The organism is Thioclava sp. PTB-PU3-1 (genome assembly GCF_055666785.1).
Genome location: NZ_JBVNVL010000007.1, coordinates 56,680 through 112,153 on the forward strand (window position 1 = coordinate 56,680; position 55,474 = coordinate 112,153).

General features: G+C 65.3%; 55 protein-coding genes and 1 tRNA gene (2 of these 56 running past the window's edge). 37 read left to right on the plus strand and 19 right to left on the minus strand.

Translation table 11 applies throughout. The features are described 5' to 3' along the window. Window positions 1–836, plus strand: partial view of an aminotransferase-like domain-containing protein gene (locus ACZ7GB_RS16775; RefSeq protein WP_078601790.1) — the 3' portion only. Its footprint begins 670 nt before the window's first position; only the last 836 of its 1,506 coding nucleotides appear in the window; its start codon lies beyond the left edge, outside the window; it ends in the stop codon at window positions 834–836. A 30-nt stretch (window positions 837–866) separates the two neighbouring features. After that, a complete protein-coding gene (locus ACZ7GB_RS16780; protein ID WP_078542767.1) occupies window positions 867–1,607 on the plus strand; it encodes a sulfite exporter TauE/SafE family protein in 741 nt (246 codons plus the stop codon). A 16-nt stretch (window positions 1,608–1,623) separates the two neighbouring features. On the opposite strand, the gene ACZ7GB_RS16785 is transcribed toward ACZ7GB_RS16780, so the two are convergent. Then, complete coding sequence (locus ACZ7GB_RS16785) at window positions 1,624–2,376, minus strand: SDR family oxidoreductase (protein ID WP_078601791.1); 753 nt, start codon at window positions 2,374–2,376, stop codon at window positions 1,624–1,626. A 350-nt stretch (window positions 2,377–2,726) separates the two neighbouring features. Here ACZ7GB_RS16785 and ACZ7GB_RS16790 point away from each other — a divergent pair, with 350 nt between their 5' ends. Continuing rightward, window positions 2,727–3,554 carry a DUF6544 family protein gene (locus ACZ7GB_RS16790; protein ID WP_472159619.1) on the plus strand — a complete coding sequence of 276 codons (828 nt, stop codon included), beginning with the start codon at window positions 2,727–2,729 and terminating at the stop codon, window positions 3,552–3,554. A 17-nt stretch (window positions 3,555–3,571) separates the two neighbouring features. Here ACZ7GB_RS16790 and ACZ7GB_RS16795 read toward each other — a convergent pair whose 3' ends face one another. The 6 genes from ACZ7GB_RS16795 to ACZ7GB_RS16820 all read right to left on the minus strand — a co-directional run bounded on the left by ACZ7GB_RS16795 (window position 3,572) and on the right by ACZ7GB_RS16820 (window position 8,699). Then, complete coding sequence (locus ACZ7GB_RS16795) at window positions 3,572–4,405, minus strand: CPBP family glutamic-type intramembrane protease (protein WP_472159620.1); 834 nt, start codon at window positions 4,403–4,405, stop codon at window positions 3,572–3,574. Window positions 4,406–4,514: 109 nt separating this feature from the next. Next, window positions 4,515–4,850, minus strand: a complete 336-nt coding sequence (locus ACZ7GB_RS16800; protein ID WP_078547572.1) for a DnaJ family domain-containing protein — start codon at window positions 4,848–4,850, stop codon at window positions 4,515–4,517. Between the two features lie 121 nt (window positions 4,851–4,971). After that, entirely contained in the window at window positions 4,972–5,751 is a 780-nt protein-coding gene (locus ACZ7GB_RS16805) for a heme ABC transporter ATP-binding protein (protein ID WP_472159622.1), read from the minus strand. Window positions 5,752–5,753: 2 nt separating this feature from the next. Beyond that, window positions 5,754–6,809: a FecCD family ABC transporter permease gene (locus ACZ7GB_RS16810; protein ID WP_472159735.1), complete on the minus strand. Its 1,056-nt coding sequence runs from the start codon at window positions 6,807–6,809 to the stop codon at window positions 5,754–5,756. Between the two features lie 10 nt (window positions 6,810–6,819). After that, entirely contained in the window at window positions 6,820–7,659 is an 840-nt protein-coding gene (locus tag ACZ7GB_RS16815) for a heme/hemin ABC transporter substrate-binding protein (protein WP_472159623.1), read from the minus strand. Further along, window positions 7,656–8,699 (minus strand): hemin-degrading factor, encoded by a 1,044-nt coding sequence (locus ACZ7GB_RS16820; protein WP_472159624.1) that lies wholly within the window; start codon window positions 8,697–8,699, stop codon window positions 7,656–7,658. The genes ACZ7GB_RS16815 and ACZ7GB_RS16820 overlap by 4 nt, the downstream gene beginning before the upstream one ends. Before the next feature lie 207 nt (window positions 8,700–8,906). On the opposite strand from ACZ7GB_RS16820, the gene ACZ7GB_RS16825 reads away from it, so the two are divergent. The 7 genes from ACZ7GB_RS16825 to ACZ7GB_RS16855 all read left to right on the plus strand — a co-directional run bounded on the left by ACZ7GB_RS16825 (window position 8,907) and on the right by ACZ7GB_RS16855 (window position 15,452). Then, complete coding sequence (locus tag ACZ7GB_RS16825; protein ID WP_472159626.1) at window positions 8,907–11,006, plus strand: TonB-dependent receptor domain-containing protein; 2,100 nt, start codon at window positions 8,907–8,909, stop codon at window positions 11,004–11,006. A 116-nt stretch (window positions 11,007–11,122) separates the two neighbouring features. Next, window positions 11,123–11,413: a hypothetical protein gene (locus ACZ7GB_RS16830; protein ID WP_472159627.1), complete on the plus strand. Its 291-nt coding sequence runs from the start codon at window positions 11,123–11,125 to the stop codon at window positions 11,411–11,413. Further along, a complete protein-coding gene (locus tag ACZ7GB_RS16835; protein ID WP_472159629.1) occupies window positions 11,410–12,090 on the plus strand; it encodes a MotA/TolQ/ExbB proton channel family protein in 681 nt (226 codons plus the stop codon). The genes ACZ7GB_RS16830 and ACZ7GB_RS16835 overlap by 4 nt, the downstream gene beginning before the upstream one ends. Before the next feature lies 1 nt (window position 12,091). Then, complete coding sequence (locus ACZ7GB_RS16840; protein ID WP_472159630.1) at window positions 12,092–12,466, plus strand: ExbD/TolR family protein; 375 nt, start codon at window positions 12,092–12,094, stop codon at window positions 12,464–12,466. Then, window positions 12,463–12,849: an ExbD/TolR family protein gene (locus ACZ7GB_RS16845; RefSeq protein WP_472159631.1), complete on the plus strand. Its 387-nt coding sequence runs from the start codon at window positions 12,463–12,465 to the stop codon at window positions 12,847–12,849. The genes ACZ7GB_RS16840 and ACZ7GB_RS16845 overlap by 4 nt, the downstream gene beginning before the upstream one ends. After that, window positions 12,846–13,682, plus strand: coding sequence for an energy transducer TonB (locus tag ACZ7GB_RS16850; protein WP_472159632.1), 837 nt, complete (start codon window positions 12,846–12,848; stop codon window positions 13,680–13,682). Before ACZ7GB_RS16845 ends, ACZ7GB_RS16850 begins: the two co-directional genes overlap by 4 nt. A gap of 150 nt (window positions 13,683–13,832) precedes the next feature. Next, window positions 13,833–15,452, plus strand: coding sequence for a Na/Pi cotransporter family protein (locus tag ACZ7GB_RS16855; RefSeq protein WP_472159634.1), 1,620 nt, complete (start codon window positions 13,833–13,835; stop codon window positions 15,450–15,452). A gap of 472 nt (window positions 15,453–15,924) precedes the next feature. Here the strand turns inward: ACZ7GB_RS16855 and ACZ7GB_RS16860 are convergent, their stop codons facing one another. Both ACZ7GB_RS16860 and ACZ7GB_RS16865 read right to left on the minus strand, forming a co-directional pair. Beyond that, a complete protein-coding gene (locus tag ACZ7GB_RS16860) occupies window positions 15,925–17,601 on the minus strand; it encodes an extracellular solute-binding protein (RefSeq protein WP_472159636.1) in 1,677 nt (558 codons plus the stop codon). 62 nt (window positions 17,602–17,663) lie between these two features. Next, window positions 17,664–18,584, minus strand: coding sequence for an NAD(P)-dependent oxidoreductase (locus ACZ7GB_RS16865; RefSeq protein WP_472159637.1), 921 nt, complete (start codon window positions 18,582–18,584; stop codon window positions 17,664–17,666). 204 nt (window positions 18,585–18,788) lie between these two features. Here ACZ7GB_RS16865 and ACZ7GB_RS16870 point away from each other — a divergent pair, with 204 nt between their 5' ends. The 19 genes from ACZ7GB_RS16870 to ACZ7GB_RS16960 all read left to right on the plus strand — a co-directional run bounded on the left by ACZ7GB_RS16870 (window position 18,789) and on the right by ACZ7GB_RS16960 (window position 39,057). Further along, window positions 18,789–19,856, plus strand: coding sequence for a 2,3-butanediol dehydrogenase (locus ACZ7GB_RS16870; protein ID WP_078547546.1), 1,068 nt, complete (start codon window positions 18,789–18,791; stop codon window positions 19,854–19,856). Between the two features lie 33 nt (window positions 19,857–19,889). Continuing rightward, a complete protein-coding gene (locus ACZ7GB_RS16875) occupies window positions 19,890–20,963 on the plus strand; it encodes an SDR family oxidoreductase (RefSeq protein ID WP_078571707.1) in 1,074 nt (357 codons plus the stop codon). A gap of 10 nt (window positions 20,964–20,973) precedes the next feature. Then, window positions 20,974–21,258, plus strand: coding sequence for a YciI family protein (locus tag ACZ7GB_RS16880; protein WP_078606176.1), 285 nt, complete (start codon window positions 20,974–20,976; stop codon window positions 21,256–21,258). Then, on the plus strand, window positions 21,258–22,292 hold the full coding sequence (locus ACZ7GB_RS16885; protein WP_078601805.1) for a Gfo/Idh/MocA family protein: 1,035 nt from the start codon (window positions 21,258–21,260) through the stop codon (window positions 22,290–22,292). Before ACZ7GB_RS16880 ends, ACZ7GB_RS16885 begins: the two co-directional genes overlap by 1 nt. Window position 22,293: 1 nt before the next feature. Continuing rightward, window positions 22,294–23,274 (plus strand): zinc-dependent alcohol dehydrogenase, encoded by a 981-nt coding sequence (locus ACZ7GB_RS16890; RefSeq protein ID WP_083078904.1) that lies wholly within the window; start codon window positions 22,294–22,296, stop codon window positions 23,272–23,274. A gap of 28 nt (window positions 23,275–23,302) precedes the next feature. Further along, the gene (locus ACZ7GB_RS16895) at window positions 23,303–24,331 is read left to right on the plus strand and encodes an ABC transporter permease (protein WP_210402739.1); all 1,029 of its coding nucleotides are present in this window, start codon (window positions 23,303–23,305) and stop codon (window positions 24,329–24,331) included. Next, window positions 24,318–25,385, plus strand: coding sequence for a substrate-binding domain-containing protein (locus ACZ7GB_RS16900; RefSeq protein WP_078522954.1), 1,068 nt, complete (start codon window positions 24,318–24,320; stop codon window positions 25,383–25,385). The genes ACZ7GB_RS16895 and ACZ7GB_RS16900 overlap by 14 nt, the downstream gene beginning before the upstream one ends. Before the next feature lie 84 nt (window positions 25,386–25,469). Further along, window positions 25,470–27,992 carry an ATP-binding cassette domain-containing protein gene (locus tag ACZ7GB_RS16905; protein WP_472159640.1) on the plus strand — a complete coding sequence of 841 codons (2,523 nt, stop codon included), beginning with the start codon at window positions 25,470–25,472 and terminating at the stop codon, window positions 27,990–27,992. Window positions 27,993–28,052: 60 nt separating this feature from the next. Then, the gene (locus ACZ7GB_RS16910) at window positions 28,053–29,117 is read left to right on the plus strand and encodes a maleylacetate reductase (RefSeq protein WP_472159642.1); all 1,065 of its coding nucleotides are present in this window, start codon (window positions 28,053–28,055) and stop codon (window positions 29,115–29,117) included. 14 nt (window positions 29,118–29,131) lie between these two features. After that, a complete protein-coding gene (locus ACZ7GB_RS16915) occupies window positions 29,132–29,989 on the plus strand; it encodes an intradiol ring-cleavage dioxygenase (RefSeq protein ID WP_078571712.1) in 858 nt (285 codons plus the stop codon). A 14-nt stretch (window positions 29,990–30,003) separates the two neighbouring features. Next, entirely contained in the window at window positions 30,004–30,792 is a 789-nt protein-coding gene (locus tag ACZ7GB_RS16920; protein ID WP_347432156.1) for a glucose 1-dehydrogenase, read from the plus strand. A gap of 23 nt (window positions 30,793–30,815) precedes the next feature. Next, window positions 30,816–31,868 (plus strand): ketopantoate reductase family protein, encoded by a 1,053-nt coding sequence (locus ACZ7GB_RS16925; protein ID WP_472159644.1) that lies wholly within the window; start codon window positions 30,816–30,818, stop codon window positions 31,866–31,868. 186 nt (window positions 31,869–32,054) lie between these two features. Beyond that, window positions 32,055–32,741: a GntR family transcriptional regulator gene (locus ACZ7GB_RS16930; protein WP_078522949.1), complete on the plus strand. Its 687-nt coding sequence runs from the start codon at window positions 32,055–32,057 to the stop codon at window positions 32,739–32,741. Between the two features lie 167 nt (window positions 32,742–32,908). Next, entirely contained in the window at window positions 32,909–33,901 is a 993-nt protein-coding gene (gene dctP, locus ACZ7GB_RS16935) for a TRAP transporter substrate-binding protein DctP (RefSeq protein WP_347432157.1), read from the plus strand. A 59-nt stretch (window positions 33,902–33,960) separates the two neighbouring features. Next, window positions 33,961–34,494, plus strand: coding sequence for a TRAP transporter small permease (locus tag ACZ7GB_RS16940; RefSeq protein WP_472159645.1), 534 nt, complete (start codon window positions 33,961–33,963; stop codon window positions 34,492–34,494). Then, on the plus strand, window positions 34,491–35,786 hold the full coding sequence (locus ACZ7GB_RS16945; protein WP_078542689.1) for a TRAP transporter large permease: 1,296 nt from the start codon (window positions 34,491–34,493) through the stop codon (window positions 35,784–35,786). The genes ACZ7GB_RS16940 and ACZ7GB_RS16945 overlap by 4 nt, the downstream gene beginning before the upstream one ends. A gap of 25 nt (window positions 35,787–35,811) precedes the next feature. Then, on the plus strand, window positions 35,812–36,267 hold the full coding sequence (locus tag ACZ7GB_RS16950) for a type II 3-dehydroquinate dehydratase (protein WP_078606167.1): 456 nt from the start codon (window positions 35,812–35,814) through the stop codon (window positions 36,265–36,267). Then, window positions 36,267–37,148, plus strand: coding sequence for a shikimate dehydrogenase family protein (locus ACZ7GB_RS16955; protein ID WP_472159647.1), 882 nt, complete (start codon window positions 36,267–36,269; stop codon window positions 37,146–37,148). The genes ACZ7GB_RS16950 and ACZ7GB_RS16955 overlap by 1 nt, the downstream gene beginning before the upstream one ends. A gap of 13 nt (window positions 37,149–37,161) precedes the next feature. Continuing rightward, window positions 37,162–39,057, plus strand: a complete 1,896-nt coding sequence (locus tag ACZ7GB_RS16960) for a bifunctional sugar phosphate isomerase/epimerase/4-hydroxyphenylpyruvate dioxygenase family protein (RefSeq protein ID WP_472159648.1) — start codon at window positions 37,162–37,164, stop codon at window positions 39,055–39,057. A 197-nt stretch (window positions 39,058–39,254) separates the two neighbouring features. On the opposite strand, the gene ACZ7GB_RS16965 is transcribed toward ACZ7GB_RS16960, so the two are convergent. The 3 genes from ACZ7GB_RS16965 to ACZ7GB_RS16975 form a co-directional block, all read right to left on the minus strand. Then, window positions 39,255–39,328: transfer RNA gene (locus tag ACZ7GB_RS16965), tRNA-Gly, on the minus strand. 153 nt (window positions 39,329–39,481) lie between these two features. After that, window positions 39,482–40,042: a fasciclin domain-containing protein gene (locus ACZ7GB_RS16970; RefSeq protein WP_472159650.1), complete on the minus strand. Its 561-nt coding sequence runs from the start codon at window positions 40,040–40,042 to the stop codon at window positions 39,482–39,484. 168 nt (window positions 40,043–40,210) lie between these two features. Then, entirely contained in the window at window positions 40,211–42,229 is a 2,019-nt protein-coding gene (locus tag ACZ7GB_RS16975) for an ASKHA domain-containing protein (protein WP_472159651.1), read from the minus strand. Between the two features lie 158 nt (window positions 42,230–42,387). Here ACZ7GB_RS16975 and ACZ7GB_RS16980 point away from each other — a divergent pair, with 158 nt between their 5' ends. The 5 genes from ACZ7GB_RS16980 to ACZ7GB_RS17000 all read left to right on the plus strand — a co-directional run bounded on the left by ACZ7GB_RS16980 (window position 42,388) and on the right by ACZ7GB_RS17000 (window position 46,999). Continuing rightward, on the plus strand, window positions 42,388–43,203 hold the full coding sequence (locus ACZ7GB_RS16980) for a TIGR00282 family metallophosphoesterase (protein WP_078522877.1): 816 nt from the start codon (window positions 42,388–42,390) through the stop codon (window positions 43,201–43,203). Window positions 43,204–43,336: 133 nt separating this feature from the next. Next, window positions 43,337–45,115 carry an SLC13 family permease gene (locus ACZ7GB_RS16985; protein ID WP_083078896.1) on the plus strand — a complete coding sequence of 593 codons (1,779 nt, stop codon included), beginning with the start codon at window positions 43,337–43,339 and terminating at the stop codon, window positions 45,113–45,115. A 12-nt stretch (window positions 45,116–45,127) separates the two neighbouring features. Continuing rightward, window positions 45,128–45,523: a hypothetical protein gene (locus ACZ7GB_RS16990; protein ID WP_472159652.1), complete on the plus strand. Its 396-nt coding sequence runs from the start codon at window positions 45,128–45,130 to the stop codon at window positions 45,521–45,523. A 109-nt stretch (window positions 45,524–45,632) separates the two neighbouring features. Then, window positions 45,633–46,373 (plus strand): YebC/PmpR family DNA-binding transcriptional regulator, encoded by a 741-nt coding sequence (locus ACZ7GB_RS16995; RefSeq protein ID WP_078522874.1) that lies wholly within the window; start codon window positions 45,633–45,635, stop codon window positions 46,371–46,373. A 194-nt stretch (window positions 46,374–46,567) separates the two neighbouring features. Beyond that, window positions 46,568–46,999 carry an FKBP-type peptidyl-prolyl cis-trans isomerase gene (locus ACZ7GB_RS17000; RefSeq protein ID WP_078522873.1) on the plus strand — a complete coding sequence of 144 codons (432 nt, stop codon included), beginning with the start codon at window positions 46,568–46,570 and terminating at the stop codon, window positions 46,997–46,999. Between the two features lie 50 nt (window positions 47,000–47,049). Here the strand turns inward: ACZ7GB_RS17000 and ACZ7GB_RS17005 are convergent, their stop codons facing one another. Beyond that, entirely contained in the window at window positions 47,050–47,952 is a 903-nt protein-coding gene (locus tag ACZ7GB_RS17005) for a Stf0 family sulfotransferase (RefSeq protein ID WP_472159654.1), read from the minus strand. A 207-nt stretch (window positions 47,953–48,159) separates the two neighbouring features. On the opposite strand from ACZ7GB_RS17005, the gene ACZ7GB_RS17010 reads away from it, so the two are divergent. Continuing rightward, a complete protein-coding gene (locus ACZ7GB_RS17010; protein ID WP_472159656.1) occupies window positions 48,160–48,933 on the plus strand; it encodes a transglutaminase-like domain-containing protein in 774 nt (257 codons plus the stop codon). Window positions 48,934–48,943: 10 nt separating this feature from the next. Here the strand turns inward: ACZ7GB_RS17010 and ACZ7GB_RS17015 are convergent, their stop codons facing one another. Both ACZ7GB_RS17015 and ACZ7GB_RS17020 read right to left on the minus strand, forming a co-directional pair. Further along, the gene (locus ACZ7GB_RS17015) at window positions 48,944–49,279 is read right to left on the minus strand and encodes a cupin domain-containing protein (RefSeq protein ID WP_472159657.1); all 336 of its coding nucleotides are present in this window, start codon (window positions 49,277–49,279) and stop codon (window positions 48,944–48,946) included. Between the two features lie 135 nt (window positions 49,280–49,414). After that, the gene (locus ACZ7GB_RS17020) at window positions 49,415–50,269 is read right to left on the minus strand and encodes a LysR family transcriptional regulator ArgP (RefSeq protein WP_472159658.1); all 855 of its coding nucleotides are present in this window, start codon (window positions 50,267–50,269) and stop codon (window positions 49,415–49,417) included. 95 nt (window positions 50,270–50,364) lie between these two features. On the opposite strand from ACZ7GB_RS17020, the gene ACZ7GB_RS17025 reads away from it, so the two are divergent. Together ACZ7GB_RS17025 and ACZ7GB_RS17030 are read left to right on the plus strand one after the other, a co-directional pair. Then, entirely contained in the window at window positions 50,365–50,976 is a 612-nt protein-coding gene (locus ACZ7GB_RS17025) for a LysE/ArgO family amino acid transporter (protein ID WP_472159660.1), read from the plus strand. 54 nt (window positions 50,977–51,030) lie between these two features. Further along, window positions 51,031–51,936: a DMT family transporter gene (locus tag ACZ7GB_RS17030; RefSeq protein WP_472159661.1), complete on the plus strand. Its 906-nt coding sequence runs from the start codon at window positions 51,031–51,033 to the stop codon at window positions 51,934–51,936. Window positions 51,937–52,053: 117 nt separating this feature from the next. Here ACZ7GB_RS17030 and choV read toward each other — a convergent pair whose 3' ends face one another. The 4 genes in view from choV to ACZ7GB_RS17050 are tightly spaced (at most 35 nt apart) and all read right to left on the minus strand, a layout consistent with a single transcriptional unit that may run on beyond the window. After that, a complete protein-coding gene (choV, locus tag ACZ7GB_RS17035; protein ID WP_472159663.1) occupies window positions 52,054–53,106 on the minus strand; it encodes a choline ABC transporter ATP-binding protein in 1,053 nt (350 codons plus the stop codon). Beyond that, window positions 53,103–53,939 (minus strand): choline ABC transporter permease subunit, encoded by an 837-nt coding sequence (gene choW, locus ACZ7GB_RS17040; protein WP_078547496.1) that lies wholly within the window; start codon window positions 53,937–53,939, stop codon window positions 53,103–53,105. Before choW ends, choV begins: the two co-directional genes overlap by 4 nt. 18 nt (window positions 53,940–53,957) lie before the next feature. Then, the gene (locus tag ACZ7GB_RS17045; protein WP_472159665.1) at window positions 53,958–54,599 is read right to left on the minus strand and encodes a hypothetical protein; all 642 of its coding nucleotides are present in this window, start codon (window positions 54,597–54,599) and stop codon (window positions 53,958–53,960) included. A 35-nt stretch (window positions 54,600–54,634) separates the two neighbouring features. After that, window positions 54,635–55,474: the 3' portion of a choline ABC transporter substrate-binding protein gene (locus ACZ7GB_RS17050; RefSeq protein ID WP_472159667.1), read on the minus strand. 105 nt of this gene lie beyond the right edge of the window; 840 of the gene's 945 nt are visible here — the last part of the coding sequence; its start codon lies off the right edge, out of view; its stop codon occupies window positions 54,635–54,637.

The following is a 55,474-nucleotide window of genomic DNA, read 5'->3' on the forward strand; positions in this document are numbered from 1 at the left end:
GCTTCATCTTCGAGATGTCCGGCGCGCAGAGCGTGCCGCTGCCGATCGACGAGAAAGGTGCGCGGATCGCTTCGGGGCAGGGGCTCGATCTGGCACTTCTGACGCCCGGCGCGCATTGCCCCTCGATGGTGATGATGCCGGGGCCGCGCCGCGACGAGATCCTCGCGCGGGCTTCGCAGGACGATTTCCTGATCATCGAGGACGACTACGAGGGCGAGGTCGCCTTCGCCCGCGAACCGGCGCTGAAATCGCGCGACCGGGACGGGCGGGTGATCTATCTCGGCACGCTGTCGAAGACGCTCGCGCCGGGGGTGCGCCTGGGCTTTCTGGTGGCCCCCGAGCCGCTGGTGAAAGAGGCGCGCTGGCTGCGGCGGCTGGTACATCGCTCGGTCCCGCTCAACAACCAGCGCACGGCGGCGATCTTTCTGGCCGAGGGGCATTACCTGTCGCTGCTGCGCAAGCTGCGCGCGGCCCATGCAGACCGTTGGTATCGCGTGATGGAGCATCTGCCCGATCTGCTGCCCGGCTTCCGCGCGCCCGACCCGTGTCATGGCGGCTCATCTGTCTGGCTGGAACTGCCCGAGGGCGTCAACGGGCGCGAGCTGATCGCAGCGGCGGGGGCGGAGGGCATCTTGCTGGAAAATGGCGATCCTTTCGTGGCCCCGGAACAGGCGGGGCGTTTCATCCGGCTCGGCCTGTCGCTGATCCAGACCGAAGCCATCGTGCCGGGGATGCGCCTCTTGGGCGAGATCGCGGCGCGGCTGGCGCAAGAGGGCGTCTCTGGCCCCAACGAAAATGCCGCTCTGGACCAATCGGGCGCGCAGGCGGCGAGCTAGGGCGAGGGAACGACCCTGACGGAGCCGATGATGTTCGACGCCACGACCCTCTATGTGATCCTCGCCGTGGCCTATGCGGCGGTGCTGCGCGGCATGGCGGGGTTCGGTTTCGCGATTGCCGCCGTGCCGATCCTGTCGCTGTTCATCCCGCCTCTGGAGGCGGTCGCGATGGCGGTGCTGTTGCAGGTGGTCGTGGGGCTGCACGATCTGGTCAAGCTGCGCGGCGCGGTGCATCGGCCCTCGCTGCTGCGGCTCTGTGCGGGGTCACTGATCGGGACGCCGCTGGGGATCTGGGCGCTCAGCGCGCTCAGCCCCGATGCAGCGCGGATGGCGATTGCAGTGCTGGTGCTGGGCGGGCTCGCGATGCTGCTGCGCTACAAGCCCGCCGCCCCGCAGCCGCATTCGGGGCTGGCGCTGCTGGCGGGTGTGGCCTCGGGGGCGTTTTCGGGTCTGGCCGCGATGCCCGGGCCGCCGGCTGTGGTCTATTATCTCGGCGCAGGTACGCCGCCTGCGCAGACGCGGGCCTCATTGCTGCTGTTCTTCTTCGTGGCTTCGGTGATCGCGGTGCCGGGGCTGTGGCTCGCAGGTGCGATTGACGGAGAGGTGCTCTGGCTCACCGCGATTTCCGTGCCGCCGATGGCGCTGGGCACCTGGGCGGGCACGGCGGCTTTCGCGCGGCTCGATCATGCGCAGTACCGCAAGATCGCGATCGGGGTGATGGCGATCTCGGCGGTGCTGGCAGGGTGGCGGGGCCTCTCGGTCTATCTGTGATCGGCCCCGCGTAACTTCAGTCGCGGTGGATCTGGAACGGCGCCCAGCTCTGGCTCACCGGCATGATCTCGATCGAATTGATATTCACATGCGGCGGAAGCGCAGCCACCCAGTAGATGCTCTCGGCGATATCCTCGGGCTGCAACGGATCGGCCCCGGCATAGAGCTTGTCATAGGCTGCCTTGTCGCCCCCGGTGCGCACGAGGGTGAATTCGCTCTCCGACAGGCCCGGCTCGATCGAGGTCACGCGCACGCCGGTGCCCGACAGGTCCGAGCGCAGCCCGAGCGAGAACTGCTGCACGAAGGCTTTCGTCCCGCCATAGACATTGCCGCCCGGATAGGGCCAGTTCGCCGCGATCGAGGCGAGGTTCACGATCAACCCCCGGCGCGCAATCAGCCGATCCAGCGTGAGCCGCGTCATCACTGCGAGCCCGGTGATATTGGTGTCGATCATCGCGCGCCAGTCATCCAGATCGCAGTCCTGCGCAGGGGCGGTGCCGCGCGCGAGGCCCGCATTGTTGATCAGCGCGTCGATCTGCGCGAAGCCTTCGGGCAGGCTGTCGAGCGCTGCACGCGTCGCCGACTCGTCGCGGATGTCGAAACACAGGGGATGCGCGACCTCCGGACCGCCGAGCGCCTCGACCAGCGCGTCGAGCCGTTCCTGACGGCGCCCGGTCACGATGACCTTCCAGCCCTCATGGGCGAAACGGCGGGCGATGGCGTCGCCGAACCCTGCGGTGGCTCCGGTGATGAGGGCGGTTTTGGTCATGAAGGGGCCTTCCTGTCTTGCTGCCTGTCGGGCCGCGCATCTCGGCGCGGCGGTCGCGGCCAGTCTGTCTTCGTGGTCTGCCGGTGCGACAGGGCCAGTCGGGGATTTCCCATGGGGCCAGTCCTGCGCGCCCGCGCACCGCTTGCCGCGGCACGATAGGGGCAGGGGGGCGGAACTGCAATTTCACGGGCGCGTGATTGCGACTATATGATCCGCGTGGTGCGGTCGGTTCTCGGGCTGCGGGGGCGCCCAACGGATCGAAGCGCGTTGAGTCTTTGTGCTATCCTGACGTTCGGGACGGCGCGCAATTGGCGTCTCGCGGATCGGATATGGAAAGGTAGCAAACTCGCATGGCTCTTTGGGTTCTGGCCATCGTCGCTATCGGGCTGCTCGGTCTGTTCGCAAGGCGGCGTCTCGACCTGCGGGCAGACGGGGCCGAGATGGCGCGCCTGAGTGCATTTCAGCCCACCGATCCGCCGCGCTTCTCCGCCGATATGGTCGCCGATCTCCCCGAGCCCGCGCGCCGATTTTTCACCTTCGCCATTGCGGAAGGAACGCCGCTCTACACCGTCGCCCGGCTGGAGATGCAGGGGCAGTTCGGCATGGGCGACAAATCCGCCCCCGGCTACATGCCGACGCGCGCCACGCAGGTGCTCGCCGCGCCGCAAGGCTTCGTCTGGGCGATGTCGGGCGGGACCGGCGGGATGCGTCTCAGCGGCTCCGACAGCGCCAAATGGACCCGGTTCTGGATCGCGGGGCTCGCCCCCGTGGCCCGGTTCGGCGGCAGCGCGGATCACAAACGCTCCGCCTTCGGGCGCTACGTGGCCGAGGCGGTGTTCTGGACGCCCGCCGCCGTGCTGCCGGGCCCGAATGTGACGTGGGAGCCGATCTCGACGAACATCGCCCGGATGACGATGCGCCATAACGGGCTGGAGCAGGCGGTCGATCTCACCGTCGCCGCGGATGGCCGCCCTGAGCAGGTCAGCTTCCAGCGTTGGAGCAATGCGAACCCGCAAAAGCGCCACCAGCTTCAGCCCTTCGGCGGCTATCTCTCGGAGTTTCGCGAGGTCGAGGGCTTCCGCTTGCCGACCCATGTGGAGGCGGGGAACAACTTCGAGAGTGAGGCCTATTTCCCGTTTTACATCGCCGATGTCACCGACATCCGCTTTCCCAGGTGACGGCGCCTACCCGTGCCTCATAACCGCGCTTCACCGGGGATCACTTCGGTCACGGCGCCTTCGCGCGCGAACATCATGTCGCGCTTCCACCAGACGACGATCGCGGCGACGCCCACCAGAATCCACGTGTCCCAAGGCTGCGCATCCGGCCAGAACGGATTGATGAGCTGCCAGTGGAACAGCATCGGCAACAGCAGGCTGCCGCGCGTCGCGTTGAAGATCGGCGTGACCAGAACCGCGAGGGTGATGTTGCCGATGAAGAAGGGCAGGAAGCTCCATTGCGCGAAGACCACCCCGGCGAGGTAGAAGGCGGGCAGGTGCCAGACGCCCCAGATCGCGCCGATTAGCACGCCCGCCCAGAACGGGGCGACATGGCGCTGCAACAGCGGTTGCGCGACGCCGCGCCAGCCGAACTCTTCGATCGGGCCGAGAAGTAGCATCATGAACATCACGCTGACCATCGCGCCCACGCCCTCGGGTGGCATCGGCGCAAGCAGGGGTCCGCCCTTGATCATCGAGCCCGCCATGAAGACGAGCGGGATCACGAGCAGGATGAAGCCCCACCACGGTACGGGACAGCGCCAGATCAGAAGCCGCGACAGGAACCGGCTCAAGCCGCCTAGTCCGGCGGAGGCCACGACCACCGTGAAGGCCGCGATGGCTGGGGCCCAGGTGGCCAGAAAGAAGAGCGGATGCGCGCCGCTGATCTGGCCGAACCGCGCGGCCATGGCCTCAGGCAAGAAGATGTAGCTGCCGATCACGCCCCAGGTGATTGCGAAGGTCAGCGCGAGGAAGGCGAGCAGGGCGCGCGCTGTGGATGTCGGGGTCGGGTGTTCGCGAGCGACAGACATTGGGTTGGCCTTGGGGCGTGACGTCAGGAAACGCGTCACCGTCGCCTTTTTCCGCGCGGGTTTCCTTGTTCTGGGTCAAGCGGATCGAGCCTCGAACGCCCGCGTCAGGCTAAGGGGCCATGAAACGCCGCCGCGCCTCCACCGCGATGTTGTAGCGCTGCTCCAGATCGGCGATCAGCGCCATCGCGACGCGTTTGGCATCCTCTCCCTCCGCCTCCCGGTAGCTCTCTTTGGCGGCCTCCAGCAGCTTCTTGAGCTTGAACTCCTCAGGCAACGCGCCGGCTTCGGCCATGATGCGCGACGCCACGGCCGTCGCCATATCGGTGAACGCCTCGCCCGAGCGATCCGGGAGCGGCTTGCCCTCGCCGGAAAGCCCGCTCAACTGTCCCTCCGCGAGGGCCTTCTGGATTTGCCGCTCGACGAGGCGGTTCAAGGATTGGGTCATGCGACGGTCCTGCCTGTTCCGGCGCCGCGAGAAGTGCGGCACTGCCGCGAGCATAGCGCGCTTGTGGCGATGCGAACACTCAGAGTTCTGTGCGAAACCTGTGAAAGGACGGTGCGCGGGCTCAGGCCGGTCGCGCGAATTGCGGCAGCACCCAAAGACCGTCCGAGGCCGCCGCGCCCACCTGCAACTCGCATCCATAGGTGCGACTGAGGACCGGCCCGTGCATCACCGTCTCGGGCGGCCCATGCGCCTCGATCCGGCCCTCGCGCATCAGCACCATCTCGTCGGCCAGCTGCGCCGAGAGGTTGAGGTCATGCATCACCGCGACTACGCCGCCGCCCGCATCGGCGAAGCGGCGCAGGATCGCCATCACCTCGAGCTGATGCGCGATATCGAGGCTCGCGACCGGCTCGTCGACCAGGAGCCAGCGCGGCCCCGCGTGGCTGAGCGGCTGCCAGACCTGCGCCCGCACCCGCGCCAGATGGGCGCGGGCCTGCTGACCGCCCGAGAGCGACTGGATCGGGCGATGGGCCAGATCGCTCAGCCCGACCTCGGCTAAAGCGGCGGACACGATTTCGGGGTGATCCGCCTCGATCCCGGCATGCAGCCCCATCCCCACGACCTCGGCCACGGTGAAGGGGAAGGCGACGCTGTTCGATTGCTCCAGCACGGCGCGCAGCGCGGCCAGCCGCCAGGCGGGCGTCTGCGCGATCTCGTGGCCTTGCAGGGTGATCCGTCCGCGATAGGGCAGCGCCCCGGAGGCCGCTTGCACCAGCGTGGATTTGCCCGAGCCATTCGGGCCGAGGATCACCGTCACCGCGCCCGGTTGGGCGGTCAGCGAGAGGCCGTGCAACACGTCGCTACGGCCCCGCGCGACATGCAGGTCGGAAATCTCCAGCATGTTCAGACCCCTCCCAATCCCTGACGGCGGATCAGGATCCACAGGAAGACCGGCGCGCCCAGAATGGCGGTGACGATCCCGATGGGCAGTTCCGCGGGCGCGACCACCAGCCGCGCGATCAGATCGGCGAGCACGAGAAGCGCCGCGCCGAGGAGGGCCGCATCCACCAGCAGCGTCTTGTGATCCGGCCCGCCCGCAATCCGCAGCAGATGCGGCACCACGATGCCCACGAAGCCGATCCCGCCCGCCATCGCGACCGCGGCCCCCGCCAGCGCCGCGACGCCGATCACCGCGCGATGCTTGAGCCGCTCGATATCGTGGCCCATATGCGCCGCCGTCGCCTCGCCCAGTGCCAGCGCGTTCAGCCCGCGCGCAAGCCGCGGGGTCAGGATCAGCGCAGGCCCGATCAGCAGGCCGCCGACCAGCAGCTTCATGTCGCTCGCGCCTGCCAGCGACCCCATGCCCCAGAAGGTCAGATCGCGCAGCTGCGTGTCATCGGCGAGATAGGTCAGGATGCCGGTCAGTGCGCCCGCCAGCGCGGCCAGCGCGATCCCGGCCAGAAGCAGCGTCGCGATGGAGACCTGACCGCCCCGGCTGGCAACCCGATAGAGCAGCAGCGTGGCCGTCCACGCTCCGCCGAAGGCCGCAACCGGAACCAGCCAAGTGCCGAAAAAGGCGGCGATGGCTGCGGGGAGGAAGCCGCTCAGCACGATCATCGCGACGGCGCCGAGGCCCGCACCTGTGCCGACGCCGATGATGCCGGGATCGGCGAGCGGGTTGCGAAACAACCCCTGCATAACCGCGCCCGCGACTGCGAGCGCCGCCCCGACCATCAGCCCCATGACCAGCCGCGGCAGCCGGATATCGAGCAGCACGACGCGGTCACGGGTCGAGATTTCTTCGCCGGTCAGCCACTGTCCCAGAACCTGCGGCAGCGAGACCCCCGCCGCCCCGGTCCCGAGCGACAGGGCCGCCGCGATCACCAGCAGCGCGATCAGCCCGAGCCGCAGCGGCGCACAGGGGCTGCGCATGGCGTCGGGCAGGGCGAGGGAGGTCATCGCCATCGCTTCAACCCTCCGCCTCGGGATAAAGCGCCGCATGCAGAGCTTGCGCCGCCTGCGGGGTGCGTGGCCCGAAGCCCAGAAGCAGCATCCCGTCCATCGCGACCAGCGCGCCGTCTCTGGCTGCGCGGGTCTGCCCCAGCGCGGGATGGGCGAGGATGTCACGCTCGGTCACCGCCATCTCGCCCTCGCGATCCATCGTCAGGATCACATCCGGATCGGCGGCGAGGATCGCCTCGTCGGTGACGGGCTTGTATCCCGCGAAGCCTGTCGCGGCATTCACCCCGCCCGCAAGCTCGATGATCGCCTCCGCCGAGGAGCCTTCGCCGCCCGCCATCACGCGACCGTTCTGCAGAGACAGCACGAAGAGCACGCGCTTCGGCGTGGCGACAGCGCCCGCCGATTTGCGCACGGCGTCCATCTGAGCGTCGAAACTGGCGGTGAGCCGTTCGGCTGCCTCCTCGCGGTCAAGCGCGGTACCGACCACCGCGATCTTCTCACGCACGCCTTGCACGCTCGGATCGCCCGGCAGCGCGACGAATTCGACGCCCGCCGCCTTCAGCGTCTCGACTGCCTCGGGCGGGCCTGCCGTGGCTTCGGCGAGGATCAGGTCGGGATCGAGTGCCAGCACGCCCTCGGCCGAGAGCGCGCGGACATAGCCCACATCGGGCAGCTCGGTGATGCGCTCGGGATATTGCGAGGTGGTGTCGCGCGCGACGAGTCGATCCTCCGCGCCAAGCGCCACGACGATCTCGGTCACGGCCCCGCCGAGCGAGATCACGCGGGCGGGCTCGGCCAGTGCGGGGCCGGCGGTGAGAATGGCTGCGATCAGGGCAAGGCGCTTCATGCCTGACCCTCCAGACGCGGCAATGCGCGGATCGTCGCGTTGAACGCCTCGACCCCGCCATCCTTGCGCGAGGCGAAGATCTGCGTGATCAGCGCGCCGTGCCTGTCGAAGGCTTCGAGACTGAGCGCGGGGCCGTTCTTCGTCGGCTTGTCGACCAGCCAGACCTCGGCGATGTGATCGCCGCGCAGATGCAGATTGAAGCGCGGGTCGAGCACGTTGATCCACGGGCCCATCGGCTTCACCGTCTCGATCGTACCGCCGTGGATCTCGATGCAGCCCGCATTGCCGACGAAGATCATCAGCGGCGTCCGGTCGGCGGCGCAGCGATTGAGCAGCGCCTCGACCGCGCCGGGCGACATCTCGGTGGCATAGGGCGCGCCCGCGATCCGGTAGGCGCCGAGCCGGTTTATCTTCAGCTTCGAGACGAGACGCAGGAACTGATGCGTGTCGGTCAGCTTGTCCCATTCCGCGCGCAGGGTCTCCGCTTTCTCGGGCAGCGATTTCGCGGCCTCGACCTTAGCACGGGGCGCAAGGTCGAGCTGATCCGACTGCGCGGGCAGGCGCAGATCCGCGACCAGCGCGTGGAAGGCCGCCACGTCGCTCTCGGGTTTTAGATGCACCTTGTGGATCGCATCGCCCGCCCGGTCGAAGACCTGGATCGAGCGTTTCTCACCATCCTCCAGCGCGAAGGCATGCGCCCAGTGCTGCGCGAAGAGACGCAGGTCGATCTCCTTGCCGAGCACCATCTGCGCATGCGCGCCTGAGTGATACTCTTCGTAAGTGCCGCGCCGTTCGATCACGCAGCTCTCGTTGCGGGTCAGCGCCATTGCGTCGCCAAGCGCGGTCAGGCGCGGCATGATCGCATCGGGATGGGCTTCGATCGCGGTGGCGGTCGTGCCGATATGGGCGGCGACCAGTTCGGCCTCCGCGATGCCATGCTGCGAGGCGAAATCGCGCGCGCGCATCTCGGGGCGTTCGGCGCGGAGCGCGCGGATACCTTCGGGGGAAAGCTGTTGGGGCAGGGTGCCGTCTGCGGGCATGGGGAGTCCTCTCGTCGTTTTCGCAAGGGGCGCGAATCTGGCGAGAGGGCGGGGCCTCGGGCTGGGCGCGGATGGGATCAAATATATCTCAGGAATATACTTGACTAGTTTTGTCGGATTCTCTAGCTGGTCACATCATCGAGATCAAGACAGTTTCTGCGCTGCCAGCGTCACGCCAGCCCCATGCAGACCACAAAGGGGACACTCATGGCTACGACGCCTCGCGCCGCGCGGATGCGGCTTTTCACGACAGTTACCAGCCTCGCGCTGATCGCCGCCGCAGGTCCGGCACTCGCACAGGAAAGCGGGTCCGATGACGGCTACACGATGCTGGGCCGCCTGATCTATGGCTGGGGCACGCCGAAAGTGGCGATCGATACGCCGCAGGCGGTGACGGTGATCGACCAGCAGGACCTCGACGAGGAACAGCCGCGCACGATGGGCGATCTCTTTGCCGACGTGCCGGGCGTGCAGGCGGCGGGCGCCTCGGCGCGGATGCTGGGGCAGGCCTTCAACATCCGCGGCATCGGCAATGCCGAGCAGACCGGCAGCCAGAACCGCATTATCATCACCGTCGACGGCGCGGTGAAATTCTTCGAGCAGTATCGCACCGGCTCCTTCTTCGGCGATCCCGAGCTTTACAAGCGCGTCGAAGTGCTGCGCGGTCCGGCCTCGTCGACGATGTATGGCTCGGGCGCGATCGGGGGCGTGGTGAATTTCACCACCAAGGACGCCACCGATTTCATCCCCGAGGGGCAGACCGGCGCGGTCCGGCTCAAGGGCGCTTATGACAGTAATGGCGACGGCAAGATCGGCACGCTGACCTATGCCCAGAAGCTGGGCGAGGATGCGGATATGTTGTTCAGCTACTCGCAGGGCTCGTCCGACGACATGGAAGACGGTGCGGGGCAGACGATCCCGGCAACGGCTGGCGATCGCTGGTCGGCGCTGCTGAAGTCGAACTACTATTTCGGCGAGAACCGCGATCAGCGCCTGACGTTCTCGGCCTCGCGCACCGATAGCGACCTGAAGGATGCGGCCGTCGCGCAGACCGGCGGGGCGCTCGCCTCGGCTTTCGGCACCTCGGATCTGCATGCGATCGACGACACGCTCAGCCTTACCTATGCCAATGAAGGCGTGGGCAACCCGTGGCTCGATCTCGAAGCGCAGCTGAGCTACTCGAAAACCTCGACGGAGCGCGACAATTTCTCGCTCGGGATGATGTGTTCGGCGGGCCGTTTCTCGGTGCTCTGCCCCAATACGGCGAGCTACGAGACCACCGCGCTCAAGCTCGAGAACACCGTCGAGATGTCGCGCGGCGCGTGGGAGAATTACCTCACCTTCGGCACGCAGCTCTCGCATCAGAACCGCTACGCGAATTCCTCGGTGGGCGAGCCTGCCTTCCACCCCGGTGGTACCGAGGACAAGCTGGGCCTCTATGTGCAGGGCGAATTCGTCTGGAACGAGAAGCTGACGATCACGCCGGGCCTGCGCGTGGACCGTGCATGGCTCTCGCCCGATGCGGCGGCGGCGGCGCAAGGCGGCACCGATCAGGATGGCACGGCGATTTCGCCCAAGATCGCGGCGCTCTATCAGTTCAACGACACCTGGGGCGTCTTCGGCTCGCTCGCGCGGACCGAACGGATGCCAACGCTGGACGAGCTCTATCAGACTGACGGGATCGGGGCGGCGGGCCGCACCGCCAGCCTCAATCTCGACAAGGAGAAAGCCACCACGGTCGAGCTGGGCGTGACCTATCAGACCTCGGGCCTTCTGTCGGAGGGCGACAGCCTTTCCGCGAAAGCCACGCTGTTCCACAACGATCTGACCGATCTGATCGCGGCCAACCCCTCCGGCTCGGTCGGCGTGCCCTATTTCCGCAACGTCGATTCCGCGAAAATCTGGGGCGGCGAGATCGAGGCGTCCTACGAGGCCGATCGCTGGTTCGGTCAGCTCGCCTATTCCAAGGTGAAGTCGAAAGACGAGGCGACGGGCCAGACCCTCACCGACACGCCCGCCGAGAATATCGCGCTGACGCTGGGGGCGAAATTCCCCGATCAGGGTGTGCGCGCGGGCTGGCGCGTGCAGGGCTTCAGCGGGATCGAGACGGCGTCCGCCTCGACCTCGGCTCCGGGCTACGCCACGCATGATCTCTTCGTCAGCTGGAAACCCGAACGGCTCGCCGGGATCGAGGTGAACCTGACGGTCGAGAACGTCTTCGACCGCGAGTATCGCAACAACCTCTCGCTCGACAACGCGCCGGGCCGGAACGTGAAACTCTCCGTCGCCAAGGCCTTCACATGGTGAGGGCGGCGCTTCTGACACTGCTTTGCGCGTGCCTCCCTCATGGCATTTCCGCGCAGGGCGCGCCCCGGCTCAGCTTGACGCTGGCCGGGGCAACCGAGGCCGAGGACGCCTGCCGGTTGAGTTTTCTCGCCGAGAACGGGCTGGGGAGCGATCTCGACGCGCTGGTGGTGGAGGCCGTGATCTTCACCCGCGCGGGCGCGGTCGAGCGGCTGTTGCTCCTCGATTTCCGCGACTTGCCCGCGGGCAAGCCCCGCGTGCGGCAATTCGATCTGGCCGGGCTGCGCTGCGAGGCGCTTGGCCAGATCCTGATCAATGGCGTCGAGAGCTGCGAGGGCGGGGACGAAGCGGCCTGCGCGGACGCTCTGGAAACCGGCTCGCGCGTCGATGGAACGGAGGTGACGGGATGATCTCTCTTGCGGCAATCCAACAGGGTTTGAGCGATTTCGTGGCGCTCGGCGGCTGGGTCGTGGCGCTGCTGCTATGTGTCTCGGTGATCGCCGGGGCGGCGGTGCTATGGAAGCTCTGGCATCTCGCAAACCTGCGGATCGGGGCTCACGCGCGGTTGGAGGCGGCGCTCGACCTGTGGCAGGCGGGCCAGCGCGGGGCGGCGCGCCAGAGCCTCACGTCCGCCCGTGGCCCTCTGGCCGAAATGACCCGCCGCGCGATGGCTGCGTCTGATCCGCAGGCGCTGCGGACCCGCTTGCAGACCGAGACCGAAATCCAAGCCGCGCGTAGCGAGGCCGGGATGCGACTGCTGGATGCCATCGCGCAGACCGCGCCGCTTCTGGGTCTGTTCGGCACGGTTCTGGGCATGATCGAAGCCTTCCAGACCCTGCAGAGCGCAGGCGCTTCGGTCGATCCGGCGCAGCTTGCGGGCGGCATCTGGGTGGCGCTTCTGACCACCGCGCTCGGTCTCGGGATCGCGATGCCGGTCTCGCTGTTTCTGTCCTTCGTCGAGAGCCGCATCGCCCGCGAAAGCCAGAGCGCCGCGCTGATGATCGAGGCGCTCTGCGGCCCCGCGCTGCCCGAGAGCGCACCTGTCCGGGCCGAGCTCAATCGCGCCGTGCAAACCGCCGGAGAGTGACATGCGCAAGCCGCTTCGCCGCCGCAGCCTGTCGATGACCTCGCTGATCGACGTGATCTTCCTGCTGCTGATGTTCTTCATGCTGGCCTCGAGCTTTTCGCGCATGACCGAACTGCCGATCGCGGCGCGCGGGGCAGGGGGCGCGGCTGCACCCGAGAGCAAACTGGCCTTCCTGAAGCTCGGACCCGAGCGGCTCAGCCTGAACGGCAAGGCGCTGGACTTGGACGCACTGGAGGCGGCCCTGCGAGACGATTTCGCACAGACCCCGCCGCGCCTGCTGGTCAGCCTCGATCCTGACACCTCGAGCCAACGGCTCGCCGATCTGCTGGTGCGGCTGCACGCGGTGCCGGGGCTGCAAGCGGAGGTGCTGGGATGAGCACGCGTTTCACCCGCCGCCGGAGCGAGCCGATCCTGACCCTGATCAACGTGGTCTTCCTGCTGCTGGCCTTCTTCCTCGTGGCCGGCACGCTCGCCGCGCGCCCGCCCGCCGATCTGCAGCTTGTCGCTTTGCCGGAAGGCGCGCGCGCGCCCGAGCCGGGCCGGGTGGCGCTGAATGCGCAGAGCGACACTCTCTGGCCCGAGGGCGTCGCGGATGCGTCCGCCTTCATGGCGCAGCTCCCGCCCGAGGCCGGGGGCGTGGCCCGTATCCTGCCCGATCGCGCGGCCCCCGCGCCCGCGCTCGTGGCGCTGGCCCGCGATCTCAGCGCGGCGGGGGCGCAGGGTATCCGCCTCGTGGCCGCACGGGGAGAGACGCCATGAAACGGGGCGCGCTCATCGCTTGCGCGGCGTTTGCGGTCTCGGCCGGGCTGCACGCGCTGGGGCTGGCGCAGACGCCCGTCGCCGCGCCGGAGCTTCCGCCCGCAGGCGGTCAGGCCGCGCAGGAGGCCCCGCTTTTGGGCAATGATTTCGCCGATCTCGCGGCAGGGCGGGCGACGCCGGTTGTGCCGGAGCGCGCCGAACCGATTGCCCGAGAGGTCACGCGCCCGGTGCAGCCGGAGACGCCCGCAACGCCCGATGCGGCAAGCCCGTCCGCGCCCACAGCGCCGGACCGTCTCGCCGCCGTTATCCCCACGCCCGAGACCCTGCGCGCCCAGAGCGCGCTCGCCCCCCAACGAAGCCAGCGCCCCGAAGCGCGCCCCAAACGCCCCGCGCCGCAGCAGGCTGCCAAGCCAAGCAAACAGGCCCTAAGCGAAGCAAGGCCCGCACCACCAAGCAACGCCGGAAATGCCGCCCGCGACGCCCGGCGCGGCTCCTCGCAAGGCGCGGTCAAGGCGCGCAACACCGCCGATAAAGGCCAGCCCGCCAAGGCCACCAGCGCCGCCCGATCCGGTCAATCGCCCCGGCAATACGCGGCTTCGGTGATCCGCAAGATCCAGTCCACGCCGAAGCGACGCGGGCAGGGCCGCGGGCGCGCGGTGGTGGGCTTCGTGATCTCCGCGAACGGGCGGCTGAGTACGGTGCGCATCCTGCGCGGCTCCGGCTCCTCGGGCCTCGATGCGGCAGCGCTCGACCACGTCCGCCGGGCCGCGCCGTTCCCGCCACCGCCGAAGCCGGGAATGAAGTTCTCCTTCGAATTCATCGCCCGCGGTTAGGCCGCGTTCATCAAACGACCCGGAGGGCTGCTCGCACAGGGCAGACAAAACCGGATTCATCCGGTAAAACAGAGATTTGCACGGCGTTCTTGCCAGCGCTTGAATTCCGTATCGCGCGGTCGCATTCTCGACGGCAAAGGGTGGAAAGCCATGTCGGAGACACTGTCGGCACTGGGCGGAATCGGGTTGTTCCTGCTCGGCATGAAGATAATGACCGAGGCGCTGCGCGAAGCGGCAGGCGCGAACCTGCGCCGCCTGCTGGCACGGTTCACCACCACGCCGCTCAAGGGTGTGGCGAGCGGCTTGGTCACGACTGCAGTGATCCAGTCTTCCTCAGCGACCACGGTGATGACGGTCGGCTTCGTTGGCGCGGGGCTTCTGAGCTTCACGCAGGCGCTCGGTGTGATCTACGGCGCCAATATTGGCACCACCGTCACCGGCTGGATCGTGTCGCTGGTCGGCTTTAAGCTGAAGCTGGGCGCGGTGGCGATGGGGCTTTTGTTCTTCGCGAGCCTGACGCTGTTTCTCTCGCATGGCCGGGCGGCGCGCATCGGGCGCGTGCTTGCGGGGTTCTGCCTGCTCTTCATCGGGCTCGACATGATGCAGCAGGGCATGTCGGGGGCCGCGGACTGGATCACGGTGGAGCGCATTCCCGGTACCGGAGTGGGCGGCTTGCTCGCGATGGCGGCGCTGGGGCTGGGGGTCACGGTGGTGATGCAATCTTCCTCGGCGGCGATCGCGGTGGTGCTGGTGCTGGTCAGCAACGGCGCGCTGCCGCTCATTCAGGCGGCGGCGGCGGTGATCGGGATGAACCTCGGCACCACCTTCACCGCCCTGATCGCCGCTTTCGGGGGATCGCGGGCGATGCAGCAGACCGCAATCGCGAACCTGCTGTTCAATTGCGGGACGATGGTGATCGCCTTTCCGCTGCTACAGCTCATTGCGGGACCGTTGGAGGCGCTGGCCGCGCGCACCGGGGTGGATACCGCGCTGGTGCTGTTTCACACCGGATTCAACCTGCTGGGAACGCTGGTCTTTCTGCCCGTCACACGCCAATTCGCCACGCTCGTCGCAAGGCTGCGGCCCGATCTGGGCGGGCGCGCGCCGCCGGAACTGGACCGCCACCTGCTGAGCGACGAGGGCGCGGCGATGCAATCGGCCCATGCGATGGTGATCTGGGCCGCGCGCGAGGTCTTCTCGGCCTATTCGCTGGCCATCGGCCCTGCGCGCGATCTGCGGCGGATGTCGGCACTGGGCCCGCGGGTCGGGATCGCGCTCGATGAGCTGAAGGATTACATGGCGCAGATTTCGGTCCCGCGCGACAAGCCCACCGAGGCCGCCGCCTTCGCAGCGCTGATGCATCAGGCCGACCATCTGATGCGGCTGGTGGAGCAGGCCGAACATCGCGGCTATATCGCGATCCTTCTGCGCGGCAAGATCACGCCGCGGCCCGCACAATGGTTCGCCGCCTGTCTGTCCCCTGACCGTCCGCTCGATCTGCCGCAGATCGGGGCGCGGATGGCGCTGATGGCTGCGCCGGTGGCCCATCGCTTCGCGCGGCACCGGCGCGGGCTTCTGCTTGGCGAGCATGTCGGGCTCTATACGATGCAGGAGACGTTTCAGGCGACCGATGCGATGCGCTGGTTCACGCGGATCATGCATAACGTGCAGCGCGTTGGGGAATATGAGCGCGAGGTTCAGAGCAATCTGGGCCATGAGGCCGTCTCCGCCCCCGAGGCCGCGCCGCCGCCTGCCGCCGAACTCGCTTGATGATATCCCGAAGCGGGCCGATCCGTCCGCTCATGCGGCATGGCGCGCGCATCCCACTGTGCCCCGTCACTTACCCACGGAGGGTTCGTCTAGGGGCTTTGGGGCATCCCGAAGTGGATGACGTATCGACCTGCCATCCAATAATTAGATCCACAACGTTCGTCGAGAATAGCCATATGCAGATCGAGCATGTGGTCCCGCGCTTTCTCCGCTGCAGTCAGCCAGGTCGAGGTAGAAACCCAATAATCGACGTGACGAAGCGCAGGCTCGCGCTCCACGAAGGAGAGGAGCACCTTCAGAAATTCCGGGAAGAGCATCAGGATCGGCGTCTCGATGCCGCATGTCGGGCGATTGCTTCAACCTGCACCGCCCGGCGTGAACGCTGCCCGGGCGCCAGTCTCGGCCGGCTGACCCGGGGCTGCTCAGCGAAGCGTTACCCCGGAGCGCGAGGGGGCGCCAGCAGGAAGCAGTCTCAGCCCGCGGATCGGACAGCGTCGAGAATTCGGTTCTCCGCGTCTCTCAGGCCGCGCTGGGGCGATTTTCCGTTGAAGACGATGTCGTGGATTTCTTCCCCGAGCGTGCGTTCGATCAGGTTGAATTCCGGCACCGGCGGGCGCGCCCATGTCACCAGCTCGTTCTTGCGCGCCATGCGGTCGACCATGCTGACGATGGGTGAGGAGGCCAGTGCCTCCGGGTCGGCGCAGACCGAGAAGCGCGGTGCCACGGGGAAGCCGTTCTTCACGTGCTCTTTCATCGCCTCGGGCGAGACCATCCATGCGATCGCGTCGATGATCTGCTTCTGCCGCGCGGGCTCCACATAGGCGGGGATCGTCAGAAGGAAGCCGCCGATCGGGGCCGACACGCGACGCATCCGGCGCGAGGGGGGCGGCAGGTAGGCGACGCGGCGGGCAACGCGGGAGCTCAGTTCATGCTCGAAGCGCGCCGCACGCATCGTCCAGCAATAGGCAAGCGCGGTCTGACCCGACATGAAGTAGTGGATCCGCCGCTCCCAATCCATCGTGGCGATGTCGGGCGGCGAAACCTCGACGAGCTGCTTCATGTATTCGATCACTTCGAGCGCATCCTCGGTGTCGATCTGAAGCTTCAGCTTCTCGAACGTGTCGAAGCTCCAGCTCTCCTGATTGCGCAGCGGCATGTCGATGACGGTAGTCCGGCAGGCCGCGAGGAAGAACATGAAGGAGTTCGCGATCGGCATGCCACGCTGCCCGTTCCACGCGATGCCGTAGAAGTCGTCCTGCGGGTTATGGAATTCCCGCGCTGCGGCGATCGTCTCGTCGAAGGTCTTTGGATAGGCGAGGCCGCGGCTCTCGAACAGATCCTTGCGGGCCGCGAGAATCTCGATCGTGCAATAGAGCGGGATGCCGTATTGCGTCCCTTTCCAGTTGCCGGTCCCCCAGACCGAAGGATGGAAATCCAGCGCGTTGATCGCGGCATCCGAGATGAGATCGTCCAGCGGGGCGAGCTCCCCACGCTCCGCGAACTCCCCGAGCCACGGCATGTTCATCGCGACGACGTCATAGCGCGGCGACATTTCCGAAAGGGTGCGCCGCGTGTTGGCATAAAGGTCTGGCAGACGCTGAAGATCGAAGCTGCTGCGCTTGCCGAAATCGTTGCGGAAGTCGGACCACATATTGCGCATCGCGATGAAGTAGTTGTCGTCGTTCAGCAGGAACTTGATATCGCCAAGGTTGATCGAGGAGATGTCCTCCCCGCGCACGGGGGAGATGATCTGCGAGGCGAAATAGCTGCCGCCGAAATAGTATTCGCTGGTCTCCATCCCGCGCCGCAAGCCGAAGGTCTTCGCCAGGTGGCCCTTCACGTAGCTCGCGTAGTCCATGAAGGTGTTGAGCAGGGTGTCGGAGGGTTCGAGGAAATGCGTCTTCAGGCCGTTGCCGCGCGGCACCTGCCGGATCAGGCCATCCTCGATCATCTTCAGGATCATCCGGTTGCCGGTGCTGTAGGGCACATCGGCGAGGCTGATCAGGCCCGACTTGTCTATCGGGTTCACGCGCAGATGCGCATCGACCAGTTCGAGTGTGATGTTGAAATACACGTCCGGTTTGCCACCGGGCATGTTTGCGTCGAAGGGCGCACGAAGCTGCCGGAGGAAATCGACGATCCGGGACAACTCGTGACTTGTGAGTTCAGCATCCTGAGGTTGCATAGCCTCCGAATGCTGCTCCGCCAATTTCATCTTGTCGACAACTTTTCCTGCCATTTCACCAATGCGAAGAAATCTTCGTCCTGCATGCCCGCGTTCGAGGCGCTTCTATAAAGCTCGAGGATCAGGCCGGTGGTCATCAGCGGCACGCTGTTGCGTCGGGCGGCTTCGCTGATGAGCGTGAAATCCTTGATCATCTGAGACACTGTGAAAGCGGGCGTGAAGTCATCTTCGACGACCGGCTTCTGCTTATATTTGAACAGCGGCGAGGCCACTGCGCTTTCGCAAATTACATCCATCATATCGGCTCGGGTCAGGCCGCCGCTGGCGCCGATCGCCAAGGCTTCGGAGAGCACCGCGGAAGAGGCGCCGACCAGAGTGTTCAAAACGAGCTTCATGTAGCGCGCTTCTTCGCCATTTCCGAGGAAAAACTGCCGCGCAGAAAGTTTGCGGATGTAGGGGAGCGCTTCGTCCCAGCCCGCGCGGTCGCCCGAGGCGAGCACGGTGAGCGCGGCACTCGCCGCCATGTCTGTGCTGCCGGAAAGCGGCGCTCTGACATAGTTGATTTTCTTCGCTGCGAGAACCTTCGCAACGCTTTCGGAGCATTCGGGGGAGACCGTGCTCATCTCGACCAGCGTCGCGCCCGCGGGCAAGGTGGTTGCGACGCCAAGGTCTTCGCCATTGCCGACGACATCCAGCAAAGCCTGATCGTTCGGCAGCGTCGAGAAGACGATACCCGCATTAGCGAAGTCCGAGATAGACGTGGCCTCGGATGCGCCCACAGCGGTCAGGCGATCACGGCTCTCCTTCGCCGGATCGGACACGACGAGTTTCGCGCCGCTCTCTACGAGGTTGCGCGCCATGGGGCCGCCCATTTTGCCCACGCCGATCCAGCCAAGCGTCTGTTGCGTATCGATCTGATCCGTGTCTGCCACTTGGGTCTGGCTCATGCTGATATCTCCCACTTCTGTACTGGGCCGACATTACGTCGCCAAAATGGTGGTGATGGATGTAATTTATCCGAAGCGGAAATTTTTCTGCAGTGATGGCCGGATTGGTTTGTTACGAATCGTCGCAGCCAAATGGCGATCTCGATGTCGGGGTGATCCCGGCAGACCCAGAGGATCGCGAGACTTGGAAAGGGAGGAAAAGCTTTGAAAGCTGTTCGTTTTCACGGAGCGAAGGACATCCGCGTCGAGGATGTCGAAGAACCGTCGAGCAAACTGGCGCCGGATGACGTTCTGGTCGCGCCGATCGTGACCGGCATCTGTGGCACCGATCTTCACGAATATATCGCGGGGCCGATCGTCACCCCGTCCGAACCGCATATCTATACCGGCGCGTCCAATCCGCAGATTCTTGGCCATGAATTCTCCGCCAAGGTTCTCGCAGTGGGCGACGAGGTCAGCAATGTCACGGTGGGCGAGCGCATTTCGGTCCAGCCGCTCGTGGCGCCACGCAATGACTACTATGGCAAGCGCGGCCTCTATCACCTCTCGCCGCAACTGGGCTGCATCGGCCTGAGCTGGGCCTGGGGCGGCATGGGCGAGAAAGCCGTCATTAAGGATTACAACGCGCAATCCGTGCCCGAGGGGCTGACGGATGACCAGGCTGCGATGATCGAGCCGGCTGCGGTCGCGCTTTACGGCGTGGATCGCGGCGGCGTCGAGGCAGGTTCGACCGTTCTTGTCTCGGGCGCCGGTCCGATCGGTGCGCTGACAGTGCTTTCGGCCCGTGCGGCTGGTGCGAGCACGATCATCGTGTCGGAGCCGAACCCGAACCGCCGCCGGATCATCTCGGAAATCGCGCCCTATGCGCATGTCGTCGATCCGCGCAGCGGCGAGCTGCCGACCGTCGTCGGCGATCTGACCGAAGAGGGTGTCGGCGTCGACGTCGCGCTCGAATGTGTCGGGCTCGAAGCCTCGCTCAACGCCTGCGCCGAAGCGGTGCGCCGTCAGGGCAAGGTCGTGCAGGTGGGCCTGCACATGAAACCCGCCAGCATCGACGCGATGCTCTGGGCGCTCAAGGACATCTCGGTCGAAGCGACCTGGTGCTACCCGACGCAAATCTGGCCCCGGATCGGCCGCATGGTCGCCTCGGGCAATTTCCCGATCGAGAAAGTCATCACCTCGCGGATCGCGGCGGAAGATGTCGTCGACAAGGGCTTCGAGGCGCTTCTCGATCCTGCCGGGGAACATCTGAAAATTCTCGTCACCACCTGACGAAACGGAACTGCAAGAAAGGGGCGAAGACCCATGGCTGAACAGAATATTGCGTTGATTGTCGGGGCGACCGGCCTCTCGGGCAGCTACACCGCGCGCGAGTTGAAATCTCACGGCTGGACGGTCGTGACGGTGTCGCGCAGCGATGTCGATCTCGAGTGGTCCGACCGGCACATTGCCGCAGACCTGACCGATGCGGAAGCCAGCAAGGCCGCGCTGGCTGCGGCCAAGGACGTGACGCATGTGTTCTATTGCACCTGGTCGCGTCAGGCCAACGAGGAAGAAAATGTCCGCGTGAACGGAATGATGGTGCGCAACCTCTTCGAGGGGATCGCAGGCGCGCCGATCAAGCACGGCGCGCTGGTGACGGGGCTCAAGCATTACCTCGGTTCGTTCGACGATTACGCCAAGGTCACGCCCTACACGCCTTTCCTCGAATCGAGCCCGCGTCTGCCGGGGCCGAACTTCTACTACGCGCAGGAAGATGTGCTGCTGGAGATGGCCGAGAAATACGGCTTCACCTGGTCGGTGCACCGCCCGCACACGATGATCGGCTTCACGGTCGGAAATTACATGAACATGGCGGTCACGCTCGCGGTCTATGCCTCGATCTGCAAGCACACCGGCAAGCCGTTCCTCTATCCCGGTTCGCCCGAGCAATATAATGCGGTCACCGATGTGACCGATGCGCGCATCCTCGCCAAACAGTTCTACTGGGCCGCGACGACGCCGGAAGCTGCGAACACACCCTTCAATACCGCAAATGGCGATGTCTTCCGCTGGACTTGGCTCTGGGCGCGGATCGCCGAGTATTTCGGCCTCGAGGTCGCGGAATACCCCGGTCACACGACGCCGCTCGAAGAGCAGATGGCGGATGCGCCCGCAATCTGGTCGGAGATGGTGGCTCAATATGGGCTGCAGGATATCCCTGTGACCAAGCTCGCCTCGTGGTGGCACAGCGACGCCGATCTCGGCCGCGAGCTGGAATGCTTCACCGACATGACCAACAGCCGGAAGCTGGGTTTCGACGCCTATCAGAGCACGCCCGACAGCTTCTTCGACGTCTTCGAAGAGCTGCGCGAACGCAAGATCATCCCGGCGAAGTGAGGAGACTGAGATGCATTACGTAATCCATTGCCTCGACCATGACGGCGCCGTCGATAAGCGGCTGGCCAATTACGAGGACCACAAGGCCTATCTGGCCCAGGCACCGGTGAAAACGGTGATTTCGGGCCCGCTTCTGGGCGACGACGAAGAGACCATGATCGGCAGCTGCTTCGTGCTGGAGGCCGACAGCCTCGCAGAGGTCGAGGAGTTCAACCGCAACGACCCCTTCGCGAAGGTCGGTCTGTGGAAGTCCGTCTCGATCCGTCCGTTCTCCAAGCGCGTGGACAACCGCTGATGTCGGGGCCGGTCAAAATCGCCCTCGTGGGCATGGGATGGTGGGGGCAGAAGATGCTCGCCGTTCTGTCGAGCGCCCCCGACGACATCACGGTCGTCCGCGCGGTGGAGCCGAATATGGATGCGGTGCGCGATCTCTGCGCCGAGAAGAGCGTGACGCTCAGCGCGGATTACGCCGATGCGCTGAACGATCCCGAGGTCGAGGCCGTCGTGCTGGCGACGCCGCACTCGCTGCACACGGATCAGATCGCCAAGGCCGTCGCGGCAGGCAAGCATGTCTTCTGCGAAAAGCCGCTCGCGCTCACCGCTGAAGAAGCCGCCCGTTCGGTCGCGCTTTGCGCCGAGGCTGGGTTGGTTCTCGGCATGGGCCATGAGCGCCGCTGGGAGCCGCCGATCGCCGAGATGCTGGCGAAGGCCGATGCGGGTGAGTTAGGCCGTATCCAGCAAATCGAGGCCAATTTCAGCCACGACAAATTCGTCGGCATGGACCCGAGCAACTGGCGCGTTCAGGCGAGCGAAGCACCCGCAGGCGGCATGACCGCGACGGGCATCCACCTGCTCGATCTGTCGGTCCGCCTTCTGGGCCGCGCGGAAAGCGTGCTGTGCATCTGTGAGCAGCTGTCTTCGGAACTGCCGCAGGGCGACACGGTCGCGGCCTATGTGAAATTCGCCGGGGGCGGGACCTCCTACGTGTCGGCTTCGCTGTCGAACCCGTTCATGTCCCGCTTCACGGTCTACGGCTCGAAAGGCTGGATCGACATCCGCGACAAGGCGCATGTCGAAGCGCCCGACGGCTGGATCGTGACCTCGGCCATGGCTGGCGGGCCGATCGAGACCGTCGAGATCGGCAAGGCCGAGCCCGTGAAGGACAACCTGGTGAGTTTCGCCCGCGCCGTGCGCGGACAGGAAACCTACCCGATCACCGCCGATCATCTGGTCGACAATATCGCGCTGCTCGAGGCGGTCTTCGCCTCCTCCCGCAGCGGTCAAATCGAACGCGTGGCGCAACCCGCCGCAGCGAAAGTTGGAGCCTGACATGAAAGCCCTGATCTTCGACGAACCGAACAAGCCCATCGTGACGCAGGTGCAGACGCCCGGCATCACGGACAACGAGGTGCTAATCCAGTCGCGCCGCGTTGGGATTTGCCACTCAGATTACGAGCTGCTGGCCGGTCAATACATCATCCCGATTTCCTATCCGGTCGTTCCGGGCCACGAATGGGTCGGCGAAGTCGTCGAGGTCGGGAAGAATGTCGACGGGCTCAAGCCCGGGGATCGTGTGGTCGGCGAATGCGTGATCAACACGCCCGAGCGCATCCACCACTTCGGCTTCTCGATGGACGGTGCGGATCGCGAATTCTTCGCCGCGCGCCCCGAATGGCTGCACAAGCTGCCCGACGCGGTCGATGACGCAAAAGGCGCGCTGATCGAACCCTTCACCTGCGGGTATTACGCGGTGCTGCGCCATGGCGGCGTCTGCGCGGCGGATACGGTCGTCGTCTCGGGCGGCGGCACGATCGGCCTTGTCTCGGCAGCCGCCGCGATCGGCATGGGCGCTCGCGTGATCGTGGTCGATCCGGTGCCGCTTCGCCGCGAGATCGCGATGAAGCTCGGTGCGGACGGCACGATCGATCCGACCAACGGCGACCCGATCGAAGCGGTGCAGGAGATGACCAAGGGCGGCGCCGATCTGGTGGTCGAATGTGCGGGCCATCCGGCCTCGCTGGCCAATGTCTTCGACTATGCCCGCGACGACGGGGATGTCTCGATGGTCGGCATCAATATCGGCCAGAAATTCCCGGTCGAGCTGGGCAAGATCCAGATCAAGAACCTCAACGTGAAAGGCTGCATCGGCTCGCCCGGCGTCTGGCCGGCAGCGATCCGGTTCCTGGAGCGCACCGGGCTCGATCTCTCGCCGATCCAGACCCACAGCTACAACATCGATGACGCGATGACCGCGCTGGAGCTGGGCAAGTCGCCCGACAAGGCGGTCAAGGTCACCTTGGAAATCAGCTGAGACGCGACGCGAGGGAGGAGGAGAAAACATGGCTGAGACGACGCCGCATAGCTTCGGAGGTTCGATGGGACTTTCTTCGATGTCCCTGTCGAAGGGCTTCGTCACCATCGTCGCCTCGACGCTGGCGCTCATCCTCCTTTGCATCATCTTCGCACCCTCGGCGGTCACCGCCGGGTCGCTGATGGGCAGCCTACCTTTCGCGGCGGTGCTTGGCATCGTCGGGCTCGGCCAGATGCTGGTGGTGCAGCAGGGCGGCTTCGATCTGTCGGTGCCGGGCTCGGTATCTCTCGCGGTGGTGATCGCGACCCACATGCCCAACGGTCAGGATGCGGGGCTTCTGCCCGCCCTGGTCATCGCGGTCGGCTTCGCGCTCGCCGCGGGGGTGCTCAACGGCATCATGGTCGCCTATTTCCGCCTGAACGCGATCGTCGCGACCATCGGGATGAACGCGCTTCTGTTCTCGGCGGTCTTCGCGATCTCGGGCGGCGTGCCGCGGATCACGACGAACCTTCTGGCCCATATCGCGGGCGGTCAGACCCTGGGGATTCCCCATTCGGTGCTGTTCGCCCTCGCCATTCTGGCCCTCGTGTCCTTCGGCCTGAAAAAGACGGTAGCTGGCCGTCGCTTCGAGGCGATCGGGGCCAACCCGAAGGCGGCCCGCGCGGCGGGGCTCAGCGTCAAACCCTATCAGGCGATGGCCTATGTGGCGGCGCAGATCCTTTACTGCACCGCGGGCATCCTGATCGCAGGCATCACCCGCGAACCCACGGCATTTCAGGGCAACAGCCTGCTTCTGCCCTCGGTCGCCGTCGTGGTGCTGGCAGGGACATCGCTTCTGGGAGGGCGCGGCTTTCCGATCTCGGTCGTCATCGCCGCCTTCTTTCTCAACCAGCTCAGTCAATTCGCTCTGTCGATCGGTGTGCCGTACTCGGCGCAGACCATCGTGCAGGCGCTCGCTCTTGTATTCGGCATCGGGGTCTACTCGATCGAATGGACGAACCGTTTCAAGAAAGAACAGACAAGTTCTACAGAGGAGGAGAACCATGAAACTGTCTAACCTGAAAGGATGCGCTGCCTATATGGCGCTGGGGCTTGGAATTGCCCTTTCGGCCTCGGCGGCCAGCGCAGAGGACGCACCCTCCTGGTGCGGCCCGAACAAAGCCTCGCTGGCGCTGCTCGACGGTTTCGGGGGCAATAGCTGGCGTCTGGTGACGACCGCTTCGGGCAAGGAGGAAGCGGCGAAATGCCCGAGCATCACCGACTACTACTATGCCGACGGTCAGGGTGACACGCAGAAGGCGATCTCTGACATCAACTCGATGGCGGCGCGCGGTGTCGACGCGATGGTCGTCTTCGGCGATGCGGGCCCGGCAATCCTGCCTGCACTGACCAAAGCCTACCGCTCCGGCGCGGTCGTCGTGCCCTACCGCGTGAATGTCGGCGGGGAAGCCGGCAAGAACTACACCCGCTTCGTCGGTGCCGATTTCGTCTATGACGGCGAAAGCTGGGGCAAGTGGATCAAGGAGAACTTCCCGGACGGCGCGAACATCCTGTTCCTGTCGGGCCCGGCGGGCAACAGCCAAGGGTTGGACGAGCTCAAGGGGATGAAGAACATCCTCGACGACAGCTACAAGTTCCTGAACCCGGACCCCTTCGCGGTCACCAACTGGGACCCGTCCCTGACGCAGCAGGTGCTGTCGGCCGCCATCGCGCAGCATGACAATATCGACGTCATCGTGTCCGACTTCGGCCCGTCGCTCGTGGGCGCGCTGCCGGTGTTCGCGAATTTCGACCGCTCGATCCCGGCGCTCGCGACGTCCGACGGCAACTCGCTCGGCTGCTTCTGGGAGAAGACCCACGCCGACAACCCCGATTTCAAGCTCTTCACGGTCGCGACCGGCAACGACAACGTTCGTCTCGCCGTGCAATGGGCGATCGCGGAAGCGACCGGTGGCACCCCGCCTTCGGAGGAAATCTTCAAGGCCCCGAACTTCGAGGACTCGACCGATGGGGATCCGAACCCCGTCCAGTGTCGCTCGGATCTGCCCGGCGCGATCTATCTCTCTGCTCAGCTTTCGGGTGACGAGCAGGCGAAGGCCGTCGGCCAGTAACCTCCCCTGTCTCCGGGCGGCGCGATCCGCCCGGAGATACCCGCGCCAACCCCTCAGATCGGCGGAACTAAACGGATGATAGCATTGGCTGAAATCGAACCGATGGAGAAGGCGGACGGGCTCCGCGAAACGTCAACGGGCACCCCCGTGATCCGCTTGCTCGGCGTGTCGAAATCCTTCGGGGCGGTCCGCGCCCTGAGCGACGTGAGCGTCGACATTCACGCGGGCGAAGTGCACGCGATCCTGGGTGAGAACGGGGCCGGGAAATCGACCCTGATGAACCTGATCACCGGCGTTCTGCAGCCCAGCACCGGCCGGATCGAATTCGATGGGCGGGACGTGATGCCGCTCTCGCCGGAAAGCTCGTCGGCGCTTGGCGTCGCGATCTCCTATCAGCACCCGGCGATCCTGCCCGACATGACGGTGCTCGAGAACCTGCAGGTCTCGCTGCCTGCCTCTGTCTTCCAGGGCGACCGCAAGGACCGCGTCGGCCAGCGTCTGCTGGAAGAGGTCGGCCTCGAGGTGCCGCTGAACGCGCGTGTCGATACCCTGACCATCGCGCAGAAACACCTGCTGGAATTGGCTAAGGCGCTCGCCGTCCAGCCGCGTGTGCTTATTTTGGATGAACCGACGGCCGCGCTTGATCAGGACGCGACGGATATGCTGTTCGCGAAGGTGCGGGCGCTGAAAGCCTCCGGCACCGCCGTCATCTACATCACCCACCGTCTGGCCGAGTTGCGTCAGATCGCGGACCGCGTGACCGTGTTGCGCGATGGCCGCCACCGGGGTAGCGCGCCTGCGAGCGAGATCAGCAATTCGCAACTTCTGGACCTGATCGTCGGGCGCCGTCTGGCCTCTGCCTTCCCGCCGAAATGCGCCGACGCCAATCCCCCGATTAACTTCGAGGTCGAAGGCCTCAGCGGGCGTAAATTCTCGGACGTGGCCTTCGCCTTCGGGCGCGGCCAGATCATCGGCGTTGCCGGTGTCGAGGGCAACGGCCAGTCCGATCTGATGCGCGCCTTGGTCGGCCTTCAGCCCTATCGCGGCGCGATCAAGCTCCACGGTCGCACCCTCTCGCCGAAAGAGCTGAAACACGCGGCGGCCTTCATGCCGTCGGATCGCCATACCGAAGGCCTCGCCGCGGATCTGACAATCCGGGAAAACGCGACCTTCGCCTCGCTCGACAAATATGCCTCGAGCGGCGTGCTGGATCGCGGCAAGGAAATGCAGAAGGTGCAGGAGGTGTTCTCGTCGTTGGCGGTGAAGGCCGCGGGCGTCGAGGCGAAGGTGTCCCAGCTTTCGGGCGGCAATCAACAGAAGATCGTGATGTCCCGCGCGCTTCTGTCGGAGCCGGGCTTCATCGTGGCCGACGAACCCACGCAGGGCGTCGATGTCGGCGCGCGTTTCGAGATCTACCGGATCCTGCGGGAAGTCTCGGACGCGGGCACCCCGGTGATCGTCAACTCCTCGGATGCGGCGGAACTGGAAGGGCTGTGCGACATCGTTCTGGTCATGTCGCGGGGACGTATCGTAGAGACCCTGCGCGGTGACGACATCACCGAGGCCCGCATCGTTGGGGCTGCGGTCGAGGCCGATACGCATGCCCATCACGTCGATGAAGAGCATCAAGCGAAAGAGGGCTTCGGCGCGAAGCTGCGCCATTTCGTGCAGACCGATAACGCGACCATCGTGCCGCTCGCGCTGGTGACGGTGCTGCTCGCGCTGTTCGTAAGCGCGCAGAACGAGAATTACCTGTCGTCCTTCAACGTCTCGAACATCCTGATCCTCGCGACCGCGCTCGGCTTCATCGCCTTGGGGCAGACCATCGCCCTGCTGATGGGCGGGATCGACCTCTCGGTCGGGCCGCTCGCCGGTTTCCTCGTCGTGATCGGGTCCTTCTTTATCAACGATGGCAGCCCGGCCACGACGATGGCGCTCGGTTTCGCGCTGATGTTCGGCGCGGCGATCGTCGTCGGCTTGATCAACGGCGTGCTGATCCGCTTCGCCAATTTCACGCCTATCGCAGCCACTTTGGCGATGTTCATCGGTTTGCAGGGCATGAGCTTCGTGCTGCGCGAAGGTCCGGGCGGCTACATCTCCTTCGACGTGATCGACACGCTCACCCGCAGCTTCGGCCCCGTGCCGGTCGCCTTCGTCGTGATGATTGCGATCGCCATCGCGATGGAGCTGGGCCTGCGTCGCAAGCGGGCGGGGTGGCAGCTTCGCGCGGTCGGCTCGCATGAGGAATCCGCACGTCGGATCGGTGTGCGCACGGACCGGACCTTCGTGCTCGGCTACATCGCCGTGTCGCTGCTGACCGCACTCGGGGCGATCATGCTGATGGCGCAGATCGGCGTCGGCGATCCAGCGCAGGGCGTGAACTACACGCTGGGCAGCATCACCGCGGTCGTGCTGGGCGGCACCAGCCTTCTCGGCGGGCGTGGCACCTTCATCGGCTCGCTGCTGGGCGCGGTGCTTCTGACCGAAGTGCTCAACGCCGTGTCCTTCCTCGGTCTGTCGCAGGCCTACCAATATGGCTTCCAAGGGGTACTGATCCTCGTGGCGGCGCTCATCTACACGACCGCGCGTCGGCGCCGCGAGGAGTAACCTCGCGGCCCACGCTGGCTCAATTCAACGCCTCGTCTGTGCGAGGCGCAGGGAGGAACCATGCCTGAAGCGTTCATCTACACATCCACTCCGGGGCGCATCGTCTTTGGCTCCGGGACCTTGGCGAAAGTCGCCGAGGAGGTGGAGAGACTGGGCTGCGCCCGCGCGCTGATCCTGTCGACGCCGTTCCAGAAAAACGACGCCGAGGCGCTTGCGAAAGACCTCGGGGAGATGGCGGCCGGAACCTTCACTGATGCCGCGATGCACACGCCGGTCGCCGTGACCGAGACCGCGCTCGAAGTCTATAATGAGACCAAGGCCGATTGCGTCGTGGCGCTCGGCGGTGGCTCGACCATCGGTCTGGGCAAGGCCATCGCCTGGCGCAACGACGCCCCGCAGGTGGTGATCGCGACGACCTATGCGGGCTCCGAGGTGACCGACATTCTCGGCCAGACAGAGAACGGGCAGAAGACGACCGTCCGTGATCCCAAGATCCGGCCGGAAACCGTGATCTACGATCCCGATCTGACGCTGGGCCTGCCGGTCGCGATGAGCGTTGCGAGCGGCCTCAATGCAATGGCTCATGCGGTCGAGGCGCTCTACGCGCCCGACGCGAACCCCGTCACCTCGCTGATGGCGGTCGAAGGGCTGCGTGCGCTGAAATCGGCGCTGCCGCGGATCGTCGAGACGCCGGAGGACCGCGAAGCCCGCGCCGATGCGCTCTACGGGTCGTGGCTCTGCGGCACCGTGCTGGGCGCGGTCGCCATGTCGCTGCATCACAAGCTTTGCCACACGCTCGGCGGCGGGTTCGACATGCCCCACGCGGAGACCCACGCGATCCTGCTGCCGCATACCGCCGCCTATAACGCCGGGGCCGCGTCTGCCGAACTGGCGCGCGCGACCGAGCTGTTCGGCGGCGATCTGGGCGGCGGACTCTACGACTTCGCGCGCTCCATCGGCGCCCCTCTCGCGCTGGCCGACTTTGGCCTCAAGGAAAGCGATCTGGCGCGCGCCGCCGATATGGCCGTCCAGAACCCCTACAAGAACCCGCGCGACGTCACGCGCGACGGCATTCTCGCCCTGCTGACCCGCGCCCATGCCGGTCAGCGGCCCATCACGACCTGATAGGAATGAATGACATGACCCAAGAGCCGAAGATCGCCTATTTCACCGAGGACGCCTCGGTCGAAACCGTCAACGCCCGGGTTTCGGAGAGCACCGATGCGCGCCTCCAGACCGTGATGGCGAGCCTCGTCCGTCACCTGCATGCCTTCGTCAAGGACGTCGAGCTGACCCAAGCCGAGTGGGATGTCGCGATCGATTTCCTCACCAAGACCGGCCAGATCTGCGACGAGAACCGGCAGGAGTTCATTCTGCTCTCCGACGTGCTTGGGGTCTCGATGCTGGTCGATGCGATCAACAATCGCCGCCCGACCGGGGCGACCGAGAACACCGTGCTCGGGCCGTTCCACGTCGATGGCGTGCCGGAATACGAGATGGGCGCGAACATCACACAAGCGGGCGGGCGCGAGACTTGCCGCTTCTATGGCACCGTCACCGATCTCGACGGCAAGCCGGTCGAAGGCGCGCGGATCGATGTCTGGTCGGACAGCGAAGACGGTTACTACGACGTCCAGCAGCCCGACATTCAGCCGCGCAACAACAATCGCGGCGTGTTCACCACGGGGCCGGACGGGCGCTACTGGTTCGAGGGCATCAAGCCGGTTTCCTACCCGATCCCCGATGACGGTCCGGTGGGCAAGATGCTGGGCAAGCTCGGGCGTCACCCGTATCGCCCGGCGCATATGCATTTCATCGTCAGCGCCGAGGGCTTCGATCCGGTGACGACCCATACTTTCGTGGCGGGCGACAAATACCTGACCTCGGATGCGGTGTTCGGCGTCAAGGAATCCCTGATCGCCGAGTTCACCCCGGTCGAGAATGGCGAGACGCTGTGGGAGTCCAATTACGACTTCGTGCTGCACCGGACTGAGTGAGCGGGGAGGCTATCATGTCGAACAGAGACGAGATGGGCGGCGTCGTCGTCACGGGGGCCGCGCGGGGCATCGGCTTCGAAATCGGCCGGCGCGCGGTGGCGACTGGATATGGCGTGGTGATCGCGGATCTCGATGCCGCGGCAGGCGAGGGGGCGGCTAAGGCCCTCACCGCAGAGGGCGGTCGAGCGATTTTCTGCAAGACCGACGTCACCGACCGGGCGGCGACCCGGGCCGCGATCGCCGCCTGCGAGGCGGAGTTCGGCTTTCTCCATGCCATCGTCAACAACGCAGGCTTCAACCGTCCGCAGCCGTTTCTCGAGACGACCGAAGAGAACTGGAACCAGATCATGACGGTCAACGGAATGGGCGTTCTGATCGGCATTCAGGAGGCCGCGAAGGCGATGATCGCGGGCAAGCGGAAAGGCAAGATCATCAACACCGCCTCGATGGCGGGCCGGGCGGGCTTTGGCGATTTCGCCCCCTATTGCGCGAGCAAAGCCGCGGTCATCAGCCTGACTCAGGCGGCTGCGCGCACGCTCGCGCCGCACGGAATCACCGCGAACGCCTTCGCTCCCGGCGTGGTGGAGACCGACCTCTGGACGGTGCTCGACAAGGATTTGATGGAAATGGGGGTGTCTTCCGAGCCGGGCGAGGCGCTGCGCAACTTCGCCGCCGGAATCCCGCTCGGTCGAACTTCGACGCCCGCCGATGTCGCAGGAACGGTGGCATTCCTGCTCTCGCCGGATTCCGACTACATGACCGGCCAATGCCTGCAGATCGACGGCGGGATGATCATGCAATGACCGCAACCGAGGAGACGCAATCCATGACCAAGCAAACCCCATTTCCCCGCATCGCCTTCATCGGAACCGGTGCGCAGGGTGCCTCCATCGCGGCGGATTTCACGCTCGCAGGTCTGGACGTCACCTTCATCGACCAATGGCCCGCCCATGTCGAAGCGATGCGGGCGAACGGCCTGACGGTCAATATGCCGACCCGCCAGCTGCACACGCCGGTCAAGGCGCTGCACCTGTGCGAGGTCGCCGAGATCAAGGAGCCCTTCGATCTCGTCTTCATGGTGGTGAAGGCCTACGACACTCGCTGGGCGGCGGAGATGATCAAGCCGGTTCTGGCAGAGGACGGCTTCGTCGTGGGGCTGCAGAACGGCATGACCCACGAGGCGATCGCCGATATCGTAGGCGCTCATCGCGCGATTGGCGCAGTGATCCAGATCGCGTCGAACATGTGGGAGCCGGGGATCACGACCCGCCAGAACGACACGGACGAAAGCTGGTTTGCGCTCGGGGCGCTCGATCCCGAGCAACAGCCGCGGGTGCACGACGTCGCCGATATCCTGCGCCATTCCGGCACCGTTCAGGTGGTGGACGATATCCGCTCGGCGAAATGGATGAAGCTGGTGGTGAATGCAGCCGAACTGATCCCCACGGCGATCATCGACACCGCGATGCGCGACAGTGTCCGCGACCCCGAGTTTCTCGAGGTGATGCGGCGCGCCGGCTATGAAGCAATGGAGGCAGCACTCGCTGACGGCGCCACCATCATGCCGATCATCGGGATGCCGCCGGTAATGAGTAACCACCCGGAACGCTATGTCGACGAGATCTTCGACGAGGTCGTTCGCACCTTCTCAAGGGACGACACGCTGACGACCTCGCTGCAGGATTGGCGCAAGGGCCGTCGCGCCGAGGTTGACGAGGTGAACGGGCTGGTGGTCGATTTCCTCGAGGCGCGCGGCAAGGCGGCGCCGATGAACCGCAAGGTCGTGGAAATGGCAAAGGAGATCGAGGCGGGCCAGCGCAGGCATCACCCCGACAACGCGCGCGAACTTGTAGCGCATTACCGGGGGCTGGCGCAGTAGGGACGTGTCTGCACAGCTCGTAAACCCTTCGGCTGCTTGCATGAGGCTGCGCCGTCGCCGGTGGTTTTTCGGTAGCAAAGGTTGTCGCACGTTCAGCGGATTGCGCCTGAATTCGGATAAATTGCTTGGATGATGCCTCGCGCAAGGCGATAAGCGGAAGGCAATGGCAATAGATCGACGCGCGACGTGAAGATACATAAGTTCGATATCAGTGGACATCCCGGGGAGACCGTCGGTGACATCACCCACCGGCGCCTGCGCGGCGACATCGTGCATGGGCGGTTCAAACCGGGGCAGAAGCTGAAGCTCGATCTGCTGCGCAAGAAATACGATATCAGCGTAACGACCCTGCGCGAATTGCTCAGTAGCCTGACGAATGAGGGGCTCGTCACCGCCGAGGGGCAGCGCGGCTTCGAGGTGGCACCGATCAGCAAGGCCGACCTGCGGGATCTGGCCGACCTGCGACTGCTGCTCGAGACCCACGCTCTTCGCCAGTCCATCGCGAATGGCGACATAGAGTGGGAAGCGGGCGTCGTGTCTTCGCATTACAAACTCGAAACGATCGAGCGCGAGCTGATCGCGGGCGGCGACGGGCCGGTGCAACCCTGGGTGCGTCACGACTGGGATTTCCACTTCGCGATGATCGCGGCATGCGACAGGCCGAACCTGATGCGCACGCATTCCTCGGTCTTCGATCGCTTCATGCGCTATCACATGATCATTCTGGAATTCCGCGGCGAGAAGGCGAAGGAAGATCACATTCGCCTGCGCGACCTGACCTTGGCCCGCGATGCGGATGCGGCCGTAGAGCTGCTGATCTCCCATGTCGAAAGCGGCGTCGACCACATTCTGGCGACCGGTCGCGTTCCCTGAACCCTTCACACGACGGCGTCTGACAGTGGGGCAGCGGGTGGAGAAGAACACCCGCTCGTGATTTTGCCCGTCAAAAATAAAAATGTATGATATTTTTAAAGTTGACATATGAAATTTGAGATGCCGAATTGAATGAGCCGCTTTCGATGCGGCGAAAGGGAGGAACTATGACCAAATTGACTCGCCGCAGCGTGCTGGCGACAGGGGCCGCTGGTGCAGCCGCGACCCTGATGGCAGGCACTGCATTCGCTCAAGATCGCCAACGGCTCCGCCTGTCTTCGGTGGTGTCGAATAACGACATTCGCGCCAAGGCCTTCGCCCGCATTTCCGAGGATGTCGCCAAGGATTTCGACCTGCAGGTCTACAACCAGTCGACGCTCGTGCCGCAGGGGGGTGAACTGACCTCGATCCAGCGCGGGACGCTGGAAATGGGCCTCGTCGCGCCGCAGAAGCTGGCCGATCAGGTGCCGGAATGGTCGATCCTGACTGCCGCTTACGTGCTGCGCGATGCGGCCCATATGAAAGCCGTCTTCGACAGCGACGTGGGCAAGCAGCTGAACGATCTCGCGGCGCAGGCTGGGCTCCATGTCCTCGCGCCGGTCTATTTCGGCGCGCGTCAGGTCAACCTGAAGCCCGAGAAGAAGATCAACACGCCCGAGGATCTGAAGGGAATGACCCTGCGCATGCCGGGCGGCGACGCGTGGCAGTTCCTTGGCGAGGCGATCGGCGCCAGCCCGACGCCGCTGGCCTATTCCGAGGTCTACACCGCGCTCCAGACCGGGGCGATCGACGGTCAGGACAACCCGCTGCCGAACGACTACAACATGAAGTTCTATGAGGTCACGAGCCAGATCGCCCTGACCAGCCACCTCGTCGGTTTCGACGTGCTTGGTATCTCCAAGAAGGTCTGGGACGATATGAGCGCCGATCAGCAAAAGCTGCTCAAGGACTCCGTGGACAAGGAAATCGCCGCCAGCACCGAGGAGCACCTCAAGCGCGAGCAGGAACTGGTGGACTTCTTCAAGGAACAGGGCCTCGAGGTCTACGAACCCGACCGCGCCGCCTTCCGGGACTACGCCCAGAAGAAGTATCTCGCCAGCGACTTCGCCAAGAGCTGGCCCGAGGGGATGCTCGAACAGATCAACGCGATCGAGGCCTGAACCCCGACAAGTTGAGGGCGGGGGCCATGCCGGCCTCTCGCCCCTCGAAAGGCAAACCGATGCAAAACACGAGCCGCCGCTGGCGGAACGTAGCGCGCCGTCTGGCCGACGCCGTTCCGGCGCTGCTTCTGGCCGCCATGTTCCTGGCCTTCATCGTCCAGGTCTTCATGCGCTATGTCCTGAACCACCCCGTCGGCTGGACGGTCGAGCTTTGCGTCATAGCGTGGCTCTGGGTCGTGCTGTGGGGGCAATCCGTCTCAGCGCGCGAAGAAGACGAGATCCGCTTCGACATCATCTACGGCGCGGTCCGGCCCAAGGTGCGCCGCGTGTTCCGCATCCTGTTCTCGATCTTCGTCGTCGGAATCTATGCGGCCTCGCTGCCGGATGTCCTGAGCTACATCTCCTTCATGAAGATCGAAAAGACGGCCTATATGAAGATCCCCTTCAGCTACGTCTTCTCCGTTTTCGCAATTTTCACGGCGGTCACGATCCTGCGCTACGGCTGGATTCTGATCAAAGAGCTGCGCGGCCAGGGCCCCGAAGATGACAACCCTGATCTGACGCATGTCGCGCGCAAGGATTTCTCCGAATGAGCTGGGAATTCACCCTCGCCGTGGCAGCCATCGTCGCCACTGCCATCGTCGGCCTGCCGATTGGGCATGCCATGCTGGGGGCCTCGATCCTCTATCTTCTGCTCGAACAACAGGACATGAGCATCGCCGCCGAGCAGGTTCTGCGCGGGCTCTACGGCTCCTACGTCCTGCTGGCGATCCCGCTGTTCATCTTTGCGGCTGACCTGATGAATATCGGCTCGCTCTCCGACCGGCTGCTGGATTTCTGCCGCGCGCTGGTGGGGCGCTTCCGGGGCGGGCTTGGCCATGTCAACGTCGTGTCGTCGCTGATCTTCTCGGGCATGTCTGGATCCGCCATCGCCGACGCGGTGGGGATCGGCAAGATCATCATCCAACTGATGACCAAGGACGGGAAATATCCGCCCGCCTATGCCGGGGCGATCACCGCCGCCGCCGCGATCATCGGCCCGATCATACCGCCCTCGATCCCGATGGTGCTCTACGCGCTCGTCTCCGACACCTCGATCGGCTACCTCTTTCTCGGCGGCGTGGGGCCCGGTCTGATCCTCGCGCTTCTGCTGATGGTGATGAACGCCATTCAGGCGAGACGCCACGATTTCCCGGTGGAAGTGCCCGTGCCGGTGCGCGAGATGCCCCGCATCACGCTGCGCGCCGTACCCGCATTGCTGATGCCGGTGATACTTCTGGTTGGCATCTATGGCGGCATCACCACGCCCACCGAGGCGGCCGCGCTCGCCGCGCTCTATGCCTTCCTGATCTCGACCTTCCTCTACCGCTCCGTCAGCCTGCGCGCGGCCTATGAGACCGTGTGCCAATCCGCGCGCTCTACAGCGAGCGTGGGTATCCTGATCGCAGGGGCGCTGGCTTTCAACTACGTGGTCACCGTCGAGCAGATCCCGAACGAGATCCGCGGCGCATTGGGTGACATGCAGCTCGACCGGGTCACCTTTCTGCTCTTGGTCAACGTGCTCCTGCTGGTTCTCGGATGCCTGCTGGAAGCCAATGCGATCCTGCTCGTAATCGTGCCGATCCTGCTGCCGACAGCCGTGTCGCTCGGTGTAGACCCGGTGCATTTCGGGGTGGTCGTCGTGGTCAACACGATGATCGGGCTCGCAACGCCGCCCTACGGGTTGCTGCTCTTCGTGGTCAGCGGGATCACCAAATCCCCGATCGGCCAGACGATCCGGCATCTCGTTCCCTTCCTCATCATCATGATCGTCGGACTCGCGATCATCACTTTCGTGCCGGGCACCGTGCTGTGGCTGCCCCGGCTTTACGGTTACGGCGGCTGACAGGCCGCAAATCAGGAGACCTCACATGGCCCAGAAAGACCTTCCGATCCTGGTCATCAATGGCCCCAACCTGAACCTGCTCGGCACGCGCCAGCCCGAGATCTACGGGCACGACACGCTCGAAGATGCGGAGCGGTTGAGCCGCAACGCAGCGGCCGCGGCGGGGATGGAAATCGACTTCCGCCAATCCAACCACGAGGGCGAAATCGTCGACTGGATCCAATGGGCCCGCACCAACGCCTGCGCCATCCTGATCAATCCGGCGGGCTTCACCTCGACCTCAATCGCGATCCTCGATTCCCTGCTGATCTTCGACGGGCCAATCTTCGAGGTTCACGTCTCGGCCCTGTTCCGGCGCGATGAATTCCGCCACCCGTCCTACGTCTCGAAAGCGGCGACGGCGAAGATAGAAGGCTTCGGCATCGCCGGTTACGGCTTCGCGATCACCCGGATCGCCCAACTCGTGAAAGGCGCCAAGTAATGCCTGCCCCCGAGAGCCCTTCCGAGGCGGCGTCGGACGATGCAGTCATCCGGCTGGGTCTGATCGGCGACAATATCGCCGTCTCGCAGGCCCCGCGCCTGCACCGGCTGGCAGGGCTGCAGAACGGACGGAAGGTGACCTATGACCGGCTTGTCCCGCGCGAGCTTGGTCAGGATCACGCGACGATCCTTGCCAACTGCGCCGCACAGGGTTATCGGGGGCTCAACATCACCTATCCCTACAAGGAGAAGGTGGCGGCGCTGGTCCGCATCTCCGACCCGATGGTGCGGCGCCTGGGCGCGGTGAATACCGTCCTCTTCGAACCCACCGGAGCCGAGGGCCACAACACCGATCACTCCGGCTTCATCTCCGCCTACCGCGCCGCGCGAGGGGGCACTCCGCCCGGAGCCACCCTGCTTATCGGCACCGGCGGCGTGGGGCGAGCCATCGCCTTCGCGCTGGTTGCGCTCGATGCCGCCGAGATCCGCCTTGCCGACCACGACATCGAGAAGGCCGAGGTTCTCGCGTCGGAACTCGAAGCGGCGAAACCGGGACTTCGCGTCACCGTGGGGCGGGACGCCGCCGAGATTTCCGAAGGCGCCGAGGGGCTCATCAACGCGACCCCGGTCGGCATGACCGGCCATCCGGGCTCGCCACTTGAGGCATCCGCAATCACCGGCGCATGGGCCTTCGACGCCGTCTACACGCCGGTCGAGACTGAATTCCTCGCTGTGGCACAGGCGGCGGGCCTGCAGGTCATCTCGGGTTACGAGCTGTTCATCTGGCAGGGCGTCGATGCCTGGAAGCTCTTCACGGGTCTCCCGCTCGACGTCGCCCGCTTGCGCAGCGACCTCGCGAAAACCGACCCGGCCACATCCTGAAAGGAGGCCTTCCATGAAAACCGCCATCGCCACTGTCTCGATCTCGGGAACGTTGCAGGAAAAGCTGGAGGCGATCTCCGCTGCGGGCTTCGACGGGATCGAGATTTTCGAACAGGATTTCATCGCCCATGACGGTGGGCCGCGCGAGGTCGGCCAGATGGTGCGCGATCACGGGCTGGAGATCTTCCTCTTCCAACCCTTCCGCGACTTCGAGGGTCTGCCGGAGCCATTACGCCACCGCGCTTTGAGACGCGCCGAGCATAAGTTCGAGCTCATGCGCGAGCTCGGCACCCGCGACATGCTGGTCTGTTCCTCGGTCCATCCCGAGGCGCTTGGCGGGATCGATCGCATGGCAGACGATTTCGCCGCCTTGGGCGAGCTTGCCGCAGGCTACGACGTCCGCGTCGGGTTCGAAGCGCTGGCATGGGGGCGCCATGTCTGGGACCACCGCGACGCGTGGGAAGTCGTGCGCCGGGCCGATCATCCTAATGTCGGCCTGATCCTCGACAGCTTCCATACGCTCGCCCGCAAGATCGACCCGGATACGATACGGCGGATCCCGGGAGACAAGATTTTCTACGTCCAGCTTGCCGATGCTCCGGCGATCGATATGGACCTGCTCTACTGGTCGCGCCACTTCCGCAACATGCCGGGCGAGGGCGACCTGGACGTCACAGGCTTCATGCGCGCCGTGATGGCCACCGGCTATGACGGACCGGCCAGCCTCGAGATTTTCAACGACCAGTTCCGCGGCGGCCCGACGCGAACCATCGCACGCGACGGCTATCGCTCACTGGTGGCGCTGATGGATGACGTCCGGCGCACCGAGCCCGGGCTGGAAGACAAGATCAGCGAGATTCCGGCGCGCGTCGCCGTGGACGGGGTCGAGTTCATCGAGTTCGCGGCGCAGGGCACGGAGGCGGAGGCGCTGAAGACGTTGCTCACGACTCTCGGCTTCCGCATGTCGGGGCGGCATCGCAACAAGATGCTGGAAGTCTGGCGTCAGGGCGATATCCGCATTCTTATCAATGCCGAGACAACGGGCTTCGCAGCGTCCACTTGGACCGCGCGCGGCACCAATGTTTGCGACATCGGCCTCAAGGTCGCGGATGCGGCCTCGACGGTCACGCGTGCGCGAGCGCTCGGCGCCAAGACCTTTTCGCAGCCCGTCGGGCCGGGGGAACTGGACATCCCGGCGATCCGTGGGCTTGGGGGCTCGGTGCTGCATTTCGTGGATGCCTCGAGCGGTCTCAGCGAAGTCTGGGACGTCGAGTTCGAGCCCGCAGAAGACATGTCGAACCGCGACGCTGGCCTGACCTCCATCGACCATGTGGCGCAGACGATGGAATATGACGAAATGCTCAGTTGGGCGCTGTTCTACACGACGCTGTTCGACATGCAGAAAGCCCCGATGGTCGACGTGATCGACCCGGACGGGCTCGTGCGCAGCCAAGCCATCGCATCGCGCGCGCGCCCCGATGGAAAGGGTCTGAAGGTTACGCTCAACGGAGCCGAGACCCATCGCACCCTCGCGGGCGATTTCCTGACGCATGGCTTCGGCGCTTCGGTGCAGCATGTGGCTCTGAGAACCGACGATATGCTCAAGACCGCCGCCGCGCTGGCCGATCTGGGCTTCGACCCGCTGCCGATGCCGGCCAACTACTATGCGGATCTCGAAGCGCGCTTCGACCTGTCGCCGGAATTTCTGGAGCGGCTGCGCGCGTCGAACATCCTCTATGACGAGGATGCGCATGGCGCCTTTCTTCAGCTTTACTCGCGGCCCTTCGCAGGGGGCATGTTCTTCGAAATCCTCGAAAGGCGGGGCGGCTACGAGGGGTTCGGTGCGGCCAACGCCCCGTTCCGGATCGCCGCGCAGAAGCGGTTTGGCCGCGTGAAGGGCATGCCCTAGGTCTGAGGGAGGGCGACTCGGTGAAATGTCCCCAGGTGTCTTGGTGACGGAAGCAGGGAGATGCCGAACTTGGCTTGCCGCTGATCCTCCATTCTCCCGCGTACTGTCCGTTTTCCCGTTTCGCAGCGAAATGGCGGCATGCTCAGTCTCTGGTGTGATTTTCACCAGAAATCAGTCTCTTACGATTTCGAGGGAGCTGGAGCGGGTAGCGGGAATCGAACCCGCGCGTTCAGCTTGGGAAGCTGACAGGCTACCATTACATCATACCCGCATGGTGCGAGCGCAGAGGTATTCCAGCCGAAAGCCACGGTCAAGAGGGATCGCGCGCGTCCTCGGGTGCGCTCACAAAAAAGCGCCCGGCGAGAAGGACCTCACCGGACGCCAGGCGCCGCGCGAAAAAAGGGAGACGAGGCGCGGGGTCGATTTACATCTTCGGCTGAAGCACAGTGTCGATCACGTGAACCATACCGTTCGACTGCTTCACATCAGCGGTCTGAACCGTCGCGACATCACCTTTCGGATCCTTCAGCATCACCATGCCATCCTTGACCATCGCGGTCAGGTTACAGCCGCCGAGCGTCTCGATCGTGGCCATGCCGTTGCCCCTCTGAACGGTCGCCATGATGTTCTCGGCGGTGATCACGCCCTTGGCGACGTGGCAGGTCAGGATATGCGTCAGCATTTCCTTGTTTTCCGGCTTCACCAGCGTGTCGACGGTGCCCGCGGGCAGCTTGTCGAAGGCCGCGTTGGTCGGTGCGAAGACGGTGAACGGGCCGGGGCCTGCCAGCGTGTCGACGAGGCCCGCCGCTTTCACCGCGGCGACCAGCGTGGTGAGGTTCGGAGCGGCCGAGGCGTTGGCTGCGATCGGCTTGCTCTCATACATTTTCGCGCCACCGACCATCGGGTTTGCCAGCGCGGGCAGGGCAAGGCCCAGCGTTGCAGCTGCGGTGAGCGATGCGGCGAGTGCGCGGAATTTCATGGACATAGGTTTTCCTTCCCTGTTGAGCGACGGTTGTTCCCGCCAAAGCACAAGGGTTACGGCGCGCCGGGGGCGAGCCGATCACTTATGTCCTATCACGAAACCGTGTGCAGCCTGATCCGGCCTGAAATCGGACGCTTCGCAGCGCCCCGAGGCGAGGCCCGCAGGCCCGCCTCAGCCGCGCCTGCGGCGCCTGCGTCCGCCATCCTCGCCCGATCCGCCGGTGTTGAAGCTGACCTCCGGAAGCGGTGCGATCTTGCGCAACTCGGGGAAGGGGGCGGTGGCGTGCGGCAGCGCGTTCGCGGCCACGAAATGCTCCTGGAAGCGCGGCTCGATCGCGGTCTCGACCTTGGTGATCTGATGCACCTGCGCCTCGATCTCGCGCCGCGCCTTCACCGAGCACAGCGCCATATGCGCCCCGGTGCCCGCCGCATTGCCCGCCGAGGTGACGTGACCCAGCGGCGCATCCGGGATCATCCCCAGCACCATCGCGTGTTTGGGCGAGATATGCGCACCGAACGCACCGGCCAGCACCACGCGGTCGACCGTGTCTACGCCCATCTCGTCCATCAGCAGACGCGCGCCCGCATAGAGCGCGGATTTCGCCAGCTGGATCGCGCGGATGTCGCCTTGGGTGACAGTGATGCGCGGGCCTTCCTCGCCGCCGTCATAGATCACGTATTCATGGGTACGCCCGTACGGCTCGCAGCGCGGCGTGCCGACCTGCTCGGCCGAGCCGATCAGCCCCGACGTGTCCACGATCCCGGCCATCCGCATCTCGGCCACGGCCTCGATGATGCCCGAGCCGCAGATGCCGGTGATCCGGGGCGTGCCGAATTCGGGATCGGTCGACCAGTGGTCATTGCCAATGATCTTGAAGCGCGGCTCCTTGGTCGCGGGGTCGATCTCGATGCGCTCGATGGCGCCCGGAGCGGCGCGCTGGCCGCTGGAGATCTGCGCGCCCTCGAAGGCGGGGCCGGTGGGTGAAGAACAGGCCAGAACCCGTTGTTTATTCCCAAGAAGTATCTCGGCATTGGTGCCGACATCGACGATCAGAGACAGGTCGTCGCGCTTCTGCGGGGCCTCCGACAGCGCAACCGCCGCCGCATCCGCGCCGACATGGCCCGCGATCAGCGGCAGGATGTAGGCCCGTGCGCCCGCGCTGGCCTCGATGCCGATCTCGCGTGCCGCGAATTCAAGGCTTTCCGAGGTTGCCAGCGCAAAGGGCGCCTGACCCAGCTCCACCGGATCGATCCCCAGCAGCAGGTGGTGCATGACCGGGTTACAGACCACGACCGCCTCGACGATCTCACCGGTCTCGACCTTCGCCTCGCCCGCCAGCTGCCGCGCAAGATCGCCCATCGCGTCACGCACCGCGTTGGTCATTTCCTGATCGCCGCCGGGGTTCATCATCACGTAGGAGACCCGGCTCATCAGGTCTTCGCCGAAGCGGATCTGCGGGTTCATCACGCCCGCGCTCGCCAGCACCCGCCCATCATCGAGCGCGACCAGATGCCCCGCGATGGTGGTCGAGCCGAGGTCGATCGCCAGCCCATATAGCGGCACCTCGCGCACGCCGGGGAAGATGCCGGTCACGCGCGGCCCGTCGCCCGCATCGTGGATCGCGACCGTGACTTTCCACTCGGCCTTGCGCAGCGCGGGCTGCAGCATCCGAAGCACATCAAGATCGGCGCGCACGCCCTTGATCTGCCATTGCTTTTCTAGCGCCTGCGAAAGCCGCTGAAGATCGCCCTCGGGGCGGTGCATATCCGGTTCCGCGACTTCGACATAGACGGGCCGCGTCGCCGGATCCATCTCCATCACGCGCTCGGAGGCTGCCTTGCGCACGACCTGTTTGTGGACCTGACTTTCGGGCGGCACGTCGATCACCACGTCGTCGAGGATCTCCGTCTGGCAGCCCAGACGCCGCCCCGGTTTCAGCCCGCGAATCCGGTCATAGCGTTCCTCGACCGCGTTGAGCGGGCTGACCGCGTCCGGCTCCACATGCAGGCCGAGTTTCGGGAAATCCCCGAAGGAGGGCGTGCATTGGCATTTCGAGCACACGCCGCGCCCGCCGCAGACGGAATCGAGATCGACCCCCAGCTTGCGCGCCGCCGCGAGCACTCTCGTGCCACGCGCCACGCGCCCCCGCTTTCCAGAGGGGGTAAAGATCACCTGCACGTCGTCGGCCATATCGCGCTCCCGTTTTCCTTGCCCCCGTTCTAGGGCCCAAGCGGGCCAGAGCAAAGCCCGCAACCGACGCGCGTGGATGAGAAATCGTCATCATCATCATGCAAGCGGTGTGCGCCGCCCATTGCTCTCCCCAGCGCCGCGTTCTATCTAATCGGGCCATGAAGATACTCTTTCTTGGCGATGTGATGGGCCGCGCGGGCCGCGCCGCGATCACCGAAACCCTGCCGAAACTTCGCGAGGAGTGGCGCCTCGATTTCGTCGTGGTCAATGGCGAGAACGCCTCGGGCGGCATGGGGCTGACCGGCGATCACGCGAAGCTTCTGCTGGATGCGGGCGCGGATGTCGTGACGCTCGGCGATCACGCCTTCGATCAGAAGGACATGCTGCGCTTCATCGAGAGCGAGCCGCGCATCATCCGCCCCGTGAACTACGCCAAGGAAGCGCCGGGCAAGGGCGCGCGGGTGTTCCAGGACCGGCGCGGGCGCAAGGTGCTGGTGGCGCAGGTGCTGGGCAACGTGTTCATGAAACGCGCCTTCGACGATCCCTTCTCGGCCATCGAGGCGGAACTGAAACGCTACCCGCTGGGCGGGGCGGTGCAGGCAGCCCTGGTGGATGTCCACTGCGAGGCGACGTCGGAGAAGATGGCGATGGGCCATTGGTGCGACGGGCGCGCGAGCGTCGTCGTGGGCACCCATACCCATGTGCCCACCGGCGATGCGCAGATTCTCGAGAAGGGCACGGCTTACCTCAGCGATGCGGGCATGTGCGGCGATTACGATTCCGTCATCGGCATGGCAAAGGCCGAACCGATGCGCCGTTTCGTGACCGGCATGGCGAAGGAACGCTTCTCGCCCGCCCGCGGTCCGGTGACGCTCTGCGGCTTTTATGTCGAGACCGACGACAAGACCGGGCGCGCCACCCGCTGCGAGGCAGTGCGCACCGGCGGCAGGCTCGCACAATCGGTGCCAATCTGAGCGTCGTTCGCGTCCCGAGTTGCCCGAACCTCATGCCGTTACGTGGAAATTTCCTCTGCCGCGGGCAGAGCGCGCTTGCTCGTGCAACACGTGTCGATAGTATCGGCCCGATGCGCTTACGCGAGAGCCTGACATGATCCAACTGCCCTTCACCGGCACCGAGACCGCCATCGCGGCCCTTCTCGTCGTGGGGTGGATGTTCGTCATGTTCGTCCGCGAGACATGGCCGCCGGAGGTCACCGCCATGGCGGGCGCGGCCCTGATGCTGATCTTCGGATTCGTGCCCTACGAGAACGCCGCCGCGATTCTGTCGAACCCCGCGCCCTGGACCATCGCCTTCATGTTCCTGATCGTCGGCGCCCTGGTTCGGACCGGTGCGCTCGACGCGATGACGCGCTATGCGGAATCGCGGATCGACCAAAACCCGAAGCTGACCGTGCTTTTGATGTTCGGGGTCACGATGTTCGCAAGCGCGGTGATGAACAACACGCCGGTCGTCGCGGTGATGATCCCGGTCTTCATTCAGGTCGCGCGCAAGCTGAACCTCTCGCCGTCGCGGCTCTTGATGCCGCTGAGCTATGTCACGGTGATGGGCGGCATGATCACATTGATCGGCACCTCGACCAACATTCTCGTCGATGGCGTCGTGCGGGGCCGGGGGATGGAGCCCTTCACGATCTTCGAGATCGCACCTCTGGGCTTCGCGATCTGTCTGGTCGGCGGGACGTTCCTCGCGATCTTCGCGCCGAAACTGATCCCCGAGCGGCAATCGCTCTCCTTCATGCTCGGCGACCGTCCGAAGATGAAATATTTCACCGAGGTCGCGATCCCGGAGGAAAGCGGGCTGATCGGCGAGTCGGTGCTGGAGACCGACACGTTCAAGCGCGAGGGCGTGCGGGTGATCGACGTGCTGCGCGGCGATGCGTCGCTGCGCCGCGATCTCGCCTCGGTCGAGCTGATGGCGGGCGACCGCGTGGTTCTGCGCTCCGAGATGGAAGAGCTTCTGGGGATGCAGAAGAACCGCGACCTGCGCATGGTCGACAAGCTGTCCTCGGTGCAGACCGAGACGGTGGAGGTGCTGATCTCGCCCGGCTGCAGGATGATCGGGCAGCGTCTGGGCGATATGCGCCTGCGCCGCCGCTACGGCGTCTACACGCTGGCCGCGCACCGCCGGAACCAGAATATCGGCCGCCAGCTCGACGATCTGATCGTGGTGGTGGGCGATACGCTGCTGCTCGAAGGCGCCCCCGAGGATATCGCGCGTCTGGCCTCTGACATGGACCTCGTGGACGTGTCCAAACCGCAGGCACGCGCCTATCGCCGCTCGCATCTGCCGCTTGCCATGGGCGCGCTCGGCGCGGTGGTGATCTTCGCAGCGCTTGGCGTGGCCCCGATCCTCGCGCTGGCGATGGTGGCGGTGGCGGGCATCCTCGTGACCCGCTGCATCGACACCGACGAGGCCTTCACCTTCATCGAGGGCCGCCTGCTTGCGCTGATCTTCGCGATGCTCGTGGTCGGCGCGGGGCTGGAGCATTCCGGCGCGGTCCAGCTGATCGTCTCGGGCGTGGCGCCCTTCCTGAAGATGCTGCCGCCGCAACTCGCGCTGATCGTGGTCTATTTCCTCGGTCTCGTTATGACCGAGTTGCTGTCGAATAACGCGGTCGCGGTGATCTACACCCCGATCGCGATCTCGCTGGCTGCTGCCCTCGGGCTCGATCCGCGGCCCTTCGCGGTGGCGGTGATGTTCTCGGCCTCGGTGGCCTTCGCGACGCCGATCGGGTATCAGACTCACATGATGATCTATGGCCCCGGTGGCTATAAGTTCACCGATTTCCTGCGCGTCGGCATCCCGATGGATATCGTGACCGGGTTGACCGCCTGCCTGCTGATCCCGCTGATCTGGCCCTTCTGAGGAGGTTCCCCCATGCGCTTTGCCGCCCGTCTCGCCGCCCTGTCGCTTCTCGCACCGCTCGCGCTCGCCGCCTGCGTGCCGGGGCAGGGCACCCGCGCGCCCTCCTGGCCCGACCGGGTGACCTTTCAGGGCACCGTGATGCGTGTCTCCTTCATTGACGGCACGGTCTGCCGCGCCAATATCTCGGGCCAGTATACCGGCGATCTGGCCGGGTGCCCGCATCCGATGCGCTATCAGGTGACCCGGTTCGAGCCGAGCTATCTCGGCGGCGTCGGGGTCGGCAATATCTTCCAGCCCTATGCCGAGGTCACGCTGAAGGACGCGCAAGGCCGCCGCTGGAACTTCAAGACGCCCGAGCCGATCCCCTCGCGCAGCCAGCCCGACGGGGTCCTCAAGCTGCCGCATTGATCGGCAATGGCGGGCGCCCGGCACCGCCCGCCACCCATCTATCTTGAATCATCCCCCCGTTGCGCACTATACGGGGTCGATTTCGCGACTATTCCGAACGGAGATACCCATGGCAGGCCACTCAAAATGGGCCAACATCCAGCACCGCAAGGGCAAGCAGGATGCGGCGCGCTCGAAGATGTTTTCCAAGCTCTCGAAGGAGATCACGGTCGCCGCCAAGATGGGCGACCCCGATCCCGAGAAGAACCCGCGCCTGCGCCTCGCCGTGAAAGCGGCCAAGTCCCAGTCGATGCCGAAAGACGTGATCGACCGCGCGATCAAGAAATCGCAAGCGGGCGACGGCGATGACTATACCGAGATCCGCTACGAGGGCTACGGCCCCGAGGGCATCGCGGTGATCGTCGAAGCGATGACCGACAACCTCAACCGCACCGCGTCGAACGTGCGCTCCACCTTCACCAAGAACGGCGGCAATCTGGGCACCACCGGTTCGGTGTCCTTCATGTTCGACCGGATGGGCGAGATCATCTATCCCGCCTCCGTGGGCGATGCCGAGACCGTGCTGATGGCCGCGATCGAGGCTGGCGCCGAAGACGTCGAGAGCGACGACGAAGGCCACTGGATCTATTGCACGATGGAAGACCTCTCGGATGTCTCCGACGCGCTGGAGAAGGAACTGGGTGAGGCCGAGGAAGCCAAGCTGATCTGGAAGCCCCAGAACCGCACCGAGGTCGACCTCGAGACCGCCCAGAAGCTGATGAAGCTGATCGACACGCTCGAAGACGATGACGACGTGCAATCCGTCACCGCCAATTTCGACGTGCCCGAAGAGGTCGCAGCGCAGCTGTAAGGCCCAATGCCCTGAAAATCGTCAAAAGCGCCCTCCGGGGCGCTTTTTGCGTCTCGAACGGCCTCAAACCGCCCGATTTCCCGTCCCCCGGTTTACATTCCGGGTCAGAACCCCCAGTTTGTCGCGTGACGCTCCGAGCACCCGCGTAACCCCGTGGCCTCGGCAAATTCATCTCCCCGCGAAAGGATATCACCATGACCCAGGCAAAGGCTGGCGACACCCTGCATCTTCATTACACCGGCAAGCTCGATGACGGCTCCGTCTTCGATAGCTCGGAAGGCCGTGACCCGCTGTCCTTCACGCTCGGTTCGGGCCAGATCATCCCCGGCCTCGACAAGGGCGTGACCGGCATGGAAGAGGGCGAAAAGCGCACCGTGCGCGTCGAGCCCGCAGAGGCCTATGGCGAGCATCACCCCGAGCGCATGCAGTCGGTCGACCGCGCGAACATCCCCGACGACATCCCGACCGAGCCGGGCACCCAGCTTCAGGTTCAGACCCAGGACGGTCAGACCGTGAACGTGACCGTCGCCGAGGCGAACGAGAAAGAACTCGTCCTCGACGCGAACCACCCGCTCGCCGGCAAGGCGCTGACCTTCGACGTGGAACTCGTCAAGATCGACGCGTAAGTCTGCGTTTGCTTCTAGAACTTGAAAAGGCGCCCTCGTGGCGCCTTTTTTCATGCGCGCGAGCGTGCGCCGCGTCGCAGGAGCCTGCTCAGGCCGCCAGTTCGTTTCGCGCTGCGGGGGCCGTGACCTTCCTGCGCATTGCGGGCCCGGCACAGCGCGAGCAGGTCCGCATCGTTGCTCTCCGGATCGGCCCCCAGATAGGCGGCAAGTTTCGTCCGCAGAACGGTGAGATCCGCGGTCTTGGTCACCTTCGTGTGGTCCGTGCGCAGGGGCATGTCGAAATTACCCCAGCCGAAAAAATGCCAGATGGCCTGAAACTGCCGCTCCGGGTCTTCGGTCAGGTCTTCATAGGTGACGTCGCAAACGGGCTGGTCGAGTTGCGCAAGAACCGCATCGAGATGGGCTTCGTCCTGATCGATCCGAAAGATTTCGTGGGCAAGGTCCGCCCCGGTGATCTCGTCGACCGGATCGCCGCTGCCGGCTTTGTGGTTCGGCGTGCGTTGCGCCTCTCCGGCTTTCACATGGGCGACGCCGCTCTTTCGATGCACGAGACGCGAGATCGCCTGCGCGACGCGGTCGCTGCGAGAGATGCGCAGATAGGCGCTCGATCCGAAGATTTTTGCATAGGCGTCGATGAACTGTGCGTGAGCCGCCACCGGCTCCAAAGCCTCATAGGCCGGTTTGCCGAAAAAGGCTTCCGCGATCGGAGCAAGCTGGTTCGACATCACGTTGATCGCCGAGGTTCCGTTTTCGCCACGCCCCATTTCAGCCGCGGCGAAGAAATCCGCAGGCGTGATCTCATTGCGGGGTTTGCTGCGCATCATAAGCAGGAAAAATTCGCCCGCTTTTCCCAAACCCGCGCGTTGCAGATAGTCGCAAAGCAGCGAACTGCCGGTCCTCTGGGTGGAAAAGACGAGCAGGCAAGCCGGTCTGTAGCTATCGTTGGGCGCCATTACTCACCTTTTTGTCCCGGGGCGTTTTCGCACCTGTATCATGGACGGTCTCGAGGCGCACGACCAGCCCGGTCCAGCGGGTTCGGCTTTCCGGCGTGCGATAGGGAACCAAACCCTCGGCGCCCCCCTTTCCCCACCGACGTGTCTCTGTTACGCGGCGCGCTCCATCCCAGTGACACCACCTGAATCCCGAGAGAAGGAGCCGCCATGCGCATTTCCGTCGACGTGCAGATGCAATACCAGTTCCCGCAGCCGAATACGGTCGCGCTGGTGCTCGAAGCGGCGCAGGCTCCGGGGCAGGAGATCGTCGACGCGTCGATGAACCTCGGCGATGCGAGCGTGGGCCGGATCGCGGGCGATTGCGGCGTGGGCGAGCGGATCTGGGCGCAGGTCGGCACGCAGATGACGCTGCATTATCAGGCGCTGATCGACATCACGCGTCCGGCGATCGACCTGACGCAGATGCGGGCGGCACAGCTCCACGAGCTGCCCGCCGAGGCCGCGCCCTATATCCGGCCCTCGCGCTACGTGCAGTCGGACAAGTTTGTCTCCTTCGTGAGCAAGCGTTTCGGCGATCTGCAGGGCGGGGCGAAGGTGGCCGCGATCCGCGACTGGATCGAGAAGAACCTGTCTTATGTGCCCGGCGCGTCGGATAGCGACACCAACGTGCTCGAGACCTTCGCGGGCCGGGCAGGGGTGTGCCGCGACTACGCGCATCTGTTCTGCGCGATGGTGCGCGCGGCGCAGATTCCGGCACGCATGGCCTCGGCCTATGGGCCGGATGTATGGCCGCAGGATTTCCACGCCGTGGCCGAGGTCTGGCTCGATGGCGCGTGGCATATGGTCGATGCGACCGGCATGTGCGGGGCCGAGAACATGGCGCTGGTCGCGGTTGGGCGCGATGCCTATGACGTGGCCTTCATGGAATCGCAGGCCCCCGCGATGCTGATCAACCAGAGCGTCTCGGTGATCCGGGTCTGAGCGCCTTTCCTCAGGCTTTCAGCGGATAGCGATCGGCTTCTTCAAAGACGTCGATCACTTGCGTCCCGGCCTTCAGACGCGCGGAATGTTCCGCCCCGTCGGGGATGTTGTAGGTCTCACCGGGGCGGTAGACCGTGGTCTCGCCTGCGATGGTCAGCTCCGCCTCGCCTTCGATCACCGTGCCCCACTGAGCCTTATGCGCATGGGGCGGAAGGTCGAAATCGGTGAGGAAGTGCAGGAACACCACCAGCCCTGCCTCCGAGCGGATCGCGTGGCTGCGCACCTGATCTTCGGGAAACGGCAGATCGAGGGCGGGGAAGGCCTGAATGAAATCGGGTAGCTCCATGGGCGTCTCTCCTCCTGACAAGCCTGCGGGACATCCATCACTATGCGCGCCGCGCAGGCCGCGGGCAACGCGCGCTCAGGCCGGGGAGCCGCTCTGGCCGGAACGAGCCGCGCGCAACGCCCTGTAACCGGCCCCTTACAACAACACCGCTTTCGCCGCCTGCCGCAGCGCTTTGGTCAGCGGCGCGAGCGGGGCTTTCAGCCGCCTCGCGCTTTGCCAGTAGAGCGGCACGTCGATCGGCGCCGGGCCCAGCCGTTCCAGCGCGCCGCTTTCCAGATGCGCGCGCACCAGCGCCTCGGGGTTCAGCCCCCAGCCCATGCCGCGCAGACAGGCCTCCACGAAACCTTCGCTCGAGCCGATACGATGCGCGCGCAGCCCCATCGGCATGCCCGCGATCATCGAGGCCCAGCGGTCCTGCAGCCGATCCTTGGCGTTGAACTGCAGGGCAGGGGCCGCACGCAAGGCGTGCCGGTCGATCCGGTCCGGGAAATAGCGCGCGACGAAATCCGGGCTCGCCGTCGCGATATAGCGCAGCCGTCCGAGGCTCACGCTGTCGCAGCCTGCGATCGGCCCCTCATCGGCGGTGATCGCGCCCGCGACTTCGCCCCGGCGCAAAAGCCCCGCCGAATGGTCCTGGTCGTCGATCACCAGATCGAAGCGTACGTTCTCCACCTCGGCCAGCGCGGGCAATACCCAAGTCGCGAGACTGTCCGCATTCACCGCGATGCGCAGAACCGGCGGGGTCTCGGAGGGCGCAAGCTCGGTTTCCAGAAGCGCCACCTCGCGCAGATGGGCGATCAGCCGCGCGCCATCCTCGGTCGCGCGGCAGGGCGTGGCGCGGATCACCAGAACCGCGCCCATGCGTTCCTCCAACTGGCGGACCCGTTGCGAGACGGCCGATTGCGATACCCCGAGCCGTGCGCTTGCGGCCTCGAAGCTTCCGGTCTCGATCACGGTGGCGAGCGCATCCAGCGCGGCATAGTCGAACATAAGTTTTACTTATACAGAGTTAGTTTAATTAAGTTGAACTTATACGCACGCCCCGGCACTGAGAAGCGTCTCTGAGCAGACCGGAGGTGAGGCGGATGGAATTGGTGGCATTCTGGGCGGGGCTGAAACTGGGGCTCGGGCTGATCGTGGCGATCGGCGCGCAAAACGCTTTCGTGCTGCGTCAGGGGCTGCGGCGCGAGCATGTCTTCGCGGTAGCGCTGTTCTGCGCGCTCTCCGATGCGGTGCTCATCGCGCTTGGCGTGTCGGGCTTCGCGGCCGCTTCCACGGCGCTGCCATGGCTGCCGGAGACGCTGCGCTGGGGCGGTGTCGCCTTTCTCAGCTGGTATGCGATCCGCTCCGCTTTGGCGGCGATCCGGGGCGGCGAGCATCTCGACCCGAGCGCAGGCAGCGCGCCGTCCTTACGCGCCGTCCTCGTGACGGTGGCCGCTTTCACTTGGGCGAACCCGCATGTCTGGCTCGATACGGTGGTGCTGCTGGGTGCGGTCTCGGCGCAGTTCGCGGGCGCGCGGATCAGCTTCGCCACCGGCGCGATCGTGGCTTCGTTCGTGTTCTTCTTCGCACTGGCCTATGGCGCGCGACTTCTGGCGCCGCTTTTCGCGAAGGAGAGCGCGTGGCGCGTGCTCGATGCGCTGATCGCGGTGCTGATGGGCTCGATCGCCTGGAAGCTCGCCGCGGGCGCATTATAACCGACACAAAGCCGCCCCTTGCGCGCGGTGCCGAACCAGCGTCCAAGAGGGGTCATGACCGCGCAAGACAAACCCAACAAACCGCTGATCGGCATCCTGTGGATGCTCGCCACCACCGCCTGTTTCGTGATGGTGAACATCATCGTCCACTGGCTGGGCGATCAGGTGCCCGCCGCGCAATCGGCCTTCGTGCGCTTCATGTGGGGGCTGATCTTCTTCGCGCCCGCGCTGGCCCGCATCCTGCGCCAGAATTTCCCGCCGCAGGTCTGGGCGCTGTTCGGCGTGCGCGGTCTCCTGCATGCGGTGGCGGTGGGGCTGTGGTTCTTCGCGATGAGCAATATCCCGATCGCCGATGTCACCGCGATCAACTACCTCAACCCGATCGTGGTGACGGTGGGCGGCGCGCTTTTGCTGGGCGAGGGGCTGGCCTGGCGGCGCGTGACGGCGGTGGTCGTCGCGCTGATCGGCGCGCTGATCATCCTGCGCCCGGGGATGCGCGCGATCGAGCCCGGCCATCTCGCCCAGCTTGGCGCGGCGCTGTTCTTCGGCGGCGCCTATCTCACGGCAAAGCGGCTGACCGATTACGTCCCCGCGGGCACGGTGGTGGCGATGATGACGCTGGTGGTGACGGTCGCGCTCGCCCCGGTGGCGATCTGGAAATGGGAGCCGATCACGCTGTCCGAGACGCTCTGGCTGGGCGCGGTGGCGGTGTTCGCGACGGGCGGGCATTACTGCATGACGCGGGCGTTTGCCGCGGCGCCTGTGACGGTGACGCAGCCGGTGATCTTCCTGCAACTGGTCTGGGCGGCGATTGCGGGCTGGTCGATTTTCGGCGAGCGCCCGGACCCTTACGTGATCCTCGGCGGTGCTATCATCATCGCCTCGGTCAGCTACATGACCTTCCGCGAGGCGCAGCTCAAACGCCGGGTGACGCCGCCTCCGCCTGCCACCAAGATCTGACAGCGCGGCGCTTTTCTGCAAATGTCGGATGCCTCCGGCGGGGATATTTGAGCCAAGCCGAAGGGGCGCGCGCGCCTTGGTTTCGGCTTGGTCAAAATATCCTCCGCGAAGCGTCCCTCAGCTCGCCTCGGCGCTGCGCTGGGGGTCGATGAGCCGCGTGATGACGCCCTCGCGGGTCACGACACGGCCATCGGTAAGCGGTACGGCGGGCTCGTGGCGCAGCCGCTCCATCACGTCGCGCACGGGCGCGTCGGCGGGCATCGGCGCGCCGGTGGCGTCGCCGGTGGGCGTGCCGACGGGATCGGCGATATCCTCGGCGGTCAGCACGCCGAGCGGGTTCATATGGGCCACGAAATCGGCCACATAGCCGTTTGCGGGCTTGGCGATGATGTCGCGCGCGGTGCCGCATTGCACGATCCGCCCGCCTTCCATCAGCGCGATACGGTTGCCGATCTTGAAGGCTTCGTCGAGGTCGTGGCTGACGAAGATGATCGTGCGCTTGAGCTTGTTTTGCAGCTCCAGCAACTCATCCTGCAGCTTGGTGCGGATCAGCGGGTCGAGCGCGGAGAAGGGCTCGTCCATCAACAGGATCGGCGCGTCGGTGGCGAAGGTGCGGGCGAGGCCCACACGCTGCTGCATGCCGCCCGACAGCTCGGCCACCTGACGGTCGGCCCAGTCCGACAGGCCCACCAGTTCCAGCTGGGTGTCGACCTTCTTGCGGCGTTCCGCCTTGCTCATGCCGGCGAGTTCGAGGCCGAGGCCGACATTCTCGCGCACGGTCCGCCAGGGCAGCAGGCCGAATTGCTGGAAGACCATCGCGATCTTGTTCAGGCGCATTTTGCGCAAGGTCGCGGGGTCGGCATGGGTGACGTCGACGAGACGCTCGCCGTCATGCACCTCGACCTGACCGCGCACGACCGGGTTCAGCCCGTTCACGGCGCGTAGCAGCGTCGATTTGCCCGAGCCCGAGAGGCCCATGAGGACGAGGATTTCGCCTTCGGGCACCTCGACCGAGCAGTCATGCACGCCCAGCACCTGATCGGTACGCTCCTGAATCTCGGGGCGCGAGAGCCCTTCGTCCATCAGGGGCAGCGCCTCTTGCGGGCGGTCGCCGAAGACGATGGAGACATTGTCGAATTTGACGGCGGTTTTGGCTTTGGTCTGGGTCATTTCGAACCTCCGCGGCGCAGCATGCGGTCAAGGATGATGGCGACAACGACGATCACGAAGCCGGACTCGAAGCCGAGCGCCGTGTTGACGGTGTTGAGCGCGCGCACGACTGGCACGCCGAGGCCGTCAGCGCCGACAAGCGCGGCCACCACGACCATCGAGAGCGAAAGCATGATGGTCTGGTTCAGACCGGCCATGATCTGCGGCGTGGCATAGGGCAGCTCGACCTTCCACAGAAGCTGGCTCTTGGTCGCGCCGAAGGATTGGGCGGCCTCGGTCAGCGTGTCGGGGGTCGAGGAGACGCCCAGATGGGTCAGGCGGATCGGCGCGGGCAGCACGAAGATCACGGTCGCGATCAGGCCCGGCACCATGCCGATGCCGAAGAAGACGATGGCCGGGATCAGGTAGACGAAGGCCGGCAGCGTCTGCATCAGGTCCAAGACCGGCTGCAGCACCGAATACAGGCGCGGACGGTGGGCGGCGGCGATGCCGATCGGCACGCCGATGCCCATGCAGACCACGCAGGCGGCGATCACGAGGGTGAGGCTCTCGGTGGTTTCCTCCCAGTAGTCCTGGTTGAGGATGAACAGGAAGCCCACGATCACCAGCAGGGAAATCTTCCAGCTGCGCTGCAGCAGGTAGGCGATCACCGCGAAGGCGAGGATCACGAGAAGGGGCGGGGGGCCTTGCAGCACCCAGAGCGTTGCGTCGATCAGGGCCTTCAGCGCCACGGAGAGCGCGTCGAAGAGCGGCGCTGCGTGGTCCTGCAGCCAGTCGATCACGATCTTGGCCGTCTTGCCCACGGGGATTTTGGTATCGGTCAACCAGTTCATAGCTGTCCTTGCGGTTTGTTATTTCTGGCGCGTCTCGATGCGGTCGAAGGCGACTTGCGATTGCGCCTTGCCGGTTTCGGGGTCGAGCTTGGTGACGCGCAGGACCAGCCCGGCCTTGGGAGAGAATTCCTTGAGGAAGGCGGTGCGCAGCTTGCCCATCGCGATCCGTTCGACGACCTGCCAGACATCGTAGCGGCACGCGCCGATCTGCACCGAGCCGGTGCCGCGATAGGCGTAGGAGATGGTGCCGCGATCCTTGGTCTCGCCGTCGACTTTCAGGGCCACCGGCGTGCGCCAGTTGCCCAGTTGCGGCAGTTGGTCGAGCCGCGTGGGGTCGTCGTCATAGATGAGCGCGAAGCTGCGCCCGTCCATTTCCTGCAGGCTCACCGCCAGCGGATGGTCGTAGCGCTCGCGCTTGGGCGGGCGGCCGAGTTCGGGATCGTCGACCCGGTAGGAGGTCAGCGTGCCGTTCTCGTAGCGATAGGCCTGCGCCATTTTGGGGCTGTTGCGGGTGAGCGTGACGCCCGCCGCGTGCAGGGCCTTGGTGTCGGGGCAATCCGCGGCGCGCGCGGGGGCGAGGGGGGCGGCTATCATCCCCGCGAAGAGAAGGGCCGCGCCGGTGAGGGCGCGGACCGAGGGGAAGCGGGGGCGGAGGGTCATGCCCTGTCGCCCGCGCGAATATTTCGCCCGAAGGCTCACGAGTTCAGCGCTTTCTCGACCGCTGCCTGCGCGTCGCCGCCATCCTTCGTGGTCACACCGTCGAGCCATGCTTTCCAAGCATCGGGGTTGGCCTTGAGCCAAGCCTTCGCGGCGTCCTTGGGATCATCGCCATCGTCGAGGATCTTGCCCATGATCTCGTTTTCCATCCCGAGGGTGAACTTCAGGTTGGAGACGAACTTGCCCGGGTTCGGGCATTCGTCGACATAGCCCGCGCGGACATTGGTCATGACCGTCGCACCGCCGTAATCGGGGCCGAAGAAGTCATCGCCGCCCGAGAGATAGGTGATGTCGAAGTTGGAGTTCATCGGGTGGGGCTCCCACGCGAGGAAGATGATCGGCTTGTCGGCTTTGTCGGCGCGCGCGACCTGCGCGAGCATGCCCTGCTCGGAGCTTTCCTTCAGGTCGAAGTCCTTCAGGCCGAAGGCGTCCTTGTCGATCATGTCGAGGATCAGCGCGTTGCCGTCATTGCCCGGCTCGATGCCGTAGATCTGGTTGTCAAGCTCGTCGGCGTGCTTGGCGATGTCGGAGAAGTCCTTGATGCCGGCCTTGGCGCCGGCGGCGTTGGTCGCGAGCGTGTATTTCGCGCCCGTCAGGTTGGTGCCGAGCGTCTCGACCGTGCCGTCCTTGGTGTAGGGATCCACGTTGGCGGCCATCGAGGGCATCCAGTTGCCGAGGAATACGTCGACATCGCCTTTCGACAGCGCCTCGTAGGTCACCGGAACCGAGAGCACCTTGGTGTCGGTCTCGTAGCCGAGCACTTCGAGGATCGTGGTCGCGACCGCGGTGGTCGAAGTGATGTCGGTCCAGCCGACATC

Excerpts from the sequence above, each read along its gene's own strand:
- ACZ7GB_RS16865 (WP_472159637.1), bottom strand. The coding sequence starts at position 18,584 with ATGAGCCAGACCCAAGTGGCAGACACGGATCAGATCGATACGCAACAG.
- ACZ7GB_RS16850 (WP_472159632.1), top strand. The coding sequence starts at position 12,846 with ATGAAACGGGGCGCGCTCATCGCTTGCGCGGCGTTTGCGGTCTCGGCC.
- ACZ7GB_RS16795 (WP_472159620.1), bottom strand. The coding sequence starts at position 4,405 with ATGTCTGTCGCTCGCGAACACCCGACCCCGACATCCACAGCGCGCGCC.
- ACZ7GB_RS17010 (WP_472159656.1), top strand. The coding sequence starts at position 48,160 with ATGCGCATTTCCGTCGACGTGCAGATGCAATACCAGTTCCCGCAGCCG.
- ACZ7GB_RS16800 (WP_078547572.1), bottom strand. The coding sequence starts at position 4,850 with ATGACCCAATCCTTGAACCGCCTCGTCGAGCGGCAAATCCAGAAGGCC.
- ACZ7GB_RS16880 (WP_078606176.1), top strand. The coding sequence starts at position 20,974 with ATGCATTACGTAATCCATTGCCTCGACCATGACGGCGCCGTCGATAAG.
- dctP (WP_347432157.1), top strand. The coding sequence starts at position 32,909 with ATGACCAAATTGACTCGCCGCAGCGTGCTGGCGACAGGGGCCGCTGGT.
- ACZ7GB_RS16810 (WP_472159735.1), bottom strand. The coding sequence starts at position 6,809 with ATGACCTCCCTCGCCCTGCCCGACGCCATGCGCAGCCCCTGTGCGCCG.
- ACZ7GB_RS16995 (WP_078522874.1), top strand. The coding sequence starts at position 45,633 with ATGGCAGGCCACTCAAAATGGGCCAACATCCAGCACCGCAAGGGCAAG.
- ACZ7GB_RS16915 (WP_078571712.1), top strand. The coding sequence starts at position 29,132 with ATGACCCAAGAGCCGAAGATCGCCTATTTCACCGAGGACGCCTCGGTC.
- ACZ7GB_RS16805 (WP_472159622.1), bottom strand. The coding sequence starts at position 5,751 with ATGCTGGAGATTTCCGACCTGCATGTCGCGCGGGGCCGTAGCGACGTG.
- ACZ7GB_RS16990 (WP_472159652.1), top strand. The coding sequence starts at position 45,128 with ATGCGCTTTGCCGCCCGTCTCGCCGCCCTGTCGCTTCTCGCACCGCTC.
- ACZ7GB_RS16885 (WP_078601805.1), top strand. The coding sequence starts at position 21,258 with ATGTCGGGGCCGGTCAAAATCGCCCTCGTGGGCATGGGATGGTGGGGG.
- ACZ7GB_RS17030 (WP_472159661.1), top strand. The coding sequence starts at position 51,031 with ATGACCGCGCAAGACAAACCCAACAAACCGCTGATCGGCATCCTGTGG.
- ACZ7GB_RS16910 (WP_472159642.1), top strand. The coding sequence starts at position 28,053 with ATGCCTGAAGCGTTCATCTACACATCCACTCCGGGGCGCATCGTCTTT.
- ACZ7GB_RS16950 (WP_078606167.1), top strand. The coding sequence starts at position 35,812 with ATGGCCCAGAAAGACCTTCCGATCCTGGTCATCAATGGCCCCAACCTG.
- ACZ7GB_RS16925 (WP_472159644.1), top strand. The coding sequence starts at position 30,816 with ATGACCAAGCAAACCCCATTTCCCCGCATCGCCTTCATCGGAACCGGT.
- ACZ7GB_RS16920 (WP_347432156.1), top strand. The coding sequence starts at position 30,004 with ATGTCGAACAGAGACGAGATGGGCGGCGTCGTCGTCACGGGGGCCGCG.
- ACZ7GB_RS16945 (WP_078542689.1), top strand. The coding sequence starts at position 34,491 with ATGAGCTGGGAATTCACCCTCGCCGTGGCAGCCATCGTCGCCACTGCC.
- ACZ7GB_RS17020 (WP_472159658.1), bottom strand. The coding sequence starts at position 50,269 with ATGTTCGACTATGCCGCGCTGGATGCGCTCGCCACCGTGATCGAGACC.
- choW (WP_078547496.1), bottom strand. The coding sequence starts at position 53,939 with ATGAACTGGTTGACCGATACCAAAATCCCCGTGGGCAAGACGGCCAAG.
- ACZ7GB_RS16815 (WP_472159623.1), bottom strand. The coding sequence starts at position 7,659 with ATGAAGCGCCTTGCCCTGATCGCAGCCATTCTCACCGCCGGCCCCGCA.
- ACZ7GB_RS16875 (WP_078571707.1), top strand. The coding sequence starts at position 19,890 with ATGGCTGAACAGAATATTGCGTTGATTGTCGGGGCGACCGGCCTCTCG.
- ACZ7GB_RS17005 (WP_472159654.1), bottom strand. The coding sequence starts at position 47,952 with ATGGCGCCCAACGATAGCTACAGACCGGCTTGCCTGCTCGTCTTTTCC.
- ACZ7GB_RS16780 (WP_078542767.1), top strand. The coding sequence starts at position 867 with ATGTTCGACGCCACGACCCTCTATGTGATCCTCGCCGTGGCCTATGCG.
- choV (WP_472159663.1), bottom strand. The coding sequence starts at position 53,106 with ATGACCCAGACCAAAGCCAAAACCGCCGTCAAATTCGACAATGTCTCC.
- ACZ7GB_RS16855 (WP_472159634.1), top strand. The coding sequence starts at position 13,833 with ATGTCGGAGACACTGTCGGCACTGGGCGGAATCGGGTTGTTCCTGCTC.
- ACZ7GB_RS16785 (WP_078601791.1), bottom strand. The coding sequence starts at position 2,376 with ATGACCAAAACCGCCCTCATCACCGGAGCCACCGCAGGGTTCGGCGAC.
- ACZ7GB_RS16985 (WP_083078896.1), top strand. The coding sequence starts at position 43,337 with ATGATCCAACTGCCCTTCACCGGCACCGAGACCGCCATCGCGGCCCTT.
- ACZ7GB_RS16845 (WP_472159631.1), top strand. The coding sequence starts at position 12,463 with ATGAGCACGCGTTTCACCCGCCGCCGGAGCGAGCCGATCCTGACCCTG.
- ACZ7GB_RS16980 (WP_078522877.1), top strand. The coding sequence starts at position 42,388 with ATGAAGATACTCTTTCTTGGCGATGTGATGGGCCGCGCGGGCCGCGCC.
- ACZ7GB_RS16895 (WP_210402739.1), top strand. The coding sequence starts at position 23,303 with ATGGCTGAGACGACGCCGCATAGCTTCGGAGGTTCGATGGGACTTTCT.
- ACZ7GB_RS16940 (WP_472159645.1), top strand. The coding sequence starts at position 33,961 with ATGCAAAACACGAGCCGCCGCTGGCGGAACGTAGCGCGCCGTCTGGCC.
- ACZ7GB_RS16960 (WP_472159648.1), top strand. The coding sequence starts at position 37,162 with ATGAAAACCGCCATCGCCACTGTCTCGATCTCGGGAACGTTGCAGGAA.
- ACZ7GB_RS16840 (WP_472159630.1), top strand. The coding sequence starts at position 12,092 with ATGCGCAAGCCGCTTCGCCGCCGCAGCCTGTCGATGACCTCGCTGATC.
- ACZ7GB_RS16835 (WP_472159629.1), top strand. The coding sequence starts at position 11,410 with ATGATCTCTCTTGCGGCAATCCAACAGGGTTTGAGCGATTTCGTGGCG.
- ACZ7GB_RS16890 (WP_083078904.1), top strand. The coding sequence starts at position 22,294 with ATGAAAGCCCTGATCTTCGACGAACCGAACAAGCCCATCGTGACGCAG.
- ACZ7GB_RS17025 (WP_472159660.1), top strand. The coding sequence starts at position 50,365 with ATGGAATTGGTGGCATTCTGGGCGGGGCTGAAACTGGGGCTCGGGCTG.
- ACZ7GB_RS16900 (WP_078522954.1), top strand. The coding sequence starts at position 24,318 with ATGAAACTGTCTAACCTGAAAGGATGCGCTGCCTATATGGCGCTGGGG.
- ACZ7GB_RS16975 (WP_472159651.1), bottom strand. The coding sequence starts at position 42,229 with ATGGCCGACGACGTGCAGGTGATCTTTACCCCCTCTGGAAAGCGGGGG.
- ACZ7GB_RS17015 (WP_472159657.1), bottom strand. The coding sequence starts at position 49,279 with ATGGAGCTACCCGATTTCATTCAGGCCTTCCCCGCCCTCGATCTGCCG.
- ACZ7GB_RS16825 (WP_472159626.1), top strand. The coding sequence starts at position 8,907 with ATGGCTACGACGCCTCGCGCCGCGCGGATGCGGCTTTTCACGACAGTT.
- ACZ7GB_RS16970 (WP_472159650.1), bottom strand. The coding sequence starts at position 40,042 with ATGTCCATGAAATTCCGCGCACTCGCCGCATCGCTCACCGCAGCTGCA.
- ACZ7GB_RS17000 (WP_078522873.1), top strand. The coding sequence starts at position 46,568 with ATGACCCAGGCAAAGGCTGGCGACACCCTGCATCTTCATTACACCGGC.
- ACZ7GB_RS16820 (WP_472159624.1), bottom strand. The coding sequence starts at position 8,699 with ATGCCCGCAGACGGCACCCTGCCCCAACAGCTTTCCCCCGAAGGTATC.
- ACZ7GB_RS16790 (WP_472159619.1), top strand. The coding sequence starts at position 2,727 with ATGGCTCTTTGGGTTCTGGCCATCGTCGCTATCGGGCTGCTCGGTCTG.
- ACZ7GB_RS17045 (WP_472159665.1), bottom strand. The coding sequence starts at position 54,599 with ATGACCCTCCGCCCCCGCTTCCCCTCGGTCCGCGCCCTCACCGGCGCG.
- ACZ7GB_RS16955 (WP_472159647.1), top strand. The coding sequence starts at position 36,267 with ATGCCTGCCCCCGAGAGCCCTTCCGAGGCGGCGTCGGACGATGCAGTC.